The sequence below is a fragment of the Sphingobium sp. CECT 9361 genome (assembly GCF_918741285.1).
Lineage (GTDB): Bacteria > Pseudomonadota > Alphaproteobacteria > Sphingomonadales > Sphingomonadaceae > Sphingobium.
On record NZ_CAKKNC010000005.1, the window covers coordinates 115,344 to 173,014 of the forward strand.

The following is a 57,671-nucleotide window of genomic DNA, read 5'->3' on the forward strand; positions in this document are numbered from 1 at the left end:
CGATCCCTGCGGACGTGACGGTATTCGACGGCACCGGCAAATATGTGACGCCCGGCGTCATCGATATTCACAGCCATTTGGGCGACTATCCGTCTCCTTCGGTGCAGGCGCTAAGCGACGGTAACGAAGCCACCGGCCCCGTCACCGCCGATGTCTGGGCCGAACACAGCGTCTGGCCACAAGACCCGGGATTCTCCCGCGCGCTTGCCAATGGCGGCGTCACAGCCCTGCAAATCCTACCCGGTTCGGCCAACCTCTTTGGCGGTCGCGGCGTCACGCTTAAGAACGTCTATGCCCGCACCCAGCAAGGGATGAAGTTCCCCGGTGCGCCCTACAGCCTCAAAATGGCCTGCGGCGAAAACCCTAAACGGGTCTACGGCAGCAAAGGCCGCCAGCCCAGCACCCGCATGGGCAACATCGCCGTTGATCGTCAGACGTGGATCAAGGCGCGTGAATATCAGAAGAAGCGCGCCGCCAACAAGGAACAGACCCGCGATCTGTCGATGGAAACGCTAGCCGATGTGCTGGAAGGCAAAATCCTTGTCCAGAACCACTGCTACCGCGCCGACGAAATGGCCAACGTCATTGATATGAGCAAGGAATTCGGGTACAAGGTCACCGCGTTCCACCATGCCGTCGAAAGCTACAAGATCGCCGATCTGCTTAAAGCCAACAACATCTGCTCGGCGATGTGGGCAGACTGGTACGGCTTCAAGATGGAAAGCTATGACGGCATCCGTGAGAACATTGCGCTGATCCAGAATGCAGGCGCGTGCGCCATTGTCCACAGTGACGATGAAAACGGCATCCAGCGTCTCAATCAGGAAGCCGCCAAGGCCATCGCCGCTGGCAAGCGCATGGGCATCAACATACCCGAAGAAATTGCGTGGGAATGGCTAAGCTATAACCCTGCCAAGGCAATGGGCATCGCGGACCAGACCGGCAGTCTCAAGGTGGGCAAGATGGCCGATGTCGTCCTGTGGAACGGCAACCCGTTCAGCATCTACACCCGGCCCGAACGGGTCTGGATCGACGGCGCGCTGATGTACGATGCCAACGACCCCAAACGTCGCCCCGTCAGCGACTTCGAACTGGGCCAGATCGGCGCGGGAGACACGAAATGAACCGTAAGTTTCTTTCCGCACTGGCCGGGGCCGCGGCCCTCGCAGCCTTCGCTACCCCCGCCATCGCGCAGACCATCGCCATCACCGGCGGCAAACTCGCCATCGGTGACGGCTCCGAAGCGATCGAGAACGGCACCGTCGTCATCGTAAACGGCAAAGTCACCGCGGCAGGCGCCAATGTCGCGATCCCGGCGGGCGCGCAACGCATTGATGCGACAGGACAATGGGTGACGCCGGGCATCGTATCGGGCTTTTCGCGTGTCGGCTTAGTGGAAGTCGAAGCCGTCGAATCCACTAACGACACCGAAGCGAACAAGTCGCCTTTCTCTGCCGCCATCGATGTGTCCACCGCGATCAATCCGCTCGCCAATCCCATCGCGATCAGCCGCACCAGCGGTGTCACCCGCGCCGTCGTCGTCCCGTCGGCAGGCAACAGCATCTTTGCGGGGCAGGGGGCGGTCATCGACCTCAGCAACGACATGGACGATGTCACCCAGCCGCGCGCCTTCCAATATGTCGAACTGGGCGAAACCGGCGCGGCCAAGGCCGGGGGCAGCCGCCCCGCCGCGCAACTCATGTTCCGCACATTGCTGGAAGAAGCGCAGGACTATACGCGCAATCCTGCGGCCTATGACGGACGCTCGAAGGACAATCTCCTGCTGCGCGTCGATGCAAAGGCGCTGCTGCCCGTCATTCAGGGGAAGGTGCCCCTGCTCGTTCATGTCGAACGCGGTCCCGACATCCTTGGCGTCATCGCGCTGCGCAAGGAATTTCCGATGCTCAAGATCGTGCTGGTCGGCGCGGCCGAGGGCTGGCGCGTTGCGCGGGAAATCGCCGCGGCCAAGATCCCGGTCATCACCGCCGGTCTCACCGATCTGCCTGCCAGCTTCGAAACCCTCGCCGCCACGCAATCCAATGTCGGTCGCATGGTGGAGGCAGGCGTTCTCGTCGCCCTCGGCCTGACGGACGGCAACGACGCCGTCCAGCTCCGCTGGGCCATGCAACAGGCAGGCAACATGGTCGCGCTGCAGAAGATCCCCGGCGCCACCGGGCTAAGCTGGGGACAGGCACTCCGGGCTATCAGCTCCGCGCCCGCCGAAGTGATGGGCATGGGCGACCGCATCGGTTCGCTCAAGCCCGGCCGCGCAGGCGATGTGGTGATTTGGGACGGCGACCCGCTGGAACTCATGTCCGCGCCAACCGCCGTCTTCATCGACGGCAAGCAACAGCCGCTGGAAAACCGCCAGACCAAGCTGCGCGACCGATATGCGACGCCCACGCCGGGCGCCTTGCCCAAAGCCTACGATCGCTAAACGACGGACGGCGGCGTAGCCTGACTACGCCGCCACGTCGCCCACCCGCAGCCAATAGGCCCGCACGTCGCGCCGCAATTCGCCAGCGCACAGATACAGCGCGATCACATTGGGGATCGCCATCAGGAAAAAGCTGCAATCGACGATGCTGATGACCCGGCCAAGGTCAATGACGGCAGCGGGCGGCAAAGCGACGATGTAGAGGATCTTGTAAGTCATCTGCGTGCGCGGCTTATGCCCGAACAGATACCCCCAGGCCTGCAACCCGTAAAAGCCCCACGCCACCAAAGTCGAATAGGCAAACAGCACCACTGCTACCGCCAGCACATAGGGAAACCACCCTGCGACTCCCGCAAAAGCGGCGGTCGTGATGTTGATCCCTTCCAACCCCGTGTTCCACGTTCCCGCAACAACCAGCGCCAACCCGCCGAACGCACACACGATCATCGTGCCGAGCAACGGTTCCAGCAACGCCACCATCCCCTCGGACACCGGCTCATCGGTGCGGGCAAGGCTGTGCGCCATCACCGCAGATCCGACGCCCGCCTCACTGGCGAACACCGCGCGCCGCATCCCCGCCACGAACGCGCCAACGGCACCCCCAGCAGCCGCCGTGCCGTTCCACGCCCCATCCCATATCTGCGCTAGTGCCCCCGGTATCGCACTGGCATTCAGGATAAGGATCGCGAACACGCCAATCAGAAAGACGGCAACCTTGATCGGCGTCAGTCGGCTCGCCACGCGGCCCAGCCACGCCGCGCCGCCCAGAGTCACCAGCGAAACCGCCAGCGCAAGCCCGATCCCATACACCCAACCATTGGTAAAACCTGTAACCGCAGAGACCGCCGCATAGCTCTGGTTCACCTGCACCATCGGGATAGCGCCGAACAATGCGAAGAAGGCATAAAGTGCGCCAATCGCGAAACCGAAACGCGGCCATCCTTTGCGCGCCAATACGGCTTTCAGAACATACATCGGCCCGCCATGCGCATGGCCCCACTCATCCATCACCCGATATTTGAGGCCCAGCGTCACCTCGGCCATCTTCACCGTCATCGCGAACCAGCCGATCACGAACATCCAGAGGATCGCGCCCGGCCCGCCCATCGTCAGCGCCACTGCGACGCCAGCAATATTGCCAAGGCCGATGGTCCCCGCCAGCGCCGTCGTGAGCGCCGCAAACTGGCTGACGTCGCCCTTCGCTTCGCCTTCACGTGGCTGCGTGCGCAACACATGGAAAGCATGACCCACCGCGCGTAAATTGGGAAAACCCAGCCACACCGTGAAGAACAACATCGGCAGCGCGAGGTACAGCACGATCAACTCGATCTGCACGCCCAGCACAGGTATCTTGAAGAATACAGCGGCGGAGAGCGCGTCTACGGCGCGGTTGAACGATTCCATGCGCCTTGAATGGCGGCGCAGTGGTGGATTGTCGATCCGATTTCGCTATAGGCTGTCACCTTGATCCGACGACACATTTTTGCGGAGCGTCCATGAGCAGGCAATATTTCGGCACAGACGGTATTCGTGGCCGCACCAACGCATGGCCGATGACGCCAGAACTGGCGATGAAAGTCGGCATGGCGGCGGGTACGCATTTCCTGCGCGGCAGCCATCGCCATCGCGTCGTGATCGGCAAGGATACGCGCCTGTCGGGCTACATGGTCGAAAACGCGCTTGTTGCCGGGTTCACCGCGGTCGGCATGGATGTGGTGCAATTCGGCCCGATCCCGACGCCTGCGGTGGCGATGCTTGCTCATTCGATGCGCGCCGATCTGGGCGTGATGATATCGGCCAGCCACAACCCCTATTTCGATAACGGTATCAAGCTGTTCGGTCCCGATGGTTACAAATTGTCTGACGAAGACGAACTGAAGATCGAAGCCTTGCTGCAAGGCGAGATAGCCCTTGCGCCCTCGGCCGATATCGGTCGCGCCCGCCGCGTCGAGGACGCACGCGGTCGCTATATCCACGCGGTCAAATCCAGCTTCCCGGCGGAGTTGCGGCTCGACGGCCTGCGCATCGTCGTCGATTGCGCCAATGGCGCCGCCTATCAGGTTGCGCCCTCCGCTTTGTGGGAACTGGGTGCGGAAGTGATCGCGGTGGGAGTCACCCCCAACGGCATCAACATCAACGATGGCTGCGGATCGACTGCGCCGCTCTTGTTGCAGGAAACCGTACTGTCGTCGGGCGCGGATATCGGCATCGCGCTGGATGGTGACGCGGATCGGCTTATCGTCGTCGATGAACAAGGCAAGATCGTCGACGGCGATCAGATCATGGCGCTCATCGCCGCCAATTGGGCACGCGAAGGCACGCTGCGCGGTGGCGGCCTCGTCACCACGGTCATGTCCAATCTCGGCCTCGAACGCTTTCTAAGCGGGCAGGGGATCACGCTGGAACGGACCAAGGTTGGCGACCGTTACGTACTGGAACGGATGCGCGAGGGCGGCTTCAACGTCGGCGGCGAGCAATCCGGCCACATGATCCTGTCCGATTACGCCACCACCGGCGACGGCACCATCGCCGCGCTGCAGGTGCTGGCCGCACTCATCCGCAGCGGCAAGCCTGCCAGTGAGCTACTCCATCAGTTCGATCCCGTGCCGCAATTACTCAAGAACGTGCGGTTTTCCGGCGGCAAGCCGCTCGAGCATAGCGACGTGCAACGCACCATCGCGCAGGCCGAAGCGGAATTGAAAGGGACGGGCCGTCTCGTCATTCGTCCGTCAGGCACCGAACCTGTCATCCGCGTAATGGCCGAAGGCGACAGCGAAACGCAGGTCAGGGATGTGGTCGACCGCATCTGCGCCGCTGTGGAAAAGGCGGCCGCCTGACATGCTTGAAATGCGCCCCGATTGCGAACGCTGCGGCACGGACCTTCCGGCCGACGCGCCCGGCGCGTTCATCTGCTCGTTCGAATGCACCTATTGCGCGCCCTGCGCCGAGGCGCTCGACGATCGTTGCCCCAATTGTGGTGGCGAACTGATGGATCGCCCGACCCGCTTCGGCCCTGCGCTCGCCAAAAACCCGGCGTCCACGACCCGGATGTTCAAGGGGTGACCCCGCGCATCCTGATTATCGCCGGGTCCGACAGCGGCGGCGGCGCGGGCATTCAGGCGGATATCAAGACCGTGACGATGCTGGGCGGTCACGCAATGACCGCCATCACGGCCATCACGGCGCAAAATACGCTCGGCGTGCAGGGCGTCCATCCCATCCCGACGGCCGTGGTGATCGAACAGATCGAAAGCGTTCTCTCCGATCTCGGCGTGGACGCGATCAAGATCGGCATGATCGGATCACCTCAAACGGCCCATGCCGTCGCGGATCACCTCGCCGGTCTGCGCGACATGCCTATCATCTTCGACCCCGTCATGGTTGCCACAAGCGGCGCGCTTTTGGCCGACAAGGCCACCGTCGCTGCGTTCGAGCGGTTGATGGGCATGGCACTCCTGATAACCCCCAACGTCCCCGAACTGGCGATGCTGACCGGCACCCCAATCGAAGATATCGATGCGCTGGAGGCTGCAGGCAATATCCTCGCCCGCCGCTATGGCTGCGCAGTGCTGGCCAAGGGCGGGCATCTGGGCGATCAGCCGCAGGATGACGCACCGAGCGTTCAGGACTTGCTCATCCGCGCGTCGGGCGTATCGGAATATCGGATGCCGCGCATCGAAACTCGCCACAGCCACGGCACAGGCTGCACCCTCGCCAGTGCCGTCGCGACAGGCATTGGACGCGGCCTTACGATGGAAAATGCCGTCGATCGCGCGGAGGCATTCGTCGCCGGTGCACTGTTCAATGCGCCCCAATTCGGTGGTGGTCACGGTCCGATGGGCCACGCGATGGGCACCACGCCATTCTATCACACGTTGGCGTCCGTGAATGAACAGGGCTTCGATGCCACTGCCCTCGCTGCGCAATGGGACGACCGTGCCTGACTTCACGTTCGAAATGCAGCATCAGGGATATGTCGCGGGCGTGGATGAAGCGGGCAGGGGGCCACTCGCCGGTCCTGTGGTTGCGGCGGCGGTCGTCCTCGACCCAGATAACTGCCCGCCCGGTCTCGACGACAGCAAGAAGCTTTCCGCCCCCCGCCGCGCCGCGCTCAACATTGCGATCCGCGAAAAGGCCATTTGCTTTGGCATCGGCTCAGCCAGCGTCGAGGAAATCGACAGCCTTAATATCTTGTGGGCTACCATGCTGGCGATGACGCGCGCCGTTGATGCGCTCTCGCACAACTGCGTGCATGTGCTTGTCGATGGCAACCGCTGCCCCCAGTGGCGTCATGCCTCCACCGCCGTCGTCGGCGGGGACGCCCGCTGCCTCTCCATCGCCGCTGCCTCAATTCTTGCCAAGGAAGAGCGCGACCGGATCATGATCGCCGCCGCCCAAGCGCACCCTCATTATGGGTGGCACAGCAACAAGGGCTATGGCAGTGCCTTGCACCTGTCCGCGTTGCGAGAACACGGCCCGACACCGCTCCATCGTCGCAGTTTTGCGCCGGTCGCCCAGTTGCTGCTGCTCTAGACGATAAAAATATCGTTGCGCTTGGCGATGAGTCTTTCGCGCCACACCACGACATATGGAGTCCCCGCGACTCGTCGGGACTCAACATGTCGTGGCTACCCTTTTCGTTCTCATGCGCTCGCTATAAATCGCCGAGTCGCGCCATAAGTTTTTGAACTTGACGGATTCCACGGAAAGACTCATCCCGGTTCCAACGAACGGGGGAACTATCAAATGGGCGTCATGGACCGCGTAATTTCGCGACCTAAAAAGGCTGTAACTGCTAAGGCACCTGCCGCCGCGCCGATCGAAGCCGATCGCCTGATCCGTGGGGATTGCATTGCCGAAATGGCGAAACTGCCCGACGCGAGCGTCGACATGATTTTCGCCGATCCGCCCTATAATCTCCAACTTGGAGGCGATCTTTTCCGGCCCGAAGGCGGGCGCGTGGATGCCGTCGACAACGACTGGGACAAATTCGACACGTTGGCAGCCTACGACCGCTTTACCGCGCTCTGGCTGGCGGAGGCGCGCCGCATCCTGAAACCCGATGGCACGATCTGGGTCATCGGCAGCTATCACAACATCTTTCGCGTCGGCGCGACGTTGCAGGATCAGGGCTTCTGGATTCTCAACGACATCATCTGGCGCAAGGCGAACCCGATGCCCAATTTCAAGGGCACACGTTTCACCAATGCGCACGAAACGCTGATCTGGGCCAGCCAGGGAGAAGATGCGCGCTACACCTTCAACTACAAGGCGATGAAGACCCTCAACGACGAGTTGCAGATGCGCTCCGACTGGGTGCTGCCGATCTGCGGCGGGCAGGAACGCTTGAAACGCAACGGGACGAAGGCGCATCCGACGCAGAAGCCCGAGGCCTTGCTCTATCGCGTGATGCTCGCCTGTACGAAACCGGGCGATATCGTGCTCGATCCCTTCTTCGGCACGGGCACCACCGGCGCGGTGGCAAAACGTCTGGGCCGCAAGTGGATCGGGATCGAGCGCGAGGACAGCTATATCGAAGTCGCATTGCAGCGGATCGAGGAAGCCCTTCCGCTCGATGAATCCTCACTCAGCATCATGCAATCCTCACGGCAAGCGCCCAAGGTCGCCTTCGGTACACTGGTCGAAACAGGCTATCTTACGCCCGGCGCCATCCTGACTGACGCAAAGCGCCGGTGGCAGGCAACGGTCAGGGCCGACGGATCGCTGGCAATCGGAACCGACACCGGGTCGATCCACAAGATCGGCGCCACACTGCAAAAGGCGCCATCGTGCAATGGCTGGACCTTCTGGCACCATGAAACGAGCGAGGGCCTCAAGCCTATAGATACGCTGCGTCAAACCTATCTACTGGCAACGCAGCCCTAGGCCGCGCTTTACTTCGTCGCCGCCGTCGCATTCTGCGCGGCGGGCGACGCCGGCCTGTTGTCCAGCATTTCGGCCGCTTGGTTCAGCGCGCGCGCTTCGCTGGCCGACACCCCGCCCACGCCGTCGCCCGATGCGCCTTCTCCGCAAGCCGCGAGCGCCAGCGGCAATGCGATAGTCAGAAGAAATCCTGCGCGCATATCGTCTCGTTCCTCACCAATTCACGGACCGCTATAACAAAAAAAGAGCCACCCCGTTGTCGAGGTGACTCTTTTTTTCCGTCATCCGTTACCGGACGACTGCGAATTACATCGCGTTCGAAGCGTTTACCGCGTTCGTGACGTTTGCTGCTGCGTTGGTCGCGTTCTCAGCCGCATTCATGGCGTTCTCGGCTGCGTTGGTCGCGTTTTCAACAGCTACGTTTTCAGCAGCGTTGTTGGTCGTGTTTTCAGCGCCACCGGAGCAAGCGGCAAGACCGAGCGAAGCGGCAAGAACGAGCGACAAAGAAATAGACTTGGACATGGGCAAACCCCTCTAAAGAAAAAACCGTGCAGACCCGCTAAATGGTAAAGCTCACCCCCCGAAGCCTGCAATCGCGATATCTACTGCCTTGGCGATAGTAACGCAATCCCTATCCTGCACTGCACAATATAATCGCGCTGCACCCCGCTGCCAACGGCTTCGAGGCCGCGGGATTACGGATTGACGTATATAAAGAAAACTTTATATACACGTTTTATGGCACTTTTGGACCTTTTTCACGCATTGGGTGACTCGACTCGCCTGCGTATCGTGCATTTGTTGCGCGCGATGGAGCTTGCCGTGGGGGAAATCGCGCAAGTTGTCGGGCAAAGCCAGCCGCGCGTGTCACGCCACGTCCGCATCTTGGTGGAGGCGGGGCTGGTCGAGCGGAGGAAGGAAGGAAACTGGGTGTTTCTCGCGCTCAATCGAGCGGAAAGCCTCGCTCCGCTTTTCGACCTGTTCGATGCCGTATCCTATTCCGATAGCGAAACTTTGTGGCAAGCTGCCGATCTCGCGCGCCTGGCCGCCGTCCGTAACGACCGGGCGCGCGCTGCCGACGAATATTTTGCGCAACACGCTGACGAATGGGACGCGATACGGTCGCTGCACATTGCGGAGGATGAGGTCGAAGCGGCGATGCAAGCTATGCTGGCGGACCGCACGATAGGCCATCTGGTCGATATCGGCACCGGCACGGGCCGGATGATCCAGCTTTTCGGTCCCGATGCAGCGCAAGTAACGGCCATCGATCGCAGCCCGGACATGCTCCGTCTGGCCCGCGCGAAGCTGCCGGATGATGCCGCCGACAAATATCGCCTCCTCATGGGCGACTTTACGGCGCTTCCGCTGGAGAATGGCGCCGCCGACACGGTGATTTTCCATCAGGTGCTGCATTATGCGCAGGCACCCGAAACCGTCATTGCAGAAGCGGCGCGCGTTCTGGGTAGGGATGGCCGTTTGCTCATCGCCGATTTCGCCCCGCATCAGCGCGAGGAACTGCGCCTTCGCGATCAGCACGCGCGACTTGGCTTTTCCGATGCGCAGATGCAGGGCTGGTTTGCGGCGGCAGGTATCGAGATGGAATCGGAATGCACACTGCCCGGCGGGGAACTTACGGTAAAATTATGGTTGGGGCGCAGGCGCACGGCGAAAGTCGTGTCTATCGACCAGCGCGCCCTGGAAGGACGAACGGCATGACATTCTCGCTGGCTCAAATGGAAGAGGCGCGCCTCGCGCTCGACGTGCCGCTCTTCGCCGACCTGTCGGGCGACGCACAGGTGAGTTTTGAATTCTTCCCGCCCAAAAGCGAGAAGATGGAACAGCAATTGTGGAGCAGCATCGAGACGCTGGCGCCGCTTGGGCCGCGTTTCGTGTCGGTGACCTATGGCGCAGGCGGCTCCACGCGGGAACGTACCCACGCTACCGTTGCTCGTATTGCCAAGGAAACCGGCCTGTCTGCCGCCGCGCATCTGACTTGCGTCGGTGCGAGCAAGGATGAAATAGCCGAAGTCGCCGATGCCTACTGGCAGGCCGGCGTGCGCCACATCGTCGCGCTGCGAGGCGATCCGCCGGTCGAAGGGCAGGCTTTTGCGCCCCATCCGCAAGGCTATGCCAGTGCTGCCGATCTCGTGTCGGGCCTTAAAAGGCTGCATCCCTTCGACATTTCGGTCGCTGCTTATCCCGAAACGCATCCTGATGCCATCGATGCGCAAAGCGACCTCGACAACCTCAAGCGGAAGATCGACGCAGGCGCGAACCGTGCCATCAGTCAGTTCTTCTTTTCCGCTGACGCCTATTTCCGTTTCCGTGATGCTGCCGCGGCAGCGGGAATCGACGCAGAAATCGTTCCCGGAATCCTGCCTGTCTCCAACGTGCAGCAGACCCGCAAATTTGCGGCACTATGCGGCGCTGCTATTCCTGCATGGATGGACCGCCTGTTCGAAGGGCTGGACGATCATCCCGCCACCCGGCAACTTGTCGCTGCGACCATCGCGTCGGAACTGTGCCGGAAGCTGTATGCAGGCGGCGTGCGGCATTTCCACTTCTACACGCTTAACCGCGCGGAACTCAGCTATGCGATATGCCACCTGCTCGGATTGAGGCCCACAGCCGCCGCTGCTTCGAAAGAACTGGTAGCATGACCCCCTATGTCGTCGTTCCTGCGAAGGCGGGAACCCATCTCCCAACCTTGCATCTGTCGACAGCGCCGGAGATGGATTCCCGCCTTCGTGGGAACGACAATGTTACTGGATCGAGCACATTATCATGACCATCCGCGAAACATTCCTCGCCACCGCTCAGGAACGCATCCTGATGACGGACGGCGCATTCGGCACCGAAATCCAGAACTGGAAGCTGACCGAAGCGGACTATGCCGGCACGCTCGCTCTTGCGAAGGATCAGAAGGGCAATAACGACATCCTCGCGCTGACCAAGCCGGAAGTGCCCGAGAAGATCACGCAGGATTATCTCGACGCCGGGTCGGACATGGTCTCGACGAATACGTTCAGCGCGAACCGTATCAGCCAGGCCGATTACGCCGCTGAGCATCTGGTCGCGGAAATCAACATCGCCTCTGCGCAGATCGCCCGCCGCCTCGCCGATGCCGCCGCAGCAAAGGACGGCAAGCCCCGCTTCGTAGCTGGCGCCATCGGCCCCACGAACAAGACGCTTTCGCTCTCCCCTGACGTCAACGATCCGGGCTTCCGCGAAATCGACTTCGATGAACTGACCGCCGTCTATCGCGAACAGTGCGACGCGCTGATCGTCGGCGGCGTCGATCTCATCCTGATCGAAACTGTGTTCGACACGCTCAATGCCAAGGCCGGGATCATGGCCGCGATGCAGGCGGCCGAAGCTGCGGGCAAGGATGTGCCGATCATGCTGTCGATGACTCTCACCGACCTTTCGGGCCGCAATCTGTCGGGCCACACGGTCGAGGCCTTCTGGTACGCCGTGCGCCACGCAAAGCCCGTCACTATCGGGCTTAACTGTTCCTTCGGTGCCGAACAGCTTCGCCCGCATGTCAAGACGCTGTCGGCCATCTGCGACACGCTCATCATGGTTTATCCCAATGCGGGCCTGCCCAATGAACTGGGCGCCTATGACGAACTGCCCGAAGAAACCGCCGCGCTGGTGCGTCAATGGGCAGTCGACGGGCAGGTGAACATCCTGGGCGGCTGTTGCGGCTCCACGCCCGCGCACATCGCCGCCATCGCGAAAGCCGTCGGCAACCTCCCACCCCGGACAATCCCCACGCCGCCAATCCGCACGGCGCTGGCCGGGTTGGAACCCATGTACATAGCCGCCTAACATATTCCCCTCCCACTTGTGGGAGGGGCTAGGGGAGGGCATGTGCGCTCCCAAAGAACTGACATTCCCTCCCCCGACCCCTCCCACAAGTGGGAGGGGAGTGAGAAACACATGAACCAGCCCACTACTGCCCAGTTCGTCAACATCGGTGAACGCACCAACGTCACCGGCTCTGCCAAGTTCAAGAAACTGATCATGGCGGGCGACTATACGGCGGCTATCGAGATCGCCCGGCAGCAGGTGGAAAGCGGCGCGCAGATCGTCGACGTCAACATGGACGAAGGTCTGCTCGACGCAGAGTTCGCGATGACGACCTTCCTCAAGCTGATCGCCGCCGAACCGGATATCGCGCGCGTGCCGCTGATGGTCGACAGCTCGAAATGGAGCGTCATCGAGGCAGGCCTCAAATGCGTGTCCGGCAAGCCCATCGTCAACTCGATCAGCATGAAGGAAGGCGTGGATGCGTTCCTCCATCATGCACGCCTCTGCATGGCCTATGGCGCAGCCGTCGTGGTCATGGCGTTCGACGAAGTCGGCCAGGCCGATACGCGAGAGCGCAAGGTCGAAATCTGCAGCCGTGCCTATGAATTGCTCATGGAAATAGGCTTCCCGCCCGAGGACATCATCTTCGATCCCAATATCTTCGCGGTCGCCACCGGCATTGAGGAGCATAATAATTACGGCGTCGATTTCATCGAAGCCTGTAAGGAGATCAAGGCCCGCTGCCCGCACGTGCATATTTCCGGCGGCCTGTCGAACCTCTCCTTCAGCTTTCGTGGCAACGAGCCGGTGCGCCGGGCGATGCACTCGATCTTCCTCTACCACGCCATCCCCGCGGGCATGGACATGGGCATCGTCAACGCCGGGCAGCTCGATGTGTACGACACTATCGACCCGGAACTGCGCGAAGCCTGCGAAGACGTCATCCTCAACCGCCCGCAACGCAATCCCGATGTCACGCCGACCGAGCGCCTCGTCGAACTGGCGGAAAAGTTTCGCGGCACCGATGCCGTCGCGGAAAAAGCCGCCGAGGAATGGCGTGGTTGGGCCGTCGAAAAGCGGCTCGAACATGCGCTGGTCAAGGGCATCGACATGTATGTTGTCGAAGATACAGAGGAATGCCGCCTCAAAACGGTAAAGCCCATCGAAGTCATCGAAGGCCCGCTGATGGACGGCATGAACGTTGTCGGCGATCTGTTCGGATCGGGCAAGATGTTCCTGCCGCAGGTCGTGAAATCCGCGCGCGTCATGAAAAAGGCCGTCGCCCATCTGCTCCCTTATATCGAGGCCGCGAAGGAACCCGGCGCGAAGGGTAAGGGCAAGATCATCATGGCGACCGTAAAGGGCGACGTGCATGATATCGGCAAGAACATCGTCGGCGTGGTGCTGCAGTGCAATGGCTTCGATGTCGTCGATCTTGGCGTCATGGTGCCGTGGACGACGATCCTGCAGGCCGCGAATGAGAACAACGCGGACATGATCGGCCTGTCCGGTCTCATCACCCCATCGCTCGACGAAATGGTCACCGTCGCCGAGGAAATGAAGCGCCTGGGCATGACCATGCCGTTGCTGATCGGCGGCGCGACCACGTCGAAAGTCCACACGGCATTGCGTATCGCGCCAGCCTATGAAGGCCCGGTCGTTCACGTCCTCGATGCCAGCCGCGCCGTCGGCGTTGCTACAGCGCTCGTCAGCGAAACGCAGCGCGACGATTTCGTCGCGAAGGTCGCCGACGAATATGAACATGTCCGCATTGCCCGCGCGGGCAAAGGGCAAAGCGCGCTTATCAGCATTCAGGACGCACGCGATAACGCCTTCGAAATCGATGAACGGCTGAAACCACCTGCTCCGCTGAAACCCGGCATCCATGCGTTCCCCGACTGGGATCTGGCCGACCTGCGCGAGTATATCGACTGGACGCCGTTCTTCCGCGCGTGGGAGCTTGCGGGCAACTATCCCGCGATCCTGACCGACCCCGTCGTCGGCGAAAGCGCGAGCAGCCTGTTCGCCGATGCGCAGAAGATGCTCGACACCATCATCGCGGAAAAATGGCTGGTGGCAAAGGGTGTCGCCGCGCTCTGGCCCTGCCGCCGCGAAGGCGATGACGTCATCATCCATGTCGAGGACGAAAAGCATATCCGCATGCCGTTCCTGCGTCAGCAGATCGCCAAGCGGGAAGGGCGCGCCAACATGTGCCTTGCCGACTTCATCAGCCATGACGGCGACTGGATCGGCGGTTTCGCAGTGACGACAGGCCATGGCATCAACCCGCATCTGGCGCGGTTCAAGGCGGGCTATGACGATTATTCGGACATCCTACTGAAAGCACTGGCCGACCGCCTCGCCGAAGCCTTTGCCGAGCGTCTCCACAAACATGTCCGCACCGACCTGTGGGGCTATGCGGCAGGCGAGCAGCTCGACAACGAAGCACTGGTGCGCGAACAATATCGCGGCATCCGCCCGGCACCCGGCTACCCGGCCTGTCCTGATCACAGCCACAAACCGATCCTCTTCAAGATGCTGGACGCGGTCCACAACACCGGCATCACCCTGACCGACAGCTTCGCCATGTTGCCGACCGCCGCCGTCAGCGGGTTCTACTTCGGGCACCCCCAATCGGAATATTTCGGCGTCGCTCGTGTGGGCCGCGATCAGCTTGAGGAATATGCCGAGCGGCGTGGTGTCGACATTGCCACGGCGGAACGCTGGCTGCGCCCCAATCTCGACTGATAGAATGATGGTTAAGCCGTTGGCGGCGTCATAGCCTCCTGCGCTATGGCGGCGGTCATGAAAATGCCCGCAATCGCCTTGACCGTCTTGGTCGCCCTCGGATCGACTGCCCTTGCGCAGCAACGCAGTGGCCCGTTCACGATTGCGGAAAGCGGCGCCGGATATGGCAGTCTGGCCGATGCGGTCAACGCTATCGGCGCAGGCACTGGGACCATCGTCATCGCCCCCGGCACCTACCGCGATTGCGCCGTCCAACTGGGCGGCACGATCACCTATCGCGCCGCGACCCCCGGCACCGCCGTCTTTGATGGCGGCATCTGCGAGGAAAAGGCCGCTCTCGTCTTGCGTGGCCGCGCCGCCCGCGTCGAAGGCATCGTGTTCCAGAACATGCGCGTCCCCGATGGCAACGGCTCCGGCATCCGCCTCGAACAGGGCGACCTCGACGTCACCAACGCCATGTTCCGCAACAGTGAGGAAGGCATCCTCACCCATGACGATCCCGCCCACGCCATCCGCATCGACCAATCTACGTTCCAGCGCCTGGGCCGCTGCGACCGCGATTTAAGCTGCGCCCACAGCATCTATGTCGGCCATTACGGCAGCCTGACCGTAACCCGCTCCCGTTTCGAAGCGGGCAATGGCGGCCACTATGTCAAAAGCCGCGCCAACAGGGTGAAGATCGACGACAACAGCTTCGACGACAGTAAGGGCCGCCTCACCAACTACATGATCGACCTGTCCAACGGATCGGCAGGCGCGATCACCGGCAATGAAATGGTGCAGGGCAAGGACAAGGACAACTGGTCCGCCTTCATCACTGTCGCCCCGGAAGGCCGCGAGCGCGACTCCTCCGCCCTGTCAGTCAGCGGCAACAGCGCATCCTTCGCACTAGGCATCCAGCGCCAGAGCACCTTCGTCGCCAACTGGACCGATGATGCGGTACGCATCGGCCAGAACAAGCTGGCGGCCGGCGTGAAAATCACCGACCGCCGCTGACCTTACTTCGCCGCGCAGCTATCCGCCGCGCTGGCATCGATATCCAGGCACCGCCCATCGATCTCGCCCTTCGGCACAGCCAGCCCGATCTGCGCTGCCAATGTCGGCAGGATATCGACCGTCTCCACGCCCAGTGGCTGTTCGAACGGCACGATGCCCTTGCGCCAGAACAGGATCGGCACGCGGCGGTCATAATCCCACGGGCTGCCATGCGTCGCGACATAGCCCTTGGTCGGATCGGGGATCGGCGTAACGCGCGGCTTCAGCATCACAAGGAAATCGCCCGAGCGCGGCGCATAGAAACTCGCCCGCGCTTCCTGAATCAGCGACCAGCGTTCGGGCGGACCCGAAGGCGAAGGGGTGGCTGCGATCTGATCCTTGGTGAACACTACCTCGACCTGCGGATTGGCGCGGATCATCGCGAGCGCTTCGGTCTGCACCTTTGCGCGCTGTGCGGGCGTCAGCGTCTTCGACACATAGAAATCGCCCGCCGCGCCGTCGCCATACAGCACTTGCCCGGTCAGCCCCAGCTTGGCACCGATCGCATCGCTTAATGCTTTAGGACCTAACGCCGCATCCACGCGCTGCGCATCGGGAATGCCATGCTCCCGATTACGCTCCGGCAGGTCATGCCCGCCATGATCGGCGGTGAGCACCACTTCGTAATCCACGCCGCTCTTGTCCAGCCGTTCAAAAAACGCGCCCAACTCACGGTCCACGGTCGCAAGCTGCAGGCACATTTCGGCGCCTTCGGTCCCGTAAGTATGCCCCACATAGTCGGTCGCCGACAGCCCGATGGAGATGATATCGGTCTGCGCCTGCTTGCCCAGCTCCATATTCTCGATCAGCGCAGCGGCAAGCACCAGCGTCGCTGCATCCTGCTCGGGCGATGCACGAAACGCCTTGGTATCGCCAGCAATGCGCGCGAAATGTCCCGTGCCGACCGATTTGCCGCCGCCAATGCTAACCGCCACGTCCTTGGGCTTGCAGAAATCGGGCAGCTCCATCGCCGGACGGTCCTGCGCGACCAGTTTTGCGATGCCCGCATTCACCTGCGCCACCAGCGGCGTTTCGGCTACGCCTTTGTAGCTCACATAACTCTTGCCGCCCCACCACCAGATCTGGTCCGTGGTCGGCCCACCCATCATGATCGCCGCGCGATCCTTGCCCGCCACCGACACCACCCGCGTCGCCGGATTGGCCTTCTTCATCCGTCCGCCCAGCGTGGGCACCAGCAAATGCTTGGGCGAAGCGACATAATCGCCGCTGCTGCTACCCGGCTGCGTCTCGTCTTCCGCGCAATAGACAGCCTTGTCGTCGCGCGCGATCGACAGGTCGAAATAGGTATTGGCGATGATGCCCGTGCGCGAAGGGCGGCTGCCGGTCAGGATCGTGCTATGGCCGGGGCAGGTCTCGGTCGCGGCATGGCTTTGATAGCCGCGCGGGAACACGACGCCTTGCTCCATCCGCTTGAGACCGCCCGTGAAATGCTGGCGATATTCTTCGAACAGGTCGCCCGAAAACTGGTCCATCGAAATCGCAACGATCAGCTTTGGCGCAGAGGCGACCTCTTGCGCAGGTGCGGGCGCAGCGGCCAGAGCAAACGTCAGGGCAGCAGTGGAAGCGAGAGTGAAACGGCGCAAAATGGAAACTCCTCGATCGATCGTGCCGAACCTAAACAGGGACAATGCCAAAGTCCCTTCTTTTATGCCCGTAACATCAGTAAAGCGCACTCAGTAGCGCCGGATGACAGGAGGATCGGCACCTGTCGCCACACCGCGTATGAAGGCTCCCATGCGAATCATTTATGTCCTGTTGATGACGCTGGCGACCTTATTCGTCACCATCCCCGCCACGGCGCAGATCGGCGCGTTCGGCGGAAGCGAACCTAACATCGCCGCCAGGCTGGAGGCGGAGAGCGCAACGCCCGCGCCGGGCAAAACGCTGACCATCGCCTTCGTCATGACGCCAAAACCGGGCTGGCACGGCTATTGGGAAAATCCCGGCGACGCAGGCATCGGGATGACCGTCAAATGGACGCTCCCGTCCGGTGTCACCGCCGGTCCCTTGCGCCATCCCGTTCCCGAAACGCTGATCATCTCCGGCCTGATGAATTATGTTTATGAGGGGCGTTATGCCATCCTCGTAACGTTGAATATTCCCGCGACCATGAAGCCGGGCGATCTGCTCCCGATCCGCGCGCGCGGCGACTGGCTCGCTTGCACGCGCGAAATCTGCGTACCCGGCGGCGGCGATCTGTCGCTCGACCTGGTGGTCGGCGACGGCAACATTGCCCCGGCCAGTCGCGCGGCGTTCGATGGCTATCGCGCCCGCCTGCCGCGCGCCTTGGGCAGCGAAGCGCGCTACGCGATCCAGAACGGCCAGTTCCGCCTCGCCATTCCCTATCCTGCAGCGTCCCCGATTGCCGACGCCTATTTCTTCCCGTCGAAGGATGGCGCGCTTGCCTATGCCAGCCCGCAAAAGGTCAGCCGTAATGGCGATACCCTCATCATCGAAGCCAAGGCCGCCGGAACATCCGCTCCCGCCACCGTCGAAGGGATATTGCGCACCGGCGATCATGTCGGCTTCGCGATCCGGGGCAGACCCGGCGCAGTGCCATCTGCCGGATCGCAAGCCTCGGGCAGCGGCGCCACCGCGATCCTCCTTGCGCTCGGCGGCGCTTTGCTTGGTGGCATCCTGCTCAATATCATGCCCTGCGTCTTCCCGATCCTCAGCCTGAAGGCATTGGGCTTAGCCAAGGCAGGTGGCGACCCCCGCGCGGCGCGGCGCGAAGCGGTGGCCTACGCACTTGGCGTCGTCGTGACGTGCCTTGCCTTGGGCGGCGCTTTGCTGGCGTTAAGGGCAGGGGGCGCATCGGTCGGCTGGGCGTTCCAGTTGCAGGACCCGCGCATCATCCTCGTCCTGCTGCTGCTGGTTACCGCTATTGCCTTCAACCTCGCCGGATTGTTCGAACTGCGCGCCATCGACGCGGGCGGCGCACTTGCCAGTAAGGGTGGCGTGCAAGGCAGCTTCTGGACCGGCGCGCTGGTCGCGTTCGTGGCCACGCCCTGCACTGGCCCGTTCATGGGTGCAGCCTTGGGCGCTGCACTGATCCTGCCGCTCGGTGCGGCGCTGGCGATCTTTGCGGGGTTGGGCTTGGGGTTGGCGCTGCCGTTCCTTGCCATCGCCTTCATCCCCGCAATCCGCGCGCGGATGCCCAAGCCCGGCCCGTGGATGCAGCGTTTTCAGCGCATCCTTTCCATCCCCATGTTCCTCACCGCGCTCGCGCTGGCATGGCTTCTGGGGCAGCAGGTCGGCACCGGCGGCATGACTATCGGGATAGCGGCCGCAATGGCCACCGCGCTGTTGCTCTGGTGGCTTGGCGGACGGCAACGTGCTGGATCGGGTGGCGTCTGGATTGCGTCCGTTGCCCTCGCCGTGGTGCTGGCAGGTGCCATCGCTACGCTTCCCCGCACCGGCGAAGCACGCGAAGCCAAGACGGAAGGCAATGCCGTCGCCTTCGATGAAGCTCGTCTTGCGCAATTGCGGGCGCAGGGCAAACCCGTGTTCCTCTACTTCACCGCCGACTGGTGCCTGACTTGCAAGGTCAACGAAAACGCCGCCATCGACCGCACCGAAGTCTCCGAAGCGTTCACCAAAGCCGGGGTTGTCACGATGGTCGGCGACTGGACCAACAGCGATCCCGTCATCGGTCGCTTCCTCGAAGGGCAGGGGCGCTCGGGCGTCCCCCTCTATCTCTTCTACCCCGCAGGCAAGGAGGCGCAGACCTTGCCCCAAGTGCTGACCCCCAACACTCTCACGGCTCTCGTCAACTAATGGCCAAGCAGCGCGCCGATCAGATGCTCGTCGACCGCGGGCTGGTAGAAAGCCGATCCCGCGCGCAGGCGTTGATCCTCGCAGGCATCGTCTTCACCGGCGACCGGAAAGTGGAGAAGGCCGGACAGCAGCTGCCCGAAGACGCCCCCCTCGACGTGCGCGGACGCGACCATCCCTGGGTCTCGCGCGGTGGCATAAAACTCGCTCATGCGCTCACCCATTTCGCGTGGGAGGTGACGAGCGTGGTCGCGATGGACGTGGGCAGCTCGACCGGCGGATTTACCGATGTCCTTCTCACCAACGGCGCCACCCGCGTGTATGCGGTGGACAGCGGCACCAATCAGCTCGCCTGGAAAATCCGCAACGATCCTCGCGTCGTCGTCCACGAACAGACCAGCGCCCGGATCCTCACCCCTGCGCATATCCCCGAACCCATCGACCTGTTCGTCTGCGACGCCAGCTTCATCGCGCTGGCAAAGGTACTCGAACGCCCGCTGACTTTCGCATCCCCCGAAGCGCGTCTTGTCGCCCTTATCAAGCCGCAGTTCGAGGCAGGGCGGGAGGAAGTGGGCAAGGGCGGCGTCATCCGCGATCCCGCCATTCACCAGCGCGTTTGCGATGCTGCCGCCGCATGGATAGAGGGCGCTGGATGGCACCTCGTCGGCATCGTCCCCAGTCCGATCACGGGGCCGGAAGGGAATGTGGAATTTCTCATGGCGGCTTCCCGCACGTCACCCGTTGTTACGGTAACGTGAGGCACCATAACCGAATGCCGTAGTTGTCTCGCAATAAGAAGGACGTATAGCCTCAACCCATGCGACATTTATCGGTTTCCTACGCGGCGGTGCTCCTGCTTGCGGCCTGTGGTGGTACAGCGGAAAAGCCCAAGCGCCCGCCTTCGCTCGTCGAAGTGCAACCGGTCGCCGCTCAACCCTTCGCTGACACCATCGAAGCCGTCGGCTCGGCCATCGCCAATGAACAGGTCGTGCTGTCTTCCCCCGTTACCGAGCGGATCGTCACCCTGAACTATAGCGACGGCGGCTATATCCGGCGCGGCGAAGTCATCGCGCGCCTGGCCCAGTCGCAGGAAGTTGCCGAACTCGCAGGCGCACAGGCCCGCGCCCGCGAAGCCACGCAACAGCTCGACCGCATCAAGCAATTGCGCCAGCGTGGTTTTGCTACCGGCTCCAGCCTCGATTTGCAGACCGCCACCGCCAATGCTGCCGCCGCCACCGCCGAGCAAGTGCGCGCCGCAATCAGCGATCGCATCATCCGCGCGCCCTTTTCGGGTTATCTGGGTCTGCGCACTGTATCCCCCGGCGCGATCGTCGCGGCAGGCACGCCCATCGCCACGGTCAGCGACATCTCCCGCATAAAGCTCGACTTCAACGTCCCCGAAACGCAACTGACCGCGCTGTCGAAGGGCCAATCGCTCATCATCACCGCGTCGGCTTATCCCGGTCGCACCTTTACCGGCACCGTGGCGACCATCGACCCGGTCGTCGATCCTGCCACCCGCGCCGTAGCGGTCCGTGCCATCCTGCCCAATGGCGACAAAGCCCTCAAGCCCGGCATGCTGCTCACGGTCAAGGTGCTGTCCCGCCAGCGTCAGGCGCTTTCCGTTCCCGAACTCGCCATCGTCGGCGAAGGGCTGGAGCAATATGTCTATGTCGCTGACGACGGCAAAGCCAAACGCATCAAGGTCGCCACTGGCACACGGCAGGACGGTCGCGTGGAGATATTGAGCGGTCTTGCGCCGGGTCAAAAAGTCGTCACCGAAGGCGTCGTCAAACTTGCGGACGGTTCGCCCATCCGGCTGGCGGGGGAAAAGGGTAAATCCTCCGGTGCAGCGGGCGCCGGTGGCGTCGGCAAAGCACGCTAAGGGGCCGGCGGAGTGCAGCTTTCCGACATTTCGGTGCGTCGTCCGGTCTTCGCGGCGGTTGTCGCGGTCCTCCTCTGCATCGTTGGCGTGGTGGGCTATTTCAGCCTGTCTGTCCGCGAATATCCCGACACAGACCCGCCCGTCGTATCGGTGCAGACGGCCTATACGGGCGCGGCGGCCTCCGTCATCGAAACCCGCATCACGCAGGTTATCGAGGACGCCATCGCCGGGGTGCAGGGCATCCAGACGATCACCTCGGACTCTCGCGACGGCCAGTCGAACATCAACATCGAATTCGATCCGACCCGCGACATCGACTCCGCCGCCAATGACGTGCGCGATCGCGTGGGGTCAGTCACCGAAGATCTTCCGGAAGACATCATCGCCCCTGAAATCCGCAAGGTCGATGCCGACGCGCGCCCCGTCCTGATCTTCCTGTTCAGTCGCCCCGGCTGGTCGCAGGTACAGATCAGCGACTATGTGGATCGCAACATCGTCGACCGTTTTTCGGCGATCAATGGCGTCGCTCGCATCACGATTTTCGGTGAGGCCCGTCCTTCCACGCGCATATGGCTCAACCCGGAGCGTCTGACCGCGTTCGGCCTGACCCCCGCAGATGTCGAAACGGCCCTGCGCACCCAGAATGTCGAACTGCCTGCCGGTCGCATCGAATCGAAAGATCAGAACCTCACACTGCGTGTTGATCGTCCCTTTGGCACGCCCGCGCAGTTTGCGGGGCTGATCGTGGGGCGCGGTGCCAACGGATATCAGCTGACGTTGGGCGATGTCGCCCGCATCGAAATGAGCGCGGAAAATCCCTACAGTTCCTTCCATGCCAATGGCGCCACCGGGCTGGGCGTAGGCCTCGTCCGCCAATCGGGTGCCAACACGCTGGAGGTCGCGGAACGCGCCAAGGCCGTGGCAGAGGAAATGCGCGCCACCTTGCCCCCCGGCATGACCTTCACAGTTGGTCTGGATGAATCGCAGTTCATCAGCCGCGCCATCGAAAATGTGTATCACACGCTGGCGGAAGCGGCGGCGCTCGTCATTCTGGTCATCTTCCTGTTTCTGGGCTCGATCCGCGCGACCATCATTCCCGCGGTTACCGTCCCCATCTGCCTGCTCGCTACCTGCGCGACGATGTGGCTGCTCGGTCTGTCAATCAACCTGCTGACGCTGCTGGCCTTCGTTCTCGCCATCGGATTGGTCGTCGATGACGCCATCGTGGTGCTCGAAAACGTCTATCATCGTATCGAACAGGGCGAAGACCCACTCGTCGCGGCCTTCGTCGGCACGCGGCAGGTCGGCTTTGCGATCATCTCTACGACATTGGTCGTCTGCGCGGTGTTCGTGCCCGTCATGTTCCTTGCCGGACAGACCGGGCTGTTGTTCCGCGAACTGGCGATCACCATGATCGCGGCCATCGCCTTCTCCGGCTTCATTTCCTTGAGCCTCGCACCGATGATGTGCTCCAAACTTTTGAAGCACAGTAAGCGCGGGAGGCTCGCGACATGGGTCGATGCCCGGTTCCAGTGGATCGAGACGCGCTACAGTCGGCTGGTCGATACCGTCATCCGTAAGCCGCTGGTGGCGACCATATTGGTTATCGGCTTTCTCTGCGCTAGCGGCGGACTGTTCCTCACCCTCAGCACCGAACTCGCGCCCGCCGAAGACACGGGCGTTGTCGAAACCAACGTGTCAGCGGCTGAAGGCACCGGCTTTGACAAGATGGTCGGCTATATGGGGACGCTGGAGAAGCAGTTGCTCCCGCTGCGCGACGAAGGCACCGTCGCGACCGTGCTCGTCCGCGCGCCCGGCGGCTTTGGCCAGAGCGACGATTTCAACGGCGGCGTAGCCAATATCTATCTGCGTCCGTGGGAACAACGGAGCGTTACCACAGCAGAACTCGCCAATCGGGTCACCAAAATCCTTGCCGAACAACCCGGTATCCGCGGCAATGCGCAGCCCCGCTCGGGTCTCAGCCGTGGGCGCGGACAGCCGGTCAATCTGGTGCTGGCGGGATCGACTTACGAAGGGCTGGTCGCTGCGCGCAACCGGATCGTGGCGGCGGCGGCATCCTATCCCGGCATCGTCAACATCGACAGCGATTACAAGGAAACGAAGCCGCAGATGCGGATCGTGGTAGATACCCGCCGCGCAGGCGATTTGGGCGTCTCGGTCAACGACGTCAGCCAGGCGCTGCAAACCATGCTGGGCTCCCGCCGTGTCTCCACTTATGTGGATCGGGGAGAAGAATATCGTGTTATCGTTCAGGCGGACCGCGATGGTCGCTCTAACACGGCTGACCTTTCCCGTGTCAATGTACGGGCGCGCGATGGTACTTTGGTGCCGCTGTCCTCCTTGGTAACGACCAATCACGTCGCCGGCGCGCGTCAACTCAACCGCTACAACAAACTGCGCGCCATCACCCTCACGGGCGGCATCGCGCCCGGCTATTCACTCGGCGATGCGCTCAGCTTCCTTGAGACGCAGGCGATGCAATCGCCCGAAGTTGTCGCCATCGGCTATCGCGGCGAAAGCCAGTCGCTCCGCGAAACAGGCAGTTCGATCTGGCTCGTCTTCGCGCTCACCATCGTCCTCGTCTTCCTGCTGCTGGCCGCGCAGTTCGAAAGTTTCATCCATCCCACCGTCATCATCGCAACTGTCCCGCTGGCGGTGGCAGGGGGCATCATTGGGCTGGCGCTGACTGGCGGATCGATCAATCTCTATAGTCAGATCGGCATCGTCATGCTTGTCGGTCTGGCCGCCAAGAACGGCATCCTGATCGTGGAGTTTGCCAACCAGTTGCGCGACGAAGGCCTGTCCGTGGCCGATGCTATTCGGCAGGCCGCAACCCGCCGCTTGCGCCCCATCCTCATGACGTCCATCGCGACCGTCATGGGAGCGGTGCCGTTGGTGCTGGCCAGCGGGGCAGGGGCAGGCGCGCGTGGCAGCATCGGCGTGGTCATCGTCTTTGGCGTATCCTTCGCCACCGCAATCACGCTGTTTCTCATACCTCTGCTCTATTCACGGGTTGCAGGGCGCACCGTTTCACCGCAAACCGTGTCGAGACGGCTGGATTCGGCTCTCAAGGATTCGCCTGTGCCGGATTCGCCGCATCCTGCCGAATGACATATCGGCCACCTGTTCTGGCGGTCTTTGACAGGGGAATGCCTGCGGATGAATGAAATCGCGTCGAAGGGTCAGTTGCGGCTCTCCTACCTGCGATGGGCGCTGTTCGTGGTGCCTGCCATCGTCTTCCTTGGCTTCCTGATGAGCCGCATATCCAATGCGGGTTTCGGTAACCTCTGGTTCGATACGCTGGTAAAGCCCTCGATCATGCCACCGGGCCTCGCTTTTCCTATCGTGTGGTCGATATTGTACGTCCTCATGGGTTTGGCACTGTGCGTTGTGCTGGACGCGCGCGGGGCGAAAGGACGGGGGGTGGCCGTCCTGCTGTTCCTCGCCCAACTCGCTTGCAACCTTGCATGGTCGCCATTGTTCTTCGCGTCGCACAAAGTCACGGCGGCGCTGTATCTCATCATCCTCATGCTCATTCTGGCGACGGCGACGACCCTGGCATTCGGACGGATCAGGCGCATTGCGGCGTGGCTGATGGTGCCTTATCTGTGCTGGCTGGGCATAGCCTGCGGCCTCAATTACGAAATCCGCCGCCTCAACCCCGACGCAGAGACACTTGTCGCGCCGACGCTGCGTACCCAAATATAGCGTATTGGTGGCGTAAGCCACGCGCCTATCAACCGATACAGGTGACCTATGCAAAGTGAAAACCGGTTTTTCGACGATCTTTCAAAGCTGATCAACGGCGCTGCCGGTACTATCGCTGGGGTGGGTCGTGAATTCGAAGCCAATGCGCGTGAAAAGGCAAAGGAATGGGTCGGCGGCATCGACGTCGTTTCCCGCGAAGAATTTGACGCGGTAAAGGCGCTGGCATCTACTGCGCGTGAAGAAGTCGAATTGTTGAAGGCGCGCCTAGACGCACTGGAAGGAAAAACGGCTCCGGTCGTGAAAGCAAAGGTCGCAACGAAGAAGACGCCGCCCACAGGCGACATCTGATCGCTCCGACGATCACTTATCCACAGGTCGTCCACAACATCCTGCACAGTATCGCGACTGATACCGGGCTTCCCTGTCCATTGGCATCGATGGATGCTAGGGCTGCGTTTCCGCGCGTAGCGAACTGACATAAGTGACATGATGGATAGCAACGAATACGAACAGGGTGAACATGAGGCTGCGCCGATCGATATGCTCGCGGCCTATTTCGAGGCGCATGGCTGGTCGTTCGAACATGCCGGCGAAGATGAGATTGCGGCCACTACGCAGGGAAGCTGGGCGCAGTACGAACTGCGCGCGATCTGGCGTGAGGAAGATCAGGTTCTTCAAATGCTCGCGCTCCCCGATATCAAGGTCGCCGATGACAAGCGTTCCGCGATCTACGAGACAATTGGGCTCATCAACGAGCAACTCTGGCTCGGCCATTTCGAAATGTGGTCGTCCAGCGGGATCGTCCTTTTCCGTCACGGCGCATTGCTGGGGCAGGGCGAAGGCATGACGCTCGATCAGGCGCAGATTCTGGTGGAAACCGCGCTGGACGAATGCGAACGCTTCTATCCGGTGTTTCAGTTCGTGCTGTGGGGCGGCAAAAGCCCAACCGAAGCAATCAGCGCGAGCCTCATCGAAACCCGCGGCGAGGCCTAAAAAATCGAGCGGCATAATCCAACAGGCCAGCCCCTTCCTATGGGCGATGTTAGAGAAGTTACGCAGATGACAATTTCCTGGCCCGCACATCTCTTCATGGTCGGCTGCGGCAATATGGCAGGCGCCATGCTCACCCGCTGGCTCGCCTCCGGCCTCGATCCCGCCTGCGTCACCGTCCTGCGCCCCAGCGGCAAGGCCGTCGCCGATGGCGTGCACGTCATAACGGCGATCCCCGCTACTCTGCCGAAGGGTGCGACAGTCTTGCTAGGCATGAAGCCGCAACAGATCGCCGCTGTTGCTATCGACCTTGCGCCCTTGCTCCACGCCGACACTGTCCTGATCTCGATCCTTGCTGGCACAACGCTAGACAGCTTGCGCACCCACTTCCCGCGACCCGAAGCGGCCATCCGCGTAATGCCCAACACGCCTGTATCGGTCGGGCTGGGCGTCTGCGCCCTCTACTCCGACCCCAAGACGCCAGACACTGCACGCCACGCTGTGGACGGGCTGATGCAGCCTCTAGGGCTGGTGGAATGGATCGACGACGAAACGCAGTTCAATCTGGTCACCGCGCTCTCCGGCTGCGGCCCCGCTTATCTTTTCCGATTCACCGATGCGCTGGCTGCGGCGGGACAGGCGCTTGGCTTGCAGGAAGGTCAGGCAGCACGCCTCGCGCTCGCAACAGTGCAAGGCGCGGCGACACTGGCGGCGCAATCGCCCGATAGTCCCGGCATGCTGGCGGACCGCGTCGCCAGCCCCGGCGGCATGACCCGCAAGGGCATGGACGTCCTCGACCAGGATACCGCTCTGCTATCGCTACTGACTGAAACCCTGCGCGCTGCTCGGGATCGCGGCATCGAAATGGCCGCGCTCAAATAGGCTTAGCGCCACCCTTGGACTTGAACCGTATCTCACTGACGATCACGCCAGCCACGATCAGCACTGCGCCCAGTAACGCCGCAGCAGGCAACCGCTCACCCGCCAGCCGCCCGACGATGCCAGCCCACACCGGCTCACCGGCGTAGATCAGAGTGGCCCGCGTCGCCGAGACCGTCCGCTGCGCCCAATTCATCACCAGTTGAATGACAGCGCTCATTATCCCCAAACCGCAGGCGCACACGATCAACAACCACGAGAAGCCGGGAACAGGCTCCCCCATCGGCACCATCGCGCAGAAGGCCAATATCGAAGTGACTGCCAACTGCACAACCGTAACTCGCAGAACGTTGACCTTACCTGCCCACAGGCTGATCAGCACGATCTCCAATGCGATTGCCAGAGTGCTGATCAGCGTCAGCGTTTCGCCCAGCCCAAAGCCCAGACCCGGCTGCGGCCCCGCCAGCAGCATCAATCCGCTAAAAGCAAGCGCCACGCCGATCCAGCTCATGATATGCGGACGCTTATGCAGGATCAGCCACTGGAACACAGGCACCAGCGGGACGTAGGCTGCGGTGATGAATGCCGACGTGCTGCTGGGAATATATTGCAACCCCCATGTCTGCAGCGTGTAGCCCAGGAATATGCCGATGCCGATGGCCGACCCCGCGACCATTTCGGTCCGCGTGAAGCCCCGCAGAACTTTCCGCGTGAGGATCAATGTCAAAAGCGCAGCGGTGCCGAAGCGAAGCCCCACGAAGAATAGCGGGTCGCTATCGTGCAATGCCGTCTGTACGATGAGGAAAGTCGCGCCCCAAAGCATGGTGACGCCAATTAGCGCAGCTTCAGCCTTGCCGAATAGTAAGACCGGCTGAACAGGCGGTGCGCTAGGAGAGGGCGAGGCGATGGACATAGGCCACGCCCCTTGAACTAGTCGTCCGCGCCGTCAAGAGTGCTGACGGCGCGGACGTGAAAACAAGGCTGTTAGTCCTTGATATCCTTGCCAGCCTTTTCAACAGAGCTGCCAATGTCATGCTTGGCATCCGCAGCGCCTGCTTCGATCTTTGCGCCTGCTTCGTCGGCGGCAGTGCCGATTTCGTGGCCCGCGTTATCTACAGCGGCACCCATTTTGTCGGCACCGGCGGCGGCCTTGTCGTCGGCATTGTTGATACCGCGCTCGATATCGTTGCCTACGGCGTCACCGGCCTGCTCGACCTGGTCCTGTGCCTTTTCGGAACATGCCGAAAGACCCATGACGGCAATGGCGCCTAGGCTGGTGATGAGAATTTTACGCATGTCCGCTCCCTAATTCCGTGCGAGTGTTTGGCAGTAATCGTCGAGAGGAAGATAAGTTTCATTCGTCTCGCACGATTGTTTCACCCGCCTGAGCGCAACCCGGCGACCATTGAAAGATCTTCAACGGGAATCAATCCCTCCAGCACGCGCCAGAATCCGGTGACGGACCCTTGCCCCGCTTGCGCATAAGCAGCAGCCATTTTCTCTCGCAACGCACGAAACAGCTCCGCTTCCAACGCTGCGCCGCTTGCTGTCAGCCGCAGTAATTTCTGCCGCCGATCGCGTTGACCGGGCCGCGTCTCGATATATTCCCGCTCGATAAGTTCCGTCAGCACACGTCCCAGCGACTGCTTGGTAATGGCCAGCAGCTTCAACAGTTCGCTCACGGTGAGGTCGGGTTGCCGCGATATGAAATAGAGGGCGCGGTGATGCGCCCGCCCGAGCCCCAGCGTTGCCAATCCCGCGTCAATGGAGTTGGTGAGGTTGCTATAGCCGAAATAGAGAAGCTCGACGCCGCGTCGAATTTCATCTTCACGAAGAAACAGCGGTGACGCTGGAGGAGATGGGACAGCCATATTGACGTATATAGACCATACGACTAGTTTCCCGCAACTCTCCGGTCGCTCCTCGTGGAACGCTAGGCGAGCGGTCGAAAAGCGAACAAAAGGCAGGCTGAATAATGACGAATGCGACGCTGGATTTCTGGATAGAGCCGAATGCCAATCCGGTTTCTCCTGATGTACGCGAAGGTCTGCTTGCCGACCCCGGGTTCGGGCGCGTCTTCACCGACCATATGGTAACCGTACGATATTCCATCGACAAAGGGTGGCATGATGCGGTTGTCGGCGCGCGTCAGCCAATCCCGATGGATCCCGCAGCGTCGGTTCTGCATTATGCGCAGGAAATCTTCGAAGGGATGAAAGCCTATAAGCTGGCCGATGGTGGAACGGCACTGTTCCGGCCTGAAGCCAATGCGCAGCGCTTTCGCGAATCCGCCGTCCGCTTGGCGATGCCGCAATTGCCTGAAGATGTGTTTCTCGAATCGGTCCGCTTGCTCGTCGACATAGACCGCGCGTGGATTCCGGCAGGTGAGGGCGGCGCGCTATATTTGCGGCCATTCATGTTTGCCAGCGAAGTATTCCTCGGCGTCCGGCCCTCGCATGAATATCTCTATATCGTTATCGCCTCATCGGTCGGCGCGTATTTCAAGGGTGGTGCCAAGGCGATCTCCATCTGGGTTTCCCAGGATTACAGCCGGGCAGCTCCGGGCGGCACAGGCGCAGCCAAATGTGGCGGCAATTATGCGGCCAGTCTTGTCGCGCAGGCGCAGGCTATCGAAAAGGGCTGCGATCAGGTCGCGTTTCTGGATGCCGCCGAACGGCGCTGGGTGGAGGAGCTGGGCGGGATGAACCTGTTCTTCGTTTTCGACGATGGCACCATGCTGACGCCGCCGCTTGGCGGCACGATCCTGCCGGGCATAACGCGCGACTCGATTCTGACGCTTGCGCGGGATCAGGGGCTGACTGTGCGCGAAGCGCCCTACAGCTTCGCCGACTGGCGTGCCGATGCCCAAAGCGGTCGCCTTGTCGAAACGTTCGCCTGTGGGACTGCAGCCGTTGTGACGTCCGTGGGAACGGTGCGCTCGGCAGAGGGCGACTTCGTGATTGGCAGCGGCAGCCCCGGCCAAATGACCGAGCGGATGCGCACGGCGTTGACGTCCATTCAGCGTGGTACTGCACCCGATCCCCATGGCTGGGTCAAGCCCGTAGCATAACTGCGCATCACAGGGACTTGCTTTACGCATTTGCGGGCCTATACGTCCGCCGACCGACAGGGCTATGACCCTGATCATCATACTGGGGCGTCGCCAAGCGGTAAGGCAGCGGCTTTTGATGCCGCCATGCGCAGGTTCGAATCCTGCCGCCCCAGCCATTTTATACTTGCATTATGGTTGGCGCGTTGCAGTAATGTTGCGACGCACAAGAATGCCATGTCGGCTATGCTGAGCGGAAGGAGATGCGGTTGCCCTTCTATGAAATGCTGGATAGCCAGAATGCCGTTCGCCAATGTTATGCGGAGGTGCAGAACTGGGTCGAGCGGACGGGCATTGCGGGCCTCAATCGCCGGCTGGAAGAAGCCGAAGCGATCTTCCGAAGGATCGGTATCACTTTTGCGGTATATGGGGAGGGCGGCGACCCGGAACGGCTGATCCCGTTCGATCTGTTGCCCCGTATCTTTACTGCGCAGGAATGGCGCATCCTCGATCGCGGCATTCGCCAGCGGACGCGCGCACTTAACGCCTTCCTGCATGACGTATATCATCGCGGTGAAATCATCCGCGCAGGCATCATTCCCGGTGAGATCATCTATGGGAATAGCGCCTACAAACCCGAAATGGTCGGCTTTTCACCGCCTGGCAAAGTCTACAGCCATATCGTCGGCATCGACATCGTTCGCACCGGGCCGGACCGGTTCGAAGTGCTCGAGGACAACTGCCGTACACCTTCGGGCGTATCGTACATGCTTGAGAACCGCGATATCATGACACGCATGTTCCCGGACTTGTTTGCCAAGGGTATCGTCGCTCCGGTGGACGATTACCCCGCCGAACTTCTCAAAAGTCTGAAAGAAGTCGCTCCGCCAGCCTGTAAGGGCGATCCAGTGGTCGTCGTGCTCACGCCGGGATCGCTCAACAGCGCTTACTATGAGCACAGCTTCCTTGCCGATCTGATGGGCGTCGAACTGGTCGAGCCCATGGACTTGTTCGTACAGGATGGCCGCGTGTGGATGAAAACGACCGGCGGACCGACTGCGGTCGATGTCATCTATCGAAGGATAGATGACGAATATCTCGATCCCCTCGCGTTCAATCCGGACAGCCTTTTGGGTATCCCCGGTATTTTCAATGTGTATCGCAACGGCGGTGTGACCTTATGCTCCGCCCCCGGTGCCGGCATCGCTGACGATAAGGCCGTGTATACCTATGTGCCGGAAATGATCCGCTTTTATCTGGGTGAAGAGCCGATACTGGCCAACATTCAGACATGGCAGTGCGCCAAGCCCGATGAATGTGCCTATGTGCTGGAACATCTGCACGAGCTGGTGGCAAAGGAAGTGCACGGTTCGGGGGGATATGGCATGTTGATCGGCCCCAAATCGACGAAGGAGGAGGTGTCGGCTTATGCGGATCGTATCCGCGCCAATCCCTCTGAGTTCATTGCTCAACCGACGCTCGATCTTTCGACGGTGCCTACGCTGGGTCCGGCAAGTGTCGTCGAACGCCATGCCGATTTCCGGCCCTATTGCCTTGTTGGCAAGCAGCTCCGGCTGGTGCCGGGCGGGCTTACCCGCGTGGCGCTTACCGAAGGGTCTTTGGTCGTTAACTCCAGCCAGGGGGGCGGGGTGAAAGACACCTGGGTCCTGCAGGATTGATGCAATGCTGAGCCGGACCGCAGAAAATCTCTACTGGATGGCGCGCTACATGGAGCGTGCCGAGTCCACCGCACGATTGCTCACCATGGGGCAGCGCATGGCGATCCTCCCGGGTGCGCATCATCGCGACGAATGGCGCTCGGTCGTTCGTGCTACCGGATGCGAGGAAAATTTCCCGCCCGACGCGCATGTCCGCGAAACCGATGTCGTCGCCTATCTGATGCTCGACCCGGAAAACCCCTCGTCGATCCGCTCCTGCCTCGCGCGCGCGCGCCAACGGCAAGTCGGCACGCACCATGCTGACACAGGACATGTGGGAAGCGCTGAATGAAGGGTGGCGCAAACTCGACAGTTACGACGTGGCGGAGGCGCGCCAGCAATTGCCCGGTCTCATCGATTGGGTGAAAACCCGCGCCATGACCTTCCGTGGCGCGGCTGACAGCGGACAACTGCGGAACGAAGGCCATGATTTCCTTCGCACTGGTGCCGCGCTGGAACGGGCGCAGATGACGCTGCGCTTGCTGGACGTCAAATATTACGTTCTGTTGCCCGAAACAGAGGTAATCGGCGGCAACCGCGATCACTATCAATGGACATCGGTGCTCCATGCGCTGTCGGGCAGCCGCGCCTACCACCACGTTTATGGCGGCGCGTATACGCCGTGGCAGATCACCGACTTCATCATGCTGAACCGGTTGTTCCCGCGCAGTGTAGCCTATTGCTACGATCAGTTGGCGTATCGGCTGAACAGGCTATCGGGATGGCACGATACGCGGGGCAAAGCGCATGATACGGTCCAGCAAATGGTCGTCGGATTCGAAAACATCGATAGCGGCGAAATCTTCCGTCGTGGCTTGCACGAGACCGTTCAAACGGGAATAGCGTCGACCGACCGCCTTGCGATGGAAATAGCGGAAGATTACCACTTCGGATGAGTTGGATTAGCCGAGTGCAAGGGGTCGGGGCTAAAGCGTCATGAAATTGCTCGTCCGCCATCAGACCATCTATAATTACGAAGCGGGGTCGAGCCGCGTCGCGATGATGCTGAAGCTCAAGCCACGCGATCATCATGGGCAGAAGGTTCTCGAATGGGGCGTTTTTGTCAACGATCAGCCTATTACGGATTTCGCGCCCAATGGTTACGGTGAGTTGGAAGCTCTGTGGATACGGCACGACCGAACGGATAGCGCGACTATCCTTGCCACAGGTCTGGTCGAAACGTCTGACACCCACGGTATCATCGGCGGACTGCAGGAACGGTTCGATCCGCGCATCTATCTGCGCGATACGCCACTTACGCTCGCTTCGACGGACATGCGCAACATGGCAGCCTCTATTGCGGATCAGGATCCTTTGGGACGGCTGCACGCCTTGTCGGCGGCCGTGATCGATCGCGTGACTTATCGGACTGGCGTCACCAAAACCACGACCAGCGCTGCGGAGTCGTTCGCTTTGGGGGCAGGCGTCTGTCAGGATCATGCGCAGATATTCATCGGCGCCGCGCGAAGCATCGGCGTCCCGGCGCGCTACGTCACCGGCTATCTTCTCGCGCAGGGAGAAGACGCCTTGCATGAAACGCATGCCTGGACCGAAGCGCTTGTGCCGGGCCTCGGCTGGGTCGGCTTCGATCCCTCCAACCAGATATGCGTGACGGAAAATTACATCCGTGTGGCATCCGGACTTGATGCTGACGATGCGGCTCCCGTACGTGGTTCTGTAACGGCGGCAGGGTCGATCTGGATTGACGCAGACGTTCGCATAGCGCAGGCCAGCGAAGACGAACGCGAACAACAATTGCAGAAGCAGCAACAGCAGCAGTGGCAATATGATGGAGCGTCGGTGAGGATGAACGGGGGAGCCGGGGGGCGATGACCTATTGTGTTGCGGTACGGGTGAATGACGGACTGGTCATGCTGTCCGACACGCGGACCAATGCGGGCATGGACAACATCGCCCGCTTTCGTAAGACTTTTACCTATGAAGTGCCCGGCGAACGGGCTTTGGCGATCATGTGTTCGGGCAACCTGTCGATTACGCAGGAAGTCAAAAGCTGCCTGTCCCGCGCGATTAAGGAGTCGGCGGAAGATCCCGCCATTGAAACTATCCTGAATTGCGCGACGATGCACCGCGCGGCCCAGTTGGTGGGTGACGCCATGCGATCCATGCAAAAGCGTTATCGTGACACGATCGAGATGCAGGGCGCGGCGGCGGATGCGTCGATTCTGGTGGCAGGGCAACGTCGTGGCGGCAAACCGCGCCTGTATCTGGTGTATAGCGCGGGCAATTTTATCGAAGCCACGGCGGAAACGCCCTTCTTCCAGATCGGCGACCACAAATATGGAAAGCCGATTCTCGACAGGATTATCGAACCGGACACGCCATTGGAGGAAGCCACCAAGGCGGTGTGCGTGTCGATGGACTCGACCTTGCGGTCCAATCTTTCCGTCGGGATGCCGCTGGACCTCACGATCATTCAGCGCGATCAATATGCCTTCCGTACACGTTTCAGGATCGAGCCGGAGGACGAGCAGTTCGCGGCCATATCGCGCGCATGGTCGGCGGCACTGCGCCGAGGCTTTGAGGATTTGCCTTCCGTCCTCGATTGATTACGTACGGCGCGGGTCGGCTTGCAACTGACTGCCAAATGCCTATTTCCTTGTTCACATAATTCACTGATCGAAGGCTTTTTATGACCGCGACACATTCCACTCGTATGCTGATTCTCGGCTCTGGCCCGGCCGGCTTGTCGGCGGCGATCTATGGTGCGCGCGCTGGGATGGCACCGATCGTCGTGCAGGGAATGCAGCCGGGCGGTCAGTTGACGATTACGACCGACGTCGAAAACTATCCGGGCTTTCGCGATGTGGTCCAGGGGCCATGGCTCATGGAAGAAATGCAGGCGCAGGCCGAGCATGTCGGCGCGCAGATGATGTATGACCAGATCGTCAGCGTCGACCTGAGCCAGCGCCCCTTCCGTCTGATCGGCGACGGCGGCACCGTCTATTCGGGTGACACACTTGTCATCGCGACGGGCGCGCAGGCAAAGTGGCTCGGCGTCGAAGGCGAACAGCAACTCAGCGGCAAAGGCGTGTCGGCATGTGCCACTTGCGATGGCTTCTTCTATCGCGGTAAGAAAGTAGTGGTCATCGGCGGCGGCAATACGGCAGTCGAGGAAGCGCTGTACCTTACCAACCACAGCCATGATGTCACGCTCATCCACCGCCGCGATTCGTTCCGGGCGGAAAAGATTCTTCAGGATCGACTGTTTGCCAATCCGCGCATTTCCGTGGTCTGGAACAAGGCTGTCGAGCGCTTTGTCGGCGGCGGCGATCCCGAAGGTCTGGTTGGCGTTGACCTTATCGATACGGTGACAGGCGAGAAGTCGCATATCCCCACCGACGGCGCTTTCGTTGCCATCGGGCACCAGCCTGCAACGGCGTTGTTCGAGGGACTGTTGCCGATGGACGATGGGTATCTCGTCGTCGACAAAGGCACCAGCCACACCAATATCCCCGGTGTATTCGCCGCTGGCGACGTAACCGATAAAATCTATCGGCAGGCCGTTACGGCTGCGGGCATGGGCTGCATGGCGGCTTTGGACGCAGAGAAATTCCTGGGGGAAGCGGACTTCGAATCGGTAGCGAAAGCTGCCGAATAACCCGATGAATTAGCGGCCGGTTTTCATCCGGGCGAACCCAAGCAGACTGCCGAACGTTTCGAAGGTCTCGCCATCCACATCGTCATCCTCGATGATGATGTGGAGGCGGTCTTCCATTTCCGTCAGTAACCCAGCCACCGCCATGGAATCGAGTTCGGGCAAAGCGCCGAACAAGGGCGTGTCCGCATCGAATCCTTCCACGCGATCCTGGCTCAGCGACAGTACGTCGCGAAGGATCGCGCGCAGGAGCATGTCGACGCTGTCGTGTGACGGCTGGGGCGAGTTGAGCGGATCAGCTTTCATGATGGCAGCCGCCCTATCGCGTCAACCTTCCCGCGACAAGGCTGGAAATCCGCGCGCGCAAGGCCGGCAGCCATGCAACGGGGAAGTGGAGATTGTAAGCGTCGATCCTGTAAAGCGGGCGTTGCGCTTCCATCCAGTCCATCTTATACCGATTGTTGCCCGTGCCATAGTCGATTTGCATCACTAGATCTTCCTCGATCGCGGCGCGGAACATATGGTGGCTGAGCAAGGTGCCGGGCGATTGTGCGTCATATGCGATATCGTGCGCGAGCTTATGGATCAGCGCGACATTGTTCTGCACCGTCCATAGCTGCGCAGCGACAGGCACCCCATCCATGCGCGCGAAGCCAAGGCGGAGCGTTCCGGCGTCCGCTTGCTGTTGCGCCAGGGCGCGCAGAAACGGGAAATGCGGCTCGGATGGCTTCCAGCTCTTGCCGTAAACCGTCAGATAGTCGGCCCAAAGACTATCGGTGACGTCATGGTAAATGGTAAAATCGAAAGGCGCGCCACGCCCCTTGCGCTGAACGAGGGTACGAAGTGGGCCTGGGCGCGTCGCCCAATAGGCGTCGAAGTCTCGCCCGTTCAGATCGAGAAAATGGTTGATGCCCATTTGACGCGACACGGCACTCCATCCGCTATCGTGTAACGCTGTCATCATTAGAGCCAATGTCCCGTCGTCTTCCGTTATGGGATAAAGGTCGATATGGGCCACGCGCTTCGCCACACTGTGCGTCATGGCGGCAAGCAAACGCGCTTTTATGGCGGGATCGCTGGCGTTGTCGAAAACAGGTCGAAAAGCGAAACTGTACCAATTTGCCAACGCGCTACGCCGACGCGCGCCCGTTTCCGTCAGAAACAGCCAGGCTTGCGCGTCGCTTTCAGCCACACGGACGATGTCGGCATTCCGGTCGGAAAAGCAAAACCGATGGAGCAGTTCGAGCCATCCGAACCGGTCGAACAGCGGTCGGTCGCACACGATATCCGGCGACCCGGCCCCATGGCACCAGGCTTCGACAAAGCTGCGATATTCCCATCGCCCCTGCAAAGGACTATCTCCCGCCATGAGAATGCGTCGTAGCGGGGAAGTCTGGACATGAAGTTAAGCACGGCGTCCGTGGATCAAAAACCCAAAACGCGGCCCATCGACCACATTCTGCTGCGCGGGGAACCGACTCGTCCGGCATTGGACGGGCGTTCGGGGCATCTCGATTTTGCCGAACTTGAGAGTACTTTGGGTCATCTGGCGGCATGGCTTCAGGGATTCGGTCTTCCCCCCGGAGAGCGCGTGGCAAGCTGGGTCGCAAAAGGGCCGGTGGCCGCGCTAATGCCCATGGCGGCAACCCGCGCCGGGCTAGTGCATGTGCCCATCAATCCACTGCTGAAACGCGCGCAAGCCGCCCATATCCTGTCGGATAGCGGTACGCGCCTGTTGATCGGGACGCAGGCGCGGCTCGATACGCTGGAGGGAGGCGATGTGCCGCCCGATTGCCAGACACATAGCGAGAGCGACACAGCTTGCGCGATGACAGGCGGCCCCACCTTGCCACCCTCCGACGCAGAACCCGATACGCTCGCCGCCATTCTTTACACCAGCGGTTCGACAGGGAAACCAAAGGGCGTGATGCTAAGCCATGCCAACCTCTGGTTGGGCGCCGTCGCCGTTGCAGATTATCTCAAGATTACACCACAGGACAGAACACTCTGCGTCCTGCCCTTCAGCTTCGACTACGGGCAGAACCAGTTGTTCTCTACATGGTATGCGGGCGGCTGTGTGGTGCCACTGGACTATCTCACTCCGCGTGACGTCATCAAATCCATAGAACGGCGTCAGGTTACCACGCTTGCCGGGGTGCCGCCGCTATGGGTACAACTTACCGAACTGGACTGGCCCGCCGAAGTGGCTGCGCAACTGCGACGGCTAACAAACAGCGGCGGCGCCTTGACGCCCACACTCGTCGCGCGATTGCGGGCGTTATTTCCTAATGCCGATCTTTATCCCATGTACGGCCTGACCGAAGCCTTTCGCTCGACCTATCTCCCGCCTGCCTTGGTGGACAGTCATCCCGACAGCATGGGGAGAGCAATCCCCTTCGCGGAGATACTGGTCGTACGCCCCGATGGCACGCTGACCGACGACAATGAACCCGGCGAACTCGTCCATTGCGGCCCGCTCGTCGCCCAAGGCTACTGGAATGATAGGGCGCGCACGGCAGAGCGCTTCCGTCCCGCACCGGAAGTGTCAGCTTATGGCGGCATGGCAGTATGGTCTGGCGATACCGTCCGCCGCGATGCGGAAGGGCTACTCTATTTCGTCGGCCGCGATGATGCGATGATAAAGTCCGCCGGCAACCGCATCAGCCCTACGGAAGTAGAAGAGTCAGCGATGACCGTCCCCGGCGTCCTGGAAGCGATAGCGCTAGGCGTTCCCGACCCACGGCTTGGCGCAGCAGTGCGCCTGTTGCTAAGGGGCAAGCCGGGCGTCGATCCGACGCTACTGGAGAATGACGTGCGCGGTCACCTGAAGCAGGATCTACCCAATTTCATGCAGCCCCGCGACATCCGCTTTGTGGATGCTTTCCCGGCCAATGCGAATGGGAAAATCGACCGTGTTGCTGTGGCACGGGAGCATGGCGAATGAAGCCCATGGGCCCAATCCCGGCGTGGTTCGCCAGTGAAGAAGCTATGCTCCTCATCGGCGGCTGCGGTGCGGCTTCGCTGGTCGACGAGGCAGGCGATACGCCTTTGTTCGTCTACGATCTTGGAATAATCGAAGCCCAGATCCGGCATCTGCGTGACGTCATGCCGCCGGATTTGTCGATCCACTATGCGATCAAGGCCAACCCTTATTTACCGTTGCTGGCCCATATGGTCGGGCTAGTCGATGGGTTCGATATCGCGTCGGGCGGCGAGCTGGATATGGCGCTGGCTGCGGGGCAGTCGCCCGATCACATCAGCTTTGCCGGCCCAGGCAAGCGCGACGACGAACTTGCTGCCGCGATACGCGCAGGCGTCACCCTCAATCTGGAATCGGAGGGAGAGGCGGCGCGCGCCCTGCAAATCGCCGAGCGCCTTGGGCGCAAGCCTAATCTGGCCGTGCGCGTGAACCCAGATTTCGACTTGCGCGGCTCAGGTATGCGGATGGGTGGTGGCGCCAAGCCCTTTGGCGTTGATGCCGATCGCGCCGCGGCACTGGCGCGCACGGTGATCGACGCAGGCGCAAACTGGCGCGGCTGGCATATCTTTGCGGGCAGTCAGGCACTGGACCCGATGGCGCTCATCGAAACGCAGGCCGCCACCATCGCTCTGGCCGCACGATTATCCGAACAGGTCGGCGTTACCCCGCCGCTCGTCAATCTGGGTGGCGGCTTTGGCATCCCCTATTTCCCCGGCGATGTGCGCCTCGACATCCGCCCCATTGGCGTGGCGCTGGCAGAGGCATTGGAAAGTCGCCCAGCAATTCTCGCTGATACGCGCTTCGCCCTTGAATTGGGCCGCTGGCTGGTGGGCGAGGCAGGCGTGTACCTTACGCGCGTCATCGATGTGAAGGACAGCCAAGGCGAACGCTTCGCCATAGTGGATGGCGGCATGCACCACCAACTGGCTGCCAGCGGTAATTTCGGCACCGTCGTTCGCCGGAATTATCCCATAGCCATCGCCAACAAATTCGACCACGCTTCATTAGCCGATCCCGTCAGCGTCGTCGGTTGCCTGTGCACCCCGCTGGACCGATTGGGCGACAAAGTTGCGCTACCCAGTATCGAAGTGGGCGATCTCATCGCTGTCTTCATGGCGGGTGCGTATGGCGCAACCGCCAGCCCTGCTGCCTTCCTCGGTCACCCAGCGCCGCGGGAAATGGTCGTCGGCTAAGCCACAGACTGATCCAAAAAGGGCCGAAATCCTCCACGCCTAACGCTATCTTTACCCTTTGCAGCCAAAAAGACGGCTGAAGCCATGCGTGCTTCGCGGCTGCCTCACCTCTTGGGCACTGCGACGCGCATCGCGGGTAAAGAGGTGAGACGATCATGGTATCTGGTGCATTTGGCCGTGTTTTGCTGGGTGTTTCGTTGGCGGCAGTGACGCTGTCTGGCTGCGCAACCACGCGGGACGCACCGACTCTGCCGACGGCCTCCTTTGTCGGCACGGACGAAGGGCCGGGCGAGGAATATGTCATCGGCCCCCTCGATGAACTCACCATCTTTGTCTGGCGTAACCCGGAACTCGGCGCCAAGGTTCAGGTGCGTCCCGACGGTCGCATCACCACACCGCTGATTACAGACCTGCCAGCCGTCGGCAAAACGCCGGCTGTTCTTGCAGAGGACATCAAGCAGGCGCTGACCAAATATATCGAAAACCCGCTGGTATCGGTCATCGTCAACAACTTCTCCGGCACTTACAGCCAGCAGATCCGCATCGTCGGCGCCACCGAAAAGCCCGCGTCGATCCCATATCGCGCGAACATGACGCTGCTGGATGCCATGATTTCCGTAGGTGGCCTTTCCGAATTTGCAGCGGGCAACCGCGCGCGCCTGATCCGACATGAGCGCGCGACGGGCAAGCAGAAGGAATTTGCTGTTCGCCTCAACGACCTCATCAAAAAGGGCGACACGCGCGCCAATGTGCTGCTTGCGCCGGGCGATGTCATCATCATCCCCGAAAGCATGTTTTGACGCGAAATATCAGGAATAACAGAACGATATGTCTGGTCTCTACGACGAAATCCTGATTGCGCTGCACGGCGTTTGGAACCGCCGCTGGCTTGCGCTCGCCGTCGCATGGGGCATCTGCATGGTCGGCTGGCTGGTCGTGTCGCTGATCCCCAACAGCTACGAATCGAAAGCGAAGGTCTACGTCCAGACGCAATCGATCCTGCCGGGGCAGATTGGCATTACCCCGGTCGAGCAGCAGCAAGGCGTGGACCGCGTAAAGCAAACCCTCGCCAGCGCTACCAATCTCGAAAAGGTGGTGCGCGGCACCGATCTCGCACAGACCGTTTCGAGTGACCGCGACGTAGCCGCGAAGGTTGCGGCGCTGCGCACAAGCATCAAGGTCGTTTCGACCCAGGACAATCTGTTCGAAATCACGGCATCGTCATCCGACACCAGCCTGTCCGATGGTGCCAATGCGCGCCTGTCGGCCCAGATCACGCAAAAGCTCATCGACATTTTCGAAGAAGAGAATGTCGCAGGCAACCGTGATGAAACGCGCCAGAGTCTCGCATTCCTCGATTCACAAGTCGCTGCGCGCGGCAAGCAGTTGCAGGATGCCGATCAGCGCCGCGTGGAATTTGAAGAGAAATATATGGGCCTGCTCCCCGGTGCGGGCTCGATCAGCACCCGCATGGATGCGGCGCGCACTGAAATCAATTCTATAGACGGCCAGTTGGTCGCCGCCCAAAGCGCGCTGTCCGCCATGAACTCGCAACTCGCCGGCACACCTGCGACCATAGCGGGCGCTTCGGGCGGCGGCACGACGGCGCTCGGATCGGTGCTGGGGGAAATCGCCGCTGCCAAAGCGCGCGGCTGGACGGAAAATCACCCCGATATCGTCGCACTTCGCCGTCAGGCTGCGGCGCTGAAAGGGCAGGGCGGGGCATCGGCCGTGACTGGCACACCGAACCCCACCTATACGTCGCTCAAATCCATGCAGGCCGAACGCGCCGCCACTGTGCAGGCGCTGCAATCGCGCAAGAGCCAGATCCAGGCGGATCTGAACGCGATGTCCTCGCGCCAGATTTCCGAACCCGGCGTCGCGTCCGAGCAGGAACGGCTCGACCGCGAATATGAGGCGCTCAAGACGCAATATGACAAGCTGCTGGCCGATCGTGAACAAGTCCGCCTGCGCGGCGACGTTCAGAACGAAACCGGCGCCGTCAAATTCCGCGTCATCGATCCACCTGCCGTACCGTCCACACCTGCCGCGCCCAATCGCCCGCTGTTGTTGATCGCGGTGCTGATCGTCGGCATCGGCGGCGGCATCGGCACGGCCTTTGCGATGGGGCAGGTGCAAACGACGTATCCCACCGCCGCACGTCTCGAAAAGGCGGCGGGCCTGCCCGTCATTGGCGCGATCACCGAAACGCTCACCACGGCACAGCATGTCGTGCGCAAGCAAAGGCTGAAGTTGTTCCTGGCGGGCAGCGGCGGACTGGCGGGCGTCTGCCTGCTGCTGGTCGCTGTGGAATTCGTTCAGCGCGGCATGGCGTGAGGGACTATAATAATGACCAAACATAGCCCCATCGACCTGCCCAAGCCGTCCGGCAACTCCCTGCTGGAACGGGCGTCCAGCCTTTACGACTTCGGTGCTGCCTTGCGCGGTCCGGGTATGCCGCCGGTGGTGCCGCAGGTCATCGAACCTGTCCCACATGCCGCAGACACCGCCATGCCCGTGGCGCGAAGCTGGTCCGGTCCGCTCCATCCCATCGATCGCGATGCGCTTGAAACTGCAGGGTTCGTCCTCCCCGATGGCCCCGTCAGCGGCATCAGCGAAGAGTTCCGCATCGTAAAGCGCCAGCTTCTGCTAGGCGCGCGCGATAGCGAGGAATCCGTTGCACGCGGTAACCGCATCCTCGTCTGTTCGGCCCATCCCGGCGAAGGCAAGACCTTCTGCGCCGTCAATCTGGCGCTCTCGATGGCTGCGGAAAAGGACATCGAAGTCCTCCTGATCGACGCCGATTTCGCCAAGCCCAGCGTGATGTCCACACTGGGCCTGCCCGATGGTCCCGGCTTTATGGACGTGCTTGCCGACCCCGCGCTCTCGGTCGAGGACTGCGTCGTCCGCACCGAATTTCCCTCGCTTGCCGTACTGCCAGCAGGCGGTCGGACCAACAACGATACCGAGTATCTCGCCTCCGCGCGCACCGGCCATCTGCTGGATGCTCTGACGGCGGGCAATCCCAACCGCATCCTCCTGTTCGATTCGCCGCCGCTGCTTGCTGCGTCCCCCGCTGCCGTGCTTGCTGCGCATGTGGGACAGGCGTTGATGGTCGTGCGCGCCGACAAGACCACCGAGAACGCCCTTCGCGACGCCGCAAACCTGCTCAAAGCCTGCGCACATGTGCAGTTGCTGCTGAACGGCGTCAAATTCTCCGCCAGCGGCCGCCGCTTCGGCAATTATTACGGAAAGGGGGAATGAAAATGCCCCGCACTTTGCCCATGATCGCGGCTGGCCTGATGGTCGCCGCCACGCTGGCCCATCCGGCCAGTGCACGCACGCAAACAGACGTATCGCCCTATCTGGAAGTAAACCAGATCGCGATTGCCAACTGGCAGGGCGGCAACGACGAAGTGCTAACCTACACGACGGTCGCTGCAGGCGTAGACGCCAGCATCACCACCCAACGCGCAGAAGTGGGCGTGAACGCCCGCTATGAGCGGCGTTTTGGCTGGGGCAACAACATCCCCGATCAGGATGCGATCAGCGGCCTTTTGCGTGGTCGGGTCAATCTGATCCGCGATACGCTCAGTCTGGAAGGCGGCGCCATCGCTACCCGCATTCGTACCGATGGTTTGGTCGGCGCGAACAATCTGCTGACCGGCAACGTCGATTCCACCACGCAAGTCTATTCCGCTTATGTCGGCCCCACGCTGACGACCCGCATCGGTGATCTCAACCTCAATGGTGCCTATCGCTTCGGCTATACAAAGATCGAGGACGATTTTGGCATCGGTGTGCCTGGATCGCCCGCATTGGGCAGCTTCGATGAAAGCCACAGCCATACCGCAACCTTCTCGGCAGGAATGCAGCCCGGTCCACTCCCCGTGGGCTGGTCCATCGGCGGCGGCTATAACCGTGAGGATGCCAACGTCCTTGATCAGCGCTTTGAAGACAAATATGTGCGCGGCGACATCACCGTCCCCGTTTCGCCGACTCTCGCCTTGGTCGGCGGCGTCGGTTATGAAGACGTGAAAATCAGCCAGCGTGGCGCGTTGCTGGACGCCAGCGGCGCCCCGGTCCTCAGCGACAAAGGGCGTCTGATCACTGATCCGGCGTCGCCCCGCCTGTTATCCTACGACACGGACGGCATCATCTGGGATGCAGGCGTGTTGTGGCGCCCCAGCCGCCGTACATCGCTGGAAGCACGTGTCGGTCGCCGTTATGGCAACATGAACTACACCGGGTCTTTCTCCTGGCGCCCAAGCCGCGATACGTCCGTCAACATCGCAGTCTACGACAGCATCGAAAGCTTTGGACGGTTGCTGAACGGCAACATCGCAGGGCTATCCACCGACTTCAACGCTTCGCGCAATCCGTTCAGCGGCGATATCAACCCCTGTGTCCAGTCGGCCACCGGTGGCGGCCAGTGCTTCAACGACACGTTGAGCGCGATCAGCGGCTCCAACTTCCGTCGCCGCGGCATATCCGGCCAATTCGCCACCGCCAGCGGTCGTACCAACTGGGGCTTAGGCGTCGGATATTCACGCCGCACCTTCCTCGCGCCCGACAATGCCACCTTCGCCAGCGTCAACGGCTCGCACGACGATAACTATTACGCGCAACTGTTCGCCAATCGCCGCCTCGATGCGCAATCGGGGATCGATGGCACGCTTTACGCGAATTACTACGACAGCGGCATCAACGGCGATGGCGTAGGCGGCATTGGCGACGTCACGAATGTGGGCGCAAACGCCAGCTATTATCGCAATTTTGGTCGTCGCCTGACCGCCACAGCCGCTCTTGGTGTCGACGCCGTCGATCCACAGGGCATAGACAGCATCATCAGCGCGCTGGGCCAGATCGGCCTGCGCTACCAATTCTGACGGCCGGAGAGACGCGCATGTACGATCAATATTATGGATTGTCGGGTCGCCCGTTCCAACTTACACCCGATCCGCATTTCTATTTTGAAAGCGCAACGCATCGTAAGGCATTGTCTTATCTGGGTTATGGTCTGGCGCAGGGCGAAGGCTTCATCGTCATCACGGGCGACATCGGCGCGGGTAAGACGACACTGGTCGGCCATGTTATGGGCACCGTCGATCCCGCACGCCTGACCGCTGCCAAGATCGTCTCGACACAGGTCGGCGGTGACGACATCCTGCGTCTCGCTGCACAGAGCTTTGGCTTGTCGGCGGAAGGCCAGACCAAGGCGCAACTCCTGCAAAGGATCGAAGCGTTCCTCCATGCGCAGGCGCGTGCGGGCAAGCGCAGCCTTCTGATCGTCGACGAAGCCCAGAACCTGGCCATTTCCGCGATCGAAGAATTGCGGATGCTCAGCAATTTTCAGTTGGGCGGTCAGGCGCTGCTTCAGATTTTCCTGCTGGGCCAGCCCGAATTTCGCGACCTCCTCAAATCGCCTGAATTGGAGCAGCTTCGCCAGCGTGTCATTGCGACCCACCATCTTGAACCGATGCTGGAAAGCGAGATCGAACCTTATGTTCTCCATCGCCTCCGTCTCGTTGGCTGGGAAGGCAATCCGCAATTCACCGCGGATGCATTCGCCGCGCTCTACGCTGCAACCGATGGCGTACCGCGCCGGGTGAACGTGATTGCCAGCCGCCTACTGCTGCTGGGTGCCATGGATCAGCTTGGCGTGATCGACGCCGATACGGTGGCTGCGGTGTTGGCCGACATGGGTCAGGAAACCGAAGAACCTGCGGTCGTTGCGCCTTCGCCGATGGATCGTGCCGCCGAACCTTCTTCCGTTCCAGCGCCCGACGCTTCGGCTATCAAGGTGATCCATGCGGAACTTGATCTTCTCCGCACGGAACTTGCCGAAGCGAAAAGAGCGCTGGCCGCGCAGGGCAGTGCACCCGATAGTGAGGAAGTCGTCGAGGTGCTTGCCTATTTCGACAAGCGTCTTGACGTCATCGATGCGCGTTCGCGGGAACAGGACACGGCCTTGCGCCGGGTACTGACGCTCCTCGTGGACTGGGTGGAACGCGACGAACAGGCTATGGGATCTTCTCACAGCCAGGCTGCCTGACGGGCAGTGGGATGGGGACAAGTGAATTCCATGCAGAACGCCCTGTCGGTGGACGTCGAGGACTGGTTTCAAGTCGGCGCCTTTGAAAAGACGATAGACCGCGCCGATTGGGACGGCTTGGCGCATCGTGTCGAGCGTAACACCGACGAAGTGCTGGCCCTGTTCGCCGATGCTGGCGTGTCGGCGACGTTCTTCACTTTGGGCTGGGTCGCCGAACGCTACCCCGCCTTGATGCGCCGGATCGTAGACGCCGGGCATGAACTGGCCAGCCACGGCTACGACCACCGGCGCGTCTTCACCTTCGCGCCGGAGGACTGGCGCGCCGACCTGCGCAAATCGCGTGCGATCCTTGAGGATGCGTCCGGCACCGCTGTCACCGGCTATCGTGCACCCAGCTTCTCCATCGACACGCGCACCCCTTGGGCCCATACGATCCTCGCCGAGGAAGGCTATGCCTATTCCAGCAGCGTAGCGCCGGTGAAGCACGACCATTATGGCTGGCCAGATTCACCCCGCTTCGCCTGGAAGCCATGCGCGGACAATCCGCTGATCGAGCTGCCCGTCACCACTGCCCGCTTCGCCGGACGAACGCTTGCGGCAGGCGGCGGCGGCTTTTTCCGCTTGCTTCCCTACGCCTTCTCCCGCTGGGCCATCCGGCAAGTAAATGGCGACGCACAACGACCCGCCATCATCTATTTCCACCCATGGGAAATCGACCCGGATCAACCCCGCGTCGCCAACGCGCCGCTGCGCTCCAAGGTTCGGCACTACAGCAACCTCTCTGTCATGGCGCCAAAGCTGCGCCGACTGGCGCGAGACTTCCGCTGGACCAGAGTCGATGCCATCGCGGCTCAGGAATCGCAGCGGCTTGAGGATATGGCGGCATGACAGCGCACAGCAACAACTGGACCACCGCCGACCGGATCACGGTGGAACATGCCCCGCTGGATGATGCGTCCATCGATGCCTGGGTCATGGCCCACCCACGCTCAACGCCATTCCATCGCCCTGCATGGGTCCGCGCCGTTGCGGAAGGCACAGGCCAAACGCCGCTCATGCTCGTCGCCCGCGATGCCAGCGGCAAGATCGTCGGCCTGCTTCCCCTCACGCTCATCCGGTCGCTCCTGTTCGGCAAAGCCCTCGTCTCCACCGGCTTCTCGGTCGACGGCGGCATATTGGCCGACGACCCGGCGGTCGCTGACGCTCTTGCCACTGCCTGCTGGACGCTGGCCGAACGTCATGGCTGCACTACGGCAGAACTGCGCGGCGGAATGCTCCCCGACCTCGGCTGGTCGGTCAAAAACGACACCTATCTCAATTTCTCCAAATCTTTGGCGGCCGATGACGCCGCGCAACTGGCTGCCGTTCCACGCAAGCACCGCGCCGAACTGCGCAAGGGGCTGGACAACGGCCTGACCGTCGAGATCGGCCGCAGTGAAAAACTGAGCGCGCTGCACTACAGCCTGTACGCGCGCAGCGTTCACCGGCTGGGCACGCCTGTCTTTCCACGCACGCTGTTCGAAAAGACCCTGGATGCAATGGGCAATGATGCCGATATCATTTTGATATCAAACAATAATGATCCCGTTACAGCCACCCTGTCGCTCTATCATAACGGCACATGTATGCCCTATTGGCAGGGATCGTCGGATGCCGCACGAGCGCTCCGCTCGAACGAAGTCGCTTATTTTCATCTGATGAACCACGCGCGCAACCGCGGTTGCCACACATTCGACTTTGGACGCTCGAAGGTGGGCACAGGCCCGGCCGCATGGAAGAAAAGCTGGGGCTGGGAAGGCGTGCCACTCTCCTACGCCGTCCGTTCTGCCGAAGGGCAGGACGCCCGCGACGTCAATCCGCTCTCCCCGCAATATCGCCGCAAGGTCCAGCTGTGGAAGAAGCTCCCGCTCGGCATTGCCAATCTTCTCGGCCCGCATATCGCGCGAGGCCTCGGATGACGCCCGCCGCCGATGCGGTGGCGGGCGAAATCCTGTTCCTGTGCCATCGTATCCCGTTCCCCCCGGATCGTGGCGACAAGATCCGCTCCTTCCATCTCCTGCGCAAACTCGCTGAGATAGCGCCGGTGCACGTGGGGTGCTTTGGCGACGACGCACGCGACCTGTCATTCGCCCCTATGCTGGCCGAGATCGCAAAATCGCAAGTTGTCCTCCAACGCAATGGTTCGCGCGTAACAGGCGGCTTGCGCGGCCTCGCGAGAAACCAGCCACTGCTCGTCTCCCTGTTCGATAACCCCGCCATGCACCGCTGGGTCACCAGAACCCTTGGCGACCGCCCTATCCGCGCTGTCGTGGCCTACTCCGTGCAAATGGCCCATTTCGTCCCCGTCCTGCCAACAGCCACTCGGTTCTTTATGGACTTCGTGGACTTCGATTCCGCCAAATATGCCGCCTACGGTGCGGAACAGTCTGGCCCGATGGGCTGGATCAATCGCCGCGAAGGCCAAAAGCTGCTGGCGTTCGAACGTGATGTCGCCATGCGCGCGGACGTCAGCACCTTCGTAAGCGAAGCCGAAGCGGCCATGTTCCGCGCCGCGACCGGGACGGGAATCGACCGCGTCCGTGCCATGGAAAACGGCGTCGCTCTCGATTATTTCGACCCCGCCGCCTCCTTCGCCACCTTGACGCTAGCGGAAAGGGGGGAGGGGCCGCTGATCGTGTTCACCGGCCAGATGGACTATCGCCCGAACATCGAAGCGGTGGAGAGCTTCGCCCGCCAAAGCCTCCCACTCATCCGCCAGTCCCGCCCCGACGCCCGCTTCGCCATCGTCGGTCGCGCGCCCACCAGCGCCGTGCAGGCGCTTGCCGAGATTCCCGGCGTCATCGTGACAGGCGGCGTAGACGATGTGCGCGGCTGGCTCGCCGCCGCCGATGTCGTCGTCGCGCCGCTGCGGATCGCGCGCGGTATCCAGAACAAGGTGCTCGAAGCGATGGCGATGGCCCGCCCCGTGGTGGCCTCCCCGCAAGCCGCCGAAGGCATAGACGCGACGCACGGCGCGCATCTGCTGGTCGCGCCCGACCCATCGGAAGAAGCCGCGATGGTTCTCGCGCTGCTGGGCGATACCGACCGCGCACAAGCGCTCGGCAAAGCCGCCCGTCAGCGAATGGTCGAGCGTTATGAGTGGGATCGCACTTTGGCGGCGCTTCCCGAACTCGTCATGGGCGGCACCTTGGCATGACCGCAGCCACCGCCACCATGCCGTCACGATCCTTTACGGGATGGCGCGCCCACCTGGCGGCGCTGGCTGTCGTCGCTGCGGCCATCCTGCTGCTCTTCATCCGGGACGCGCACGATATGGTCGCGATCTGGTGGAACGCGTCCACCTTTCAGCATTGCCTGTTCGTGCCGTTCCTGATCGGCTGGCTGGTGCATCAGCGCTTGCCGGGCCTGAGCCAACTCACCCCGCAGGCATGGGCGCCCGGCCTCTTATGGCTCGGCCTCGGCAGCTTCGCCTGGCTTCTGGGCGATGCCGCAGGCGTTGCCCTGTTTCGCCACGCGGGCCTCGTCGTAATGCTGCAAGGTGCCGTCATGGCGCTGCTCGGCCCCAATGTCGCGCGCGCGCTCACCTTCCCCCTGTTCTACGCCTTTTTCATGGTTCCGTTCGGTGAGGAAGTCGTCCCCACCCTACAAATCCTGACCGCCCACCTCTCGATGTGGCTGCTCACTCTGGCGGGCATCCCCGCGCATATGGAGGGCGTGTTCATCACCACGCCCACCGGCTATTTCGAAGTGGCCGAAGCCTGTTCCGGTGCGAAATTCCTGATCGCAATGGCCGCTTACGCCGTTCTTGTCGCCAACGTCTGTTTCCGCCGCTGGACCCGGCGCATTCTGTTCGTCGGCGGAGCGCTGGCGCTTTCCGTCCTGGCAAACGGCGTCCGCGCCTTCCTCACGATCCTCGTTGCGCATCTGACGACCGTCGATGCCGCAGTCGGGTTCGATCATGTCGTATTCGGCTGGATATTCTTCGGCGTCATCATGGTGATCGTGATGGCCGTCGCATGGCCCTTCTTCGACCGGAAACCCACCGATCCCGGGTTCGATCCTGACGCCCTGAAGGGCACTATCGGGCTTCGCAGCCCTATGAGTTGGGTAGCACCCGCCGCCCTGGCACTCGCTGCACTGGCACCTGTCTGGTCTGCCGTCATGGCGGCCAGCAGCGCGCCGGTTCCGGCCCATATCTCCCTGCCCAAAATCCCCGGCTGGTCACGCACGGCGCAGCCGCAATCCTACCCCTGGACTCCCCATTTCAGCAGTGCGGACCATTTCGTGTCAGGCCGATATGCCGATGCGCAGGGACGAATCGTCGATCTATCCATCGCCGTCTACACCCGCCAACAAGAAGGCCGCGAACTGGTCGGCTTCGGTCAGGGCGCAGTCGGTCCCGATAGCAAATGGGCGTGGACGTCCCCCGCCTTCGCACCGGCCAATGGCATGGGAGAACGCATCATCGCGCCCGGTCCCGTGGTCCGCGACGTCATGACATTCTATGCGGTCGGCGGTGCCATCACCGGCAGCGCGGGCGCTGTAAAGCTTGCCACGCTCAAAGCGCGCCTGCTCGGTCGCGATCAGCGCGCCGTCGCGATCCTCGTCTCCGCCGAAGACCGCGAAGGCCATTCCGCTCAAACCGCCATGACGGCATTTCTGCGTGACCTTGGCCCCGTGAAGGATTTGGCTGACGCCAGCGCCGGCATCCGCTAGGGCAACCGCATATGTGTGGCATAGCGGGTATCTTCCATCTCGAAACGGCAAAGCCGGTCGATCCGGCGCGGGTGCGGCTGATGACCGACGCCATCGCGCATCGCGGGCCGGACGGCGCAGGCGTATGGACCGCGCCGGGCGTCGGGCTGGGCCATCGCCGCCTGTCTATCATAGACCTTGGCGGCGGCGCGCAGCCGATGCTGACCCCGGACGAAAGTCTCGCCGTCACCTTCAACGGCGAAATCTACAATTTTGCCGAGGTGCGGCGCGAACTCGAAGGGAAGGGGCATCGCTTCCGTACCGACAGCGACACCGAAGTCATCCTTCACGGTTATCGTCAATGGGGCGAGGCCTGCGTCAATCGCTTCGACGGTATGTTCGCCTTCGCCCTGTTTGACCGCCACGCCAATGCCCTGTGGCTGGTGCGTGACCGCCTTGGCGTCAAGCCGCTGCATTACGCGCAGGTTTCTGACGGCAGTGTAATTTTCTCTTCCGAATTGAAAGGTTTGCTGGCTAACCCTCTGTTGCGCCGTGACCCCGATGTGACGGCTATCGAGGACTATATGGCCTATGGCTATGTCCCGGACGATGCCTGCCTCGTCGCAGGGGTCAAGAAACTCGGGGCAGGGGAGACGCTCCGCCTCGTGCGGGGCCAGCCGATCAGCCGTCCGCAAAAATACTGGGACATCAGCTTTGCCGACCGCAGCGTCGCGACCCCGCAGGCGCTGGAAGAGGAACTGACGTCACTGATGCGCGCCGCCGTTCGCTCGCGGATGGTTGCCGATGTGCCGCTCGGCGCATTCCTTTCGGGCGGCGTCGACAGCAGCAGCGTCGTCGCCTTGATGGCGGAGGCGAGCGGGCAGGCGGTCAAGACCTGCACCATAGGCTTCGATGTCGCTGCGCTCGACGAGACGGCTTATGCCGACCGCATCGCGCGCCGCTTCGCTACCGATCATCGCACCCGCATTGTATCCTCGGAAGACTATGGCCTGATCGACACGCTCGCCTTCCATTTCGACGAACCTTTCGCCGATGCGTCCGCATTGCCTACCTACCGAGTCTGCGAACTGGCGCGCGAAACTGTCACCGTCGCGCTGTCAGGCGACGGCGCAGACGAAGCCTTCGCCGGATACCGCCGTCACCGCTTCCAGTATCAGGGCGAACGCTTCCGCTCCCTTATCCCCGACAGCATCCGCCAACCATTGTTCGGCACCTTGGGCCGCTTCTACCCCAAAGCCGACTGGGCACCGCGCGCCTTACGCGCCAAGTCCACTTTCTTGGAACTCGCGCAGAACGGTGCCGAAGCCTATGCCGCATCGGTCGGCGTTACACCGCACGCCATGCGCCAGCGGCTCTACACCGCCGATATGCGGGCCGCACTCGCTGGCCACCGCGCCGAAGATCGTTACGTTAGTGCAATGAATAACGCCCCGGCCCGCGAACCCCTCGACCGCGCTCAATATGCCGATATGAAAATCTGGCTCCCCGGCGACATCCTGACCAAGACCGACCGGATGAGCATGGCTGTCGGTCTGGAAGCAAGAGAACCGTTACTCGATCATCGGCTTATGGAATTTGCCGGACGCCTCCCCGTCAACCAGCGTATCCGGGGGAACAGCGGCAAATATCTCATGAAAAAGGCGATGGAAGCCTATTTGCCGCAGGACATCCTCTATCGCCAGAAAATGGGCTTCGTAACCCCGATCACTGACTGGTTTCGCGGCCCTCTCGCCGGTGAAGCCAGCGCTGTCGCAGGCGGCTCTGCCATAGCGCGCACTGGCCTGTTCGACCTCAAAACCATGGGCAAGGCGGCGTCCGACCATCGCAGCGGCATAGCCGACAACGGCCGTTTGCTTTGGCAACTGGTCATGCTGGACAAGGCGCTCTCGCGGCTGTTCAAACTTTAGAATCGTTTTTACGTGTCGACTTATTCATAAACGGCACGCAACTTTCCCGCCCTAAAGCAAAGCTGCACTGGACAAACAGGGTCAGCGCGCTATGCGCCAACGCGCCATATATTAGGGGCAATCGTACTGGAGTCTGTGATGGGTTATCGTGTCGTCGTCGTCGGAGCCACCGGAAATGTGGGCCGCGAAATGCTGAACATTCTGGCCGAGCGGGAATTCCCGGCGGACGAGATTGCGGTTCTGGCATCCTCGCGCTCGACCGGCACCACGATTGAATATGGCGACACGGGCAAAATGCTCAAGGTGAAGAATGTCGAGCATTTCGACTTCACCGGATGGGACATCGCGCTGTTTTCCGCCGGTTCCGAACCGACCAAGATCTACGCGCCGAAGGCGGCTGCGGCGGGCTGCATCGTCATCGACAACAGCTCGCTCTATCGCATGGACCCGGACGTTCCGTTGATCGTGCCCGAAGTGAACCCCGAAGCGATCGACGGCTATACGAAGAAGAACATCATCGCGAACCCCAACTGCTCGACTGCGCAGATGGTCGTGGCGTTGAAGCCCCTGCATGATGCTGCGAAGATCACGCGCGTCGTCGTCTCGACCTATCAGTCCGTGTCCGGCGCAGGCAAGGAAGGCATGGACGAACTGTTCGAACAGTCGCGCAACATCTTCGTCGGTGATCCAGCCGAACCCAAGAAGTTCACCAAGCAGATCGCTTTCAACGTGATCCCGCACATCGACAGCTTCCTCGACGACGGTTTCACCAAGGAAGAGTGGAAGATGGTCGTCGAGACCAAGAAGATCCTCGATCCCAAGATCAAGGTCGTCGCTACCTGTGTCCGCGTCCCCGTGTTCGTCGGCCACAGCGAAGCGATCAACATCGAGTTCGAGAATGAAATCTCGGCGACGAAGGCCCAGTCGATCCTCCGCGAAGCGCCCGGCATCATGCTGATCGATAAGCGTGAAGATGGCGGCTATGTCACGCCCGTCGAATGCGTCGGCGATTACGCCACCTTCATCAGCCGCGTTCGCGAAGATCCGACCGTGGAAAACGGTCTGGTCCTGTGGTGCGTATCGGACAATCTGCGTAAGGGCGCGGCACTGAACGCCGTTCAGATCGCTGAGCTGCTGGGCCGCCGCCACCTCAAAAAGGGCTGATAGCGTCTATTCCATCGCCATATGCGGAAGGTCGTCTTCATCGGCCTTCCGCTTTGGCTTGCGAAGCAGCAGAAGTAGCGGCAACCCCGCCAAAGTAGCGAACATCATGAAGTAAAAATCGTCGAGATAGGCGATCATCGCTGCCTGTTTGTTCACCATCGCATCCAGTCCGCTCATGATCGTATCGCCCCCAGACCCCAGCACGCTCACCATGCTTGGGTCCGCGGGTAGATTATAGGGGGTCACGGTCCCTGCGATATCGGCATGGCTCACCTGAATATTGCGTGCCAGCAGTGCCGTGACGATCGCTATTCCGACACTTGCCCCAAGGTTGCGCGACAGGTTCAGCAAGCTTGCCGCGTCGGTTCGATACTCATTCGGGAGAGTGGCAAAACTCAGCACGGTAAGCGGCACAAACACGAGGCCCAGCCCCAGCCCCTGGATAAACCCGCTCAGGACGATCGGTCTCCAGTCCATCTCGAGAGACCATCCGGTCATTAACCCCAACGATCCGGCCATGATGGCAAAGCCCAATCCAAGCAGCAGACGTTGATCAACAACGCCCGCAATTCGGCCAGTCAATGCCGTCGTCAATAAGACGCCGGCGCCACGGGAAGATAAAATGATGCCGGTATCGAGTACCGAGTATCCAAAGAGGTTCTGAAGCAATGGCGGGAGCAGCGCCATCGCTGCCATCATCACGACGCCAATAACAAACATAAGGAGCGTGCCCGAAACCAGATTGCGATCCTGGATCATTGCGGGTGGAAACAAGGGCTTCGGGGCCGTTGCCATGTGTACCGCGAACATCCAGAGGCCGGTGACGGCGATACCTGCTTCAATCCAGATTTCGTTAGATGTGAACCAGTCGACATGCGGCCCGCGGTCCAGCATCAATTGCAGTCCTGCCAATCCTATGGCGAGCATGCCCCAACCCACCATATCGAACTTTCGCGATGTGTTGGGTTTGCGCGGCAAAAGAAACCATAATCCGACAAGGCACGCTAGACCGATCGGAATGTTGACGAAAAACACCCATCTCCAATTATAATTCTCTGTCAGCCACCCCCCTATAATGGGTCCGAGGATGGGCCCGATCATGACCCCCATTCCATAGATCGACATGGCTTTTGCGTGTTCTGATGGCCGATTGACGTCCAGCATGATCGTTTGAGCGAGTGGCGCCAGAAAGGCGCCACCGACACCCTGCAGCAGTCTGAACACCACCATCTCACTCAGGCTTGTGGCAATGCCGCAAAAAATCGAAGCCACCACGAAAAGGACCACTGACGCAATAAACAGATTCCGTGCGCCGTAGCGGGCCGCCAACCAGCCGGTAAGCGGAATAGCGACTGCAGCGGCCAGGATGTAGCTAGTCAGCACCCATGTTATACTGTCCTGCGTCGCACCGAGCGCAGCTTGCATATGTGGCAAGGCAACGTTGGCGATGGTTGTATCGAGCACTTGCATCAGCATTGCTGCCATGACCGATATGGTCAGCAGTGCTTTGTTGCGGACTACGACATTGGGAGCATCTTTTGCCGGGGCAGCGCTACTTGCCGCCATTGCTACTTTCCAGCTTTGCGAATGTCGACGACCACTTTTGCGGACTGACCGGCAATCATCGGACGAGGCGATTTATCGTCGAAGGCAATGCGAACAGGAACGCGCTGCGTAACCTTCACCCAGTTGCCATTGGCGTTCTGCGCGGGGAGTACCGCAAATTCGGAGCCTGTTCCCGCGCCAATGCTATCGATATGCCCGCGAAGCTTCAAATCGGGATAGGCATCTAAGCGCACTTCGGCCGGTTGTCCGGGATACATATGGTCCAGGTCCGTTTCCTTGAAATTTGCCTCGACCCAACTCCGATCGCTGGCAACGATACTTACCGCGGGAAGACCTGTGACCATCATTTGACCCACCTGCAGGCGATCCGACTGGCTGATACGACCTGATGTCGGGGCACGGACCGTGGTACGGGTCAGATCAAGCTGCGCCTTGGCGCGCTGGGCACGGGCTGCGGCGATGTCCGGGTTCTCGCCGGGCACCTGTGCGCCGGTGGCGAGCGATGCTTTGGCTTTCTGGGCATCGACCTGCGCCAACTGAACGCGCAATTGGGCGTTCTGGAAGGCATTCTGAGCAGCCTGCAACTTGGCTCGGGTGGTGAAACCCTTGTTCATCAACTCCTGCTGCCGCTGCAATTCGGCGCGGGTGAACGTAACATCGCTTTGCGCGCCCGCGATGCCGACACCACTGGTGCTATAGTCGGTTTGCAATTCTGTTACTTTGACCTGCGCCGCCGCAATTGCCGCATCGGCTTGGGCCAAGGCAACCTCATAAGGTCGGGGATCGACCCTGAACAGAATATCGCCCGCTTTGACCATCTGGTTCTCGCGCACGTTCACCGAAACGATGCGCCCCCCAACGTCGCTGCTCACGGAAACAACATCCTGCTTGATATAGGCATTGTCAGTGCTCACGGATCGACCGCTCGTCGCGTAGAAATAGCCGCCAACTCCGGCAAGGAGCAGCGGCACCGATAGCATCAATGCCAGCCGCTTACCGCGTTTTGCCGTCTTCCGCTGAATGGGATCTGTTTCAGGCAATTCGGAACCATCCCGTTCAACGGCCATTGCCGGAGTCCCCGTTTCCCGGATCGGGCGATCGGCTTCAGCCATTGAGAACTTCCTTTTTAGCTGCGGGATCCAAATCCGTGGAATAATCGTCAATCAGATTGTTGCGAAGTCGGTCGAGCATCTCCTGTAACTGCTCGACCTCGCGAATGGAAAAGCCCTGCAGGCTCTGCGAGCGCATGTCCTCTGCTACCAAACCGAGCTGTGTCAGTAGTGGATCGGCAGCATCCGTCAGAAAAATCTGCCACGCCCGTCGGTCGGTCGGGTCGCGCCGACGTTCGACAAGTCCGGCCTGTTCGAGGCGATCGATCATACGGCAGGTCGTGATCGGTTCGACTTCCAGCCGCTCGGCAATCTGACCCTGGTTTATACCGGGAGTCCGATGTAGCATGAACAACACGCGCCATTGCGACCCAGTGACGCCCAACTGCTTTGCCGCGCCGTCAAAACGCTTACGCATTAAACGACCGATGTCGTTCACATAGAACCCAAGATGCTCTGTCATAAGCGCCAACATAATAAGCATAGTTATAAATTTCTATACTCGCTCAGCAACTTTCAGAAATATTTTTACAATTGCCCTGACGACAGGAGGATTCTCATTAAAGAGCGCAAGCAGGGGGTTTGAGCGGCAGACTCAAATGCGTAAGAATCGGCTAAAGAAATAGAGAGCAAAGAAGTCTATTTAGGCTATTGCTCGATGCGTTTCCTCAATCGATACAAGCGGTCTCACCAAGCAGCGGCGAAAAGAATATCGTCCCGCCCACTCAAAGACGGATAGATTCCATTGGCCAGTTCCCCGATTGATATCACGACGCATATGGTGCCGGGCTATCGCGATGCGATGCTGGCCGTTCATGAAATGGGAGAGGGAAGGCCGCTTCTCTTGCTGCACGGCCTGTTCTCCAATGCGCATGTGAACTGGATCAAATTCGGACACGCCGCGACCATTGCCGCACATGGCTACCGAGTCATCATGCCGGATTTTCGTGTTCACGGTCAAAGCGCCGCGCCGCACGATCCTTCGGATTATCCTCAGGACGTGCTGGCCCACGACGTCCACGCCTTGATTGCGCATTTTGAATTGACCGATTTCGACTTAGGCGGCTTTTCTCTTGGCGCGCGGACGAGTGCCTTGCTGCTGGCAAAAGGGTTGCGGCCTGCCCGCGTCATTCTGGCGGGTATGGGTTTGGAAGGGTTATCGGGCTGGGCCAAACGGCGGGATTTTTTCCTTTCGGTGATCGCCGATCGCGACACGATCAAACATGGCGATCCGCGATGGCTATCCGTCCAGTTCATGAAGACGATGAAGGTCGACCCGATTGCGGCTGTGCTCTTGCTCAACAGCTTTGGGGATGTTGATCCGGATACCCTTAGAAGTGTCGATGTCCCGACACTGGTTCTCTGCGGGAGCGAGGATAAGGATAATGGCTCGCCTGAAGC

51 protein-coding genes, 1 tRNA gene and 1 pseudogene (2 of these 53 cut by a window edge) are annotated in these 57,671 nt (G+C 61.2%); 41 read left to right on the top strand and 12 right to left on the bottom strand.

Annotated features, from left to right (window positions below):
* Both LQ220_RS09810 and LQ220_RS09815 read left to right on the top strand, forming a co-directional pair.
* Window positions 1-1,124: the 3' portion of an amidohydrolase gene (locus LQ220_RS09810; RefSeq protein ID WP_230188221.1), read on the top strand. Its footprint begins 268 nt before the window's first position; the window shows 1,124 of its 1,392 coding nt (coding positions 269-1,392); its start codon lies off the left edge, out of view; its stop codon occupies window positions 1,122-1,124.
* Window positions 1,121-2,437: an amidohydrolase family protein gene (locus LQ220_RS09815; RefSeq protein ID WP_230188106.1), complete on the top strand. Its 1,317-nt coding sequence runs from the start codon at window positions 1,121-1,123 to the stop codon at window positions 2,435-2,437. The genes LQ220_RS09810 and LQ220_RS09815 overlap by 4 nt, the downstream gene beginning before the upstream one ends.
* Window positions 2,438-2,461: 24 nt before the next feature.
* On the opposite strand, the gene LQ220_RS09820 is transcribed toward LQ220_RS09815, so the two are convergent.
* Window positions 2,462-3,841: an amino acid carrier protein gene (locus LQ220_RS09820; protein WP_230188107.1), complete on the bottom strand. Its 1,380-nt coding sequence runs from the start codon at window positions 3,839-3,841 to the stop codon at window positions 2,462-2,464.
* A 92-nt stretch (window positions 3,842-3,933) separates the two neighbouring features.
* On the opposite strand from LQ220_RS09820, the gene glmM reads away from it, so the two are divergent.
* The 5 genes from glmM (at window position 3,934) to LQ220_RS09845 (ending at window position 8,323) form a co-directional block, all read left to right on the top strand.
* Window positions 3,934-5,274 (top strand): phosphoglucosamine mutase, encoded by a 1,341-nt coding sequence (gene glmM, locus LQ220_RS09825; protein ID WP_230188108.1) that lies wholly within the window; start codon window positions 3,934-3,936, stop codon window positions 5,272-5,274.
* Between the two features lies 1 nt (window position 5,275).
* Window positions 5,276-5,500 (top strand): DUF1272 domain-containing protein, encoded by a 225-nt coding sequence (locus LQ220_RS09830; RefSeq protein WP_230188109.1) that lies wholly within the window; start codon window positions 5,276-5,278, stop codon window positions 5,498-5,500.
* Entirely contained in the window at window positions 5,497-6,381 is an 885-nt protein-coding gene (gene thiD / locus LQ220_RS09835; RefSeq protein WP_230188110.1) for a bifunctional hydroxymethylpyrimidine kinase/phosphomethylpyrimidine kinase, read from the top strand. Before LQ220_RS09830 ends, thiD begins: the two co-directional genes overlap by 4 nt.
* Entirely contained in the window at window positions 6,374-6,970 is a 597-nt protein-coding gene (locus tag LQ220_RS09840) for a ribonuclease HII (RefSeq protein WP_230188222.1), read from the top strand. Before thiD ends, LQ220_RS09840 begins: the two co-directional genes overlap by 8 nt.
* Window positions 6,971-7,183: 213 nt before the next feature.
* The gene (locus LQ220_RS09845; RefSeq protein WP_281821102.1) at window positions 7,184-8,323 is read left to right on the top strand and encodes a site-specific DNA-methyltransferase; all 1,140 of its coding nucleotides are present in this window, start codon (window positions 7,184-7,186) and stop codon (window positions 8,321-8,323) included.
* Window positions 8,324-8,331: 8 nt separating this feature from the next.
* Here the strand turns inward: LQ220_RS09845 and LQ220_RS09850 are convergent, their stop codons facing one another.
* Together LQ220_RS09850 and LQ220_RS09855 are read right to left on the bottom strand one after the other, a co-directional pair.
* A complete protein-coding gene (locus LQ220_RS09850; protein ID WP_230188111.1) occupies window positions 8,332-8,520 on the bottom strand; it encodes a hypothetical protein in 189 nt (62 codons plus the stop codon).
* A gap of 106 nt (window positions 8,521-8,626) precedes the next feature.
* Window positions 8,627-8,842 carry a circumsporozoite protein gene (locus LQ220_RS09855; RefSeq protein ID WP_230188112.1) on the bottom strand — a complete coding sequence of 72 codons (216 nt, stop codon included), beginning with the start codon at window positions 8,840-8,842 and terminating at the stop codon, window positions 8,627-8,629.
* Between the two features lie 216 nt (window positions 8,843-9,058).
* Here LQ220_RS09855 and LQ220_RS09860 point away from each other — a divergent pair, with 216 nt between their 5' ends.
* The 5 genes from LQ220_RS09860 (at window position 9,059) to LQ220_RS09880 (ending at window position 15,880) form a co-directional block, all read left to right on the top strand.
* Entirely contained in the window at window positions 9,059-10,039 is a 981-nt protein-coding gene (locus LQ220_RS09860; RefSeq protein WP_230188113.1) for a metalloregulator ArsR/SmtB family transcription factor, read from the top strand.
* The gene (gene metF / locus LQ220_RS09865) at window positions 10,036-10,983 is read left to right on the top strand and encodes a methylenetetrahydrofolate reductase (RefSeq protein WP_230188114.1); all 948 of its coding nucleotides are present in this window, start codon (window positions 10,036-10,038) and stop codon (window positions 10,981-10,983) included. Before LQ220_RS09860 ends, metF begins: the two co-directional genes overlap by 4 nt.
* Window positions 10,984-11,107: 124 nt before the next feature.
* Window positions 11,108-12,154 (top strand): homocysteine S-methyltransferase family protein, encoded by a 1,047-nt coding sequence (locus LQ220_RS09870; protein WP_230188115.1) that lies wholly within the window; start codon window positions 11,108-11,110, stop codon window positions 12,152-12,154.
* Window positions 12,155-12,265: 111 nt separating this feature from the next.
* On the top strand, window positions 12,266-14,884 hold the full coding sequence (metH, locus tag LQ220_RS09875) for a methionine synthase (RefSeq protein WP_230188116.1): 2,619 nt from the start codon (window positions 12,266-12,268) through the stop codon (window positions 14,882-14,884).
* Window positions 14,885-14,941: 57 nt separating this feature from the next.
* Window positions 14,942-15,880 carry a NosD domain-containing protein gene (locus tag LQ220_RS09880; protein WP_230188117.1) on the top strand — a complete coding sequence of 313 codons (939 nt, stop codon included), beginning with the start codon at window positions 14,942-14,944 and terminating at the stop codon, window positions 15,878-15,880.
* Window positions 15,881-15,882: 2 nt separating this feature from the next.
* Here the strand turns inward: LQ220_RS09880 and LQ220_RS09885 are convergent, their stop codons facing one another.
* Window positions 15,883-17,412: an alkaline phosphatase family protein gene (locus tag LQ220_RS09885; protein WP_230188224.1), complete on the bottom strand. Its 1,530-nt coding sequence runs from the start codon at window positions 17,410-17,412 to the stop codon at window positions 15,883-15,885.
* A gap of 262 nt (window positions 17,413-17,674) precedes the next feature.
* Here LQ220_RS09885 and LQ220_RS09890 point away from each other — a divergent pair, with 262 nt between their 5' ends.
* The 8 genes from LQ220_RS09890 to proC all read left to right on the top strand — a co-directional run bounded on the left by LQ220_RS09890 (window position 17,675) and on the right by proC (window position 27,200).
* The gene (locus LQ220_RS09890) at window positions 17,675-19,717 is read left to right on the top strand and encodes a thioredoxin family protein (RefSeq protein WP_230188118.1); all 2,043 of its coding nucleotides are present in this window, start codon (window positions 17,675-17,677) and stop codon (window positions 19,715-19,717) included.
* Window positions 19,717-20,472: a TlyA family RNA methyltransferase gene (locus tag LQ220_RS09895; protein WP_230188119.1), complete on the top strand. Its 756-nt coding sequence runs from the start codon at window positions 19,717-19,719 to the stop codon at window positions 20,470-20,472. The genes LQ220_RS09890 and LQ220_RS09895 overlap by 1 nt, the downstream gene beginning before the upstream one ends.
* 59 nt (window positions 20,473-20,531) lie before the next feature.
* On the top strand, window positions 20,532-21,599 hold the full coding sequence (locus tag LQ220_RS09900; RefSeq protein ID WP_230188120.1) for an efflux RND transporter periplasmic adaptor subunit: 1,068 nt from the start codon (window positions 20,532-20,534) through the stop codon (window positions 21,597-21,599).
* 12 nt (window positions 21,600-21,611) lie between these two features.
* Window positions 21,612-24,731: an efflux RND transporter permease subunit gene (locus tag LQ220_RS09905; RefSeq protein WP_230188121.1), complete on the top strand. Its 3,120-nt coding sequence runs from the start codon at window positions 21,612-21,614 to the stop codon at window positions 24,729-24,731.
* A 48-nt stretch (window positions 24,732-24,779) separates the two neighbouring features.
* Window positions 24,780-25,328 carry a TspO/MBR family protein gene (locus LQ220_RS09910; protein WP_230188122.1) on the top strand — a complete coding sequence of 183 codons (549 nt, stop codon included), beginning with the start codon at window positions 24,780-24,782 and terminating at the stop codon, window positions 25,326-25,328.
* 48 nt (window positions 25,329-25,376) lie between these two features.
* Window positions 25,377-25,676, top strand: a complete 300-nt coding sequence (locus tag LQ220_RS09915) for an accessory factor UbiK family protein (protein ID WP_230188123.1) — start codon at window positions 25,377-25,379, stop codon at window positions 25,674-25,676.
* A 138-nt stretch (window positions 25,677-25,814) separates the two neighbouring features.
* Window positions 25,815-26,321, top strand: a complete 507-nt coding sequence (locus LQ220_RS09920; protein ID WP_230188124.1) for a YbjN domain-containing protein — start codon at window positions 25,815-25,817, stop codon at window positions 26,319-26,321.
* 66 nt (window positions 26,322-26,387) lie between these two features.
* Window positions 26,388-27,200: a pyrroline-5-carboxylate reductase gene (gene proC / locus LQ220_RS09925; RefSeq protein WP_230188125.1), complete on the top strand. Its 813-nt coding sequence runs from the start codon at window positions 26,388-26,390 to the stop codon at window positions 27,198-27,200.
* Here the strand turns inward: proC and LQ220_RS09930 are convergent.
* The 3 genes from LQ220_RS09930 to LQ220_RS09940 all read right to left on the bottom strand — a co-directional run bounded on the left by LQ220_RS09930 (window position 27,193) and on the right by LQ220_RS09940 (window position 29,068).
* Window positions 27,193-28,110, bottom strand: a complete 918-nt coding sequence (locus LQ220_RS09930; RefSeq protein WP_230188126.1) for a DMT family transporter — start codon at window positions 28,108-28,110, stop codon at window positions 27,193-27,195. The genes proC and LQ220_RS09930 overlap by 8 nt on opposite strands.
* A gap of 71 nt (window positions 28,111-28,181) precedes the next feature.
* Window positions 28,182-28,493 carry a hypothetical protein gene (locus LQ220_RS09935; protein ID WP_230188127.1) on the bottom strand — a complete coding sequence of 104 codons (312 nt, stop codon included), beginning with the start codon at window positions 28,491-28,493 and terminating at the stop codon, window positions 28,182-28,184.
* Window positions 28,494-28,573: 80 nt separating this feature from the next.
* Complete coding sequence (locus LQ220_RS09940) at window positions 28,574-29,068, bottom strand: MarR family transcriptional regulator (RefSeq protein ID WP_230188128.1); 495 nt, start codon at window positions 29,066-29,068, stop codon at window positions 28,574-28,576.
* Window positions 29,069-29,172: 104 nt separating this feature from the next.
* Here LQ220_RS09940 and LQ220_RS09945 point away from each other — a divergent pair, with 104 nt between their 5' ends.
* From LQ220_RS09945 to trxB, 7 genes and pseudogenes are all read left to right on the top strand, one after another.
* Complete coding sequence (locus LQ220_RS09945) at window positions 29,173-30,267, top strand: branched-chain amino acid aminotransferase (RefSeq protein WP_230188129.1); 1,095 nt, start codon at window positions 29,173-29,175, stop codon at window positions 30,265-30,267.
* An 83-nt stretch (window positions 30,268-30,350) separates the two neighbouring features.
* Window positions 30,351-30,425: transfer RNA gene (locus LQ220_RS09950), tRNA-Gln, on the top strand.
* 90 nt (window positions 30,426-30,515) lie between these two features.
* Window positions 30,516-31,925, top strand: coding sequence for a circularly permuted type 2 ATP-grasp protein (locus LQ220_RS09955; protein WP_230188130.1), 1,410 nt, complete (start codon window positions 30,516-30,518; stop codon window positions 31,923-31,925).
* A gap of 49 nt (window positions 31,926-31,974) precedes the next feature.
* A pseudogene (locus LQ220_RS09960) lies at window positions 31,975-32,860 on the top strand (alpha-E domain-containing protein).
* Window positions 32,861-32,900: 40 nt separating this feature from the next.
* Entirely contained in the window at window positions 32,901-33,797 is an 897-nt protein-coding gene (locus tag LQ220_RS09965; RefSeq protein ID WP_230188131.1) for a transglutaminase family protein, read from the top strand.
* Window positions 33,794-34,531: a peptidase gene (locus LQ220_RS09970; RefSeq protein ID WP_230188132.1), complete on the top strand. Its 738-nt coding sequence runs from the start codon at window positions 33,794-33,796 to the stop codon at window positions 34,529-34,531. The genes LQ220_RS09965 and LQ220_RS09970 overlap by 4 nt, the downstream gene beginning before the upstream one ends.
* Window positions 34,532-34,614: 83 nt before the next feature.
* Entirely contained in the window at window positions 34,615-35,583 is a 969-nt protein-coding gene (trxB, locus tag LQ220_RS09975; RefSeq protein ID WP_230188133.1) for a thioredoxin-disulfide reductase, read from the top strand.
* A gap of 9 nt (window positions 35,584-35,592) precedes the next feature.
* Here trxB and LQ220_RS09980 read toward each other — a convergent pair whose 3' ends face one another.
* Window positions 35,593-35,886, bottom strand: coding sequence for a phosphopantetheine-binding protein (locus tag LQ220_RS09980; protein WP_230188134.1), 294 nt, complete (start codon window positions 35,884-35,886; stop codon window positions 35,593-35,595).
* Between the two features lie 13 nt (window positions 35,887-35,899).
* Complete coding sequence (locus LQ220_RS09985; RefSeq protein ID WP_230188135.1) at window positions 35,900-36,949, bottom strand: GNAT family N-acetyltransferase; 1,050 nt, start codon at window positions 36,947-36,949, stop codon at window positions 35,900-35,902.
* A gap of 30 nt (window positions 36,950-36,979) precedes the next feature.
* On the opposite strand from LQ220_RS09985, the gene LQ220_RS09990 reads away from it, so the two are divergent.
* The 13 genes from LQ220_RS09990 to LQ220_RS10050 all read left to right on the top strand — a co-directional run bounded on the left by LQ220_RS09990 (window position 36,980) and on the right by LQ220_RS10050 (window position 53,595).
* Complete coding sequence (locus LQ220_RS09990; RefSeq protein ID WP_230188136.1) at window positions 36,980-38,524, top strand: acyl-CoA ligase (AMP-forming), exosortase A system-associated; 1,545 nt, start codon at window positions 36,980-36,982, stop codon at window positions 38,522-38,524.
* Window positions 38,521-39,753 (top strand): pyridoxal-dependent decarboxylase, exosortase A system-associated, encoded by a 1,233-nt coding sequence (locus LQ220_RS09995; protein ID WP_230188137.1) that lies wholly within the window; start codon window positions 38,521-38,523, stop codon window positions 39,751-39,753. Before LQ220_RS09990 ends, LQ220_RS09995 begins: the two co-directional genes overlap by 4 nt.
* A gap of 155 nt (window positions 39,754-39,908) precedes the next feature.
* On the top strand, window positions 39,909-40,553 hold the full coding sequence (locus tag LQ220_RS10000) for an XrtA/PEP-CTERM system exopolysaccharide export protein (protein WP_230188138.1): 645 nt from the start codon (window positions 39,909-39,911) through the stop codon (window positions 40,551-40,553).
* Window positions 40,554-40,581: 28 nt separating this feature from the next.
* Window positions 40,582-42,090 carry an XrtA system polysaccharide chain length determinant gene (locus tag LQ220_RS10005; RefSeq protein WP_230188139.1) on the top strand — a complete coding sequence of 503 codons (1,509 nt, stop codon included), beginning with the start codon at window positions 40,582-40,584 and terminating at the stop codon, window positions 42,088-42,090.
* A gap of 12 nt (window positions 42,091-42,102) precedes the next feature.
* Complete coding sequence (locus LQ220_RS10010; protein WP_230188140.1) at window positions 42,103-43,017, top strand: exopolysaccharide biosynthesis protein; 915 nt, start codon at window positions 42,103-42,105, stop codon at window positions 43,015-43,017.
* Entirely contained in the window at window positions 43,014-44,642 is a 1,629-nt protein-coding gene (locus tag LQ220_RS10015; protein ID WP_230188141.1) for a hypothetical protein, read from the top strand. Before LQ220_RS10010 ends, LQ220_RS10015 begins: the two co-directional genes overlap by 4 nt.
* Window positions 44,643-44,659: 17 nt before the next feature.
* Complete coding sequence (locus tag LQ220_RS10020) at window positions 44,660-45,808, top strand: XrtA/PEP-CTERM system-associated ATPase (protein WP_230188142.1); 1,149 nt, start codon at window positions 44,660-44,662, stop codon at window positions 45,806-45,808.
* 30 nt (window positions 45,809-45,838) lie between these two features.
* Window positions 45,839-46,696, top strand: coding sequence for an XrtA system polysaccharide deacetylase (locus LQ220_RS10025; RefSeq protein WP_230188143.1), 858 nt, complete (start codon window positions 45,839-45,841; stop codon window positions 46,694-46,696).
* Entirely contained in the window at window positions 46,693-47,766 is a 1,074-nt protein-coding gene (locus LQ220_RS10030; protein ID WP_230188144.1) for a FemAB family XrtA/PEP-CTERM system-associated protein, read from the top strand. Before LQ220_RS10025 ends, LQ220_RS10030 begins: the two co-directional genes overlap by 4 nt.
* A gap of 17 nt (window positions 47,767-47,783) precedes the next feature.
* Window positions 47,784-49,004: a TIGR03087 family PEP-CTERM/XrtA system glycosyltransferase gene (locus LQ220_RS10035; RefSeq protein WP_230188225.1), complete on the top strand. Its 1,221-nt coding sequence runs from the start codon at window positions 47,784-47,786 to the stop codon at window positions 49,002-49,004.
* Window positions 49,001-50,524, top strand: coding sequence for an exosortase A (gene xrtA / locus LQ220_RS10040; protein WP_230188145.1), 1,524 nt, complete (start codon window positions 49,001-49,003; stop codon window positions 50,522-50,524). Before LQ220_RS10035 ends, xrtA begins: the two co-directional genes overlap by 4 nt.
* 11 nt (window positions 50,525-50,535) lie before the next feature.
* Window positions 50,536-52,431 (top strand): XrtA/PEP-CTERM system amidotransferase, encoded by a 1,896-nt coding sequence (locus LQ220_RS10045; protein WP_230188146.1) that lies wholly within the window; start codon window positions 50,536-50,538, stop codon window positions 52,429-52,431.
* A gap of 138 nt (window positions 52,432-52,569) precedes the next feature.
* Window positions 52,570-53,595, top strand: a complete 1,026-nt coding sequence (locus LQ220_RS10050) for an aspartate-semialdehyde dehydrogenase (protein WP_230188147.1) — start codon at window positions 52,570-52,572, stop codon at window positions 53,593-53,595.
* Between the two features lie 6 nt (window positions 53,596-53,601).
* Here LQ220_RS10050 and LQ220_RS10055 read toward each other — a convergent pair whose 3' ends face one another.
* From LQ220_RS10055 to LQ220_RS10065, 3 genes are read right to left on the bottom strand one after another with little or no spacing between them, the layout of a single operon-like run.
* Window positions 53,602-55,161: a DHA2 family efflux MFS transporter permease subunit gene (locus LQ220_RS10055; protein ID WP_230188148.1), complete on the bottom strand. Its 1,560-nt coding sequence runs from the start codon at window positions 55,159-55,161 to the stop codon at window positions 53,602-53,604.
* A gap of 2 nt (window positions 55,162-55,163) precedes the next feature.
* Window positions 55,164-56,273 (bottom strand): HlyD family secretion protein, encoded by a 1,110-nt coding sequence (locus LQ220_RS10060; RefSeq protein WP_230188149.1) that lies wholly within the window; start codon window positions 56,271-56,273, stop codon window positions 55,164-55,166.
* A complete protein-coding gene (locus tag LQ220_RS10065; RefSeq protein WP_230188150.1) occupies window positions 56,266-56,733 on the bottom strand; it encodes a MarR family transcriptional regulator in 468 nt (155 codons plus the stop codon). The genes LQ220_RS10060 and LQ220_RS10065 overlap by 8 nt, the downstream gene beginning before the upstream one ends.
* Window positions 56,734-57,048: 315 nt before the next feature.
* On the opposite strand from LQ220_RS10065, the gene LQ220_RS10070 reads away from it, so the two are divergent.
* Window positions 57,049-57,671 carry the 5' portion of an alpha/beta fold hydrolase gene (locus LQ220_RS10070; protein WP_230188226.1) on the top strand. 112 nt of this gene lie beyond the right edge of the window, so 623 of the gene's 735 nt are visible here — the first part of the coding sequence; its start codon is at window positions 57,049-57,051; the stop codon falls past the right edge of the window.

Coding starts and splice junctions, on each gene's coding strand:
- LQ220_RS09815 (WP_230188106.1), top strand. CDS start 1,121: ATGAACCGTAAGTTTCTTTCCGCACTGGCCGGGGCCGCGGCCCTCGCA.
- LQ220_RS09820 (WP_230188107.1), bottom strand. CDS start 3,841: ATGGAATCGTTCAACCGCGCCGTAGACGCGCTCTCCGCCGCTGTATTC.
- glmM (WP_230188108.1), top strand. CDS start 3,934: ATGAGCAGGCAATATTTCGGCACAGACGGTATTCGTGGCCGCACCAAC.
- LQ220_RS09830 (WP_230188109.1), top strand. CDS start 5,276: ATGCTTGAAATGCGCCCCGATTGCGAACGCTGCGGCACGGACCTTCCG.
- LQ220_RS09845 (WP_281821102.1), top strand. CDS start 7,184: ATGGGCGTCATGGACCGCGTAATTTCGCGACCTAAAAAGGCTGTAACT.
- LQ220_RS09850 (WP_230188111.1), bottom strand. CDS start 8,520: ATGCGCGCAGGATTTCTTCTGACTATCGCATTGCCGCTGGCGCTCGCG.
- LQ220_RS09855 (WP_230188112.1), bottom strand. CDS start 8,842: ATGTCCAAGTCTATTTCTTTGTCGCTCGTTCTTGCCGCTTCGCTCGGT.
- LQ220_RS09860 (WP_230188113.1), top strand. CDS start 9,059: ATGGCACTTTTGGACCTTTTTCACGCATTGGGTGACTCGACTCGCCTG.
- metF (WP_230188114.1), top strand. CDS start 10,036: ATGACATTCTCGCTGGCTCAAATGGAAGAGGCGCGCCTCGCGCTCGAC.
- LQ220_RS09870 (WP_230188115.1), top strand. CDS start 11,108: ATGACCATCCGCGAAACATTCCTCGCCACCGCTCAGGAACGCATCCTG.
- metH (WP_230188116.1), top strand. CDS start 12,266: ATGAACCAGCCCACTACTGCCCAGTTCGTCAACATCGGTGAACGCACC.
- LQ220_RS09880 (WP_230188117.1), top strand. CDS start 14,942: ATGAAAATGCCCGCAATCGCCTTGACCGTCTTGGTCGCCCTCGGATCG.
- LQ220_RS09885 (WP_230188224.1), bottom strand. CDS start 17,412: ATGGACCAGTTTTCGGGCGACCTGTTCGAAGAATATCGCCAGCATTTC.
- LQ220_RS09890 (WP_230188118.1), top strand. CDS start 17,675: ATGCGAATCATTTATGTCCTGTTGATGACGCTGGCGACCTTATTCGTC.
- LQ220_RS09895 (WP_230188119.1), top strand. CDS start 19,717: ATGGCCAAGCAGCGCGCCGATCAGATGCTCGTCGACCGCGGGCTGGTA.
- LQ220_RS09900 (WP_230188120.1), top strand. CDS start 20,532: ATGCGACATTTATCGGTTTCCTACGCGGCGGTGCTCCTGCTTGCGGCC.
- LQ220_RS09910 (WP_230188122.1), top strand. CDS start 24,780: ATGAATGAAATCGCGTCGAAGGGTCAGTTGCGGCTCTCCTACCTGCGA.
- LQ220_RS09915 (WP_230188123.1), top strand. CDS start 25,377: ATGCAAAGTGAAAACCGGTTTTTCGACGATCTTTCAAAGCTGATCAAC.
- LQ220_RS09920 (WP_230188124.1), top strand. CDS start 25,815: ATGATGGATAGCAACGAATACGAACAGGGTGAACATGAGGCTGCGCCG.
- proC (WP_230188125.1), top strand. CDS start 26,388: ATGACAATTTCCTGGCCCGCACATCTCTTCATGGTCGGCTGCGGCAAT.
- LQ220_RS09930 (WP_230188126.1), bottom strand. CDS start 28,110: ATGTCCATCGCCTCGCCCTCTCCTAGCGCACCGCCTGTTCAGCCGGTC.
- LQ220_RS09935 (WP_230188127.1), bottom strand. CDS start 28,493: ATGCGTAAAATTCTCATCACCAGCCTAGGCGCCATTGCCGTCATGGGT.
- LQ220_RS09940 (WP_230188128.1), bottom strand. CDS start 29,068: ATGGCTGTCCCATCTCCTCCAGCGTCACCGCTGTTTCTTCGTGAAGAT.
- LQ220_RS09945 (WP_230188129.1), top strand. CDS start 29,173: ATGACGAATGCGACGCTGGATTTCTGGATAGAGCCGAATGCCAATCCG.
- LQ220_RS09965 (WP_230188131.1), top strand. CDS start 32,901: ATGAAATTGCTCGTCCGCCATCAGACCATCTATAATTACGAAGCGGGG.
- LQ220_RS09970 (WP_230188132.1), top strand. CDS start 33,794: ATGACCTATTGTGTTGCGGTACGGGTGAATGACGGACTGGTCATGCTG.
- trxB (WP_230188133.1), top strand. CDS start 34,615: ATGACCGCGACACATTCCACTCGTATGCTGATTCTCGGCTCTGGCCCG.
- LQ220_RS09980 (WP_230188134.1), bottom strand. CDS start 35,886: ATGAAAGCTGATCCGCTCAACTCGCCCCAGCCGTCACACGACAGCGTC.
- LQ220_RS09985 (WP_230188135.1), bottom strand. CDS start 36,949: ATGGCGGGAGATAGTCCTTTGCAGGGGCGATGGGAATATCGCAGCTTT.
- LQ220_RS09990 (WP_230188136.1), top strand. CDS start 36,980: ATGAAGTTAAGCACGGCGTCCGTGGATCAAAAACCCAAAACGCGGCCC.
- LQ220_RS09995 (WP_230188137.1), top strand. CDS start 38,521: ATGAAGCCCATGGGCCCAATCCCGGCGTGGTTCGCCAGTGAAGAAGCT.
- LQ220_RS10000 (WP_230188138.1), top strand. CDS start 39,909: ATGGTATCTGGTGCATTTGGCCGTGTTTTGCTGGGTGTTTCGTTGGCG.
- LQ220_RS10005 (WP_230188139.1), top strand. CDS start 40,582: ATGTCTGGTCTCTACGACGAAATCCTGATTGCGCTGCACGGCGTTTGG.
- LQ220_RS10010 (WP_230188140.1), top strand. CDS start 42,103: ATGACCAAACATAGCCCCATCGACCTGCCCAAGCCGTCCGGCAACTCC.
- LQ220_RS10015 (WP_230188141.1), top strand. CDS start 43,014: ATGAAAATGCCCCGCACTTTGCCCATGATCGCGGCTGGCCTGATGGTC.
- LQ220_RS10020 (WP_230188142.1), top strand. CDS start 44,660: ATGTACGATCAATATTATGGATTGTCGGGTCGCCCGTTCCAACTTACA.
- LQ220_RS10025 (WP_230188143.1), top strand. CDS start 45,839: ATGCAGAACGCCCTGTCGGTGGACGTCGAGGACTGGTTTCAAGTCGGC.
- LQ220_RS10030 (WP_230188144.1), top strand. CDS start 46,693: ATGACAGCGCACAGCAACAACTGGACCACCGCCGACCGGATCACGGTG.
- xrtA (WP_230188145.1), top strand. CDS start 49,001: ATGACCGCAGCCACCGCCACCATGCCGTCACGATCCTTTACGGGATGG.
- LQ220_RS10045 (WP_230188146.1), top strand. CDS start 50,536: ATGTGTGGCATAGCGGGTATCTTCCATCTCGAAACGGCAAAGCCGGTC.
- LQ220_RS10050 (WP_230188147.1), top strand. CDS start 52,570: ATGGGTTATCGTGTCGTCGTCGTCGGAGCCACCGGAAATGTGGGCCGC.
- LQ220_RS10055 (WP_230188148.1), bottom strand. CDS start 55,161: ATGGCGGCAAGTAGCGCTGCCCCGGCAAAAGATGCTCCCAATGTCGTA.
- LQ220_RS10060 (WP_230188149.1), bottom strand. CDS start 56,273: ATGGCTGAAGCCGATCGCCCGATCCGGGAAACGGGGACTCCGGCAATG.
- LQ220_RS10065 (WP_230188150.1), bottom strand. CDS start 56,733: ATGACAGAGCATCTTGGGTTCTATGTGAACGACATCGGTCGTTTAATG.